Source organism: Lysobacter sp. Root983, assembly GCF_001429345.1.
Classification (GTDB): Bacteria; Pseudomonadota; Gammaproteobacteria; order Xanthomonadales; family Xanthomonadaceae; genus Lysobacter.
In genome coordinates, this window is sequence record NZ_LMJO01000001.1 from 449,732 (window position 1) to 507,402 (window position 57,671).

The following is a 57,671-nucleotide window of genomic DNA, read 5'->3' on the forward strand; positions in this document are numbered from 1 at the left end:
AGGTCGGGCGGGGCAGGGTAGAGGCCGCGGCTGAGCTCGGTGCTCTGCATGCCCGGCGCCAGGTGGCAGCCGGAACACATGGCCTGGTAATTGCCCGCGCCCTGGCGGATGCGCGCCGGACTGTTCAGATCCGGCGGGGCCTGCAACTCGTCCGCACGCGCGGCGATCGAGCGTTCGCGTACGGTTTCCAGCAGCGCGTACACCGGTCGCGTATGCGGCGTGTCGGCGCCGACGTCGTAGACGCCAGCGAAGACCAGGCCGCCTGCCGCCACCGCCAATGCCGTCGCGGCGATGGCGACCGCCACCGCCGCCTTTCGGGTTGTGAGAGTCATGGTCGTGCCCTCAGAACCAGATCCGCACGCCGGCGACGACGCGGGTGTCCTCGCGGGCTTCGCCTTCGTCGCGGCGCAACTCGGCGGTGTTGCCGAAGCTGCGTTCGTGGACCACGCCCACATATGGCGCGAAGCGGCGGCTGAACTCGTAGCGCAGGCGCAGTCCGGCTTCCAGCGTACTCAGTCCGGAGCCGATGCCGCGGCGCGTGTCCTGGCTGCCGTTGAAGTCCAACTCGACCAGCGGCTGCAGGATCAGGCGATTGGTCAGCAGCACGTCGTACTCGGCCTCGACATTGGCCGCGACGCGTCCCGAGGCGCCGACATAGGCGGTGGCCTGAACCTCGAACTTGTAGGGCGACATGCCCTGCACACCGACGGCCAGCCAATCCTGCGAGCGACCGGGTTTGAAGTCGTGCTTCAAGCCGACCACCACGTCCCACCAGGGCGTGACGCTGCGGCCGTACAGCACCTCCAGATCGGCCGCGGCGGTGGCGCCGCCTTCGCGTTCGCCCTCGCTGCGCAACCACACGCGGTTGAGATCGCTGCCGAACCAGGCCGTGGCCTCCCAGGCCTCGCTGCGACCGTGGTCGGTGTCGCCGACTTCGAGGCGATCGAACAGGACATAGCTGTTGAACTCACGCGCGTGCTGCATGTGGTGACGCAGGCGCGGGAAGGCGGCCGCGCGGTCGGCGTCGGTTACCTCGGGAATGGGTTCGCGCGGGGTCTGGCTCGCCGCCGACGGGGCCGTGTCGGCCATGGCCGCGTGGTCCATCTTCGAATGGTCCATGCTGTCGTGATCGGCATTCACCTTGCTGGGCGCGGCATGCCCCATCGCGGCGTGGTCCACGGCCGGCTCGGTCGCGACCGGCGCGGGTTCGGGCGGCGTCGGCGCGGCCTGCGCAGCGTGATGCTGGGCCTGCGCGGCCCCGACGAAGGCCAGCGTCAATGCGGCCGCGAGCGCGGCGCGGCGCGGAGAGTGGAGGGCGCTCATTCTTCGACCCTCACTTCGCGCATCATGCCCGCTTCCATGTGGTAGAGCAGATGGCAGTGGTAGGCCCAGCGGCCCAGCGCGTCGGCGCGCACGCGATAACTGCGGCGGGTTCCGGGCGGCATGTCGATGGTGTGTTTGCGCACCTGGAAATCGCCTTGCTCGTTCTCCAGGTCGCTCCACAGCCCGTGCAGATGGATCGGGTGGGTCATCATGGTGTCGTTGACCAGGGTGATGCGCATGCGCTCGCCGTAGTTCAGGCGCAGCGGCTGCGCATCCATGAACTTCAGCCCGTCGAACGACCAGGCGAACTTCTCCATATGGCCGGTCAGATGCAGCTCGACCGTGCGGCTGGGCTCACGGCCATCGGGATCCTCGAACAGGCTCTTGAGGTCGGCGTAGCGCAACACGCGGCGCCCGTTGTCGCGCAATCCGATGCCCGGATCGTCCAGCCGCGGCGTGCTGGCCATCGTCTGCATGTCGATCAGCGGGTTGCCGTTTTCGCTGGCCGGGTGCGTCGCACCGCCGTCCATGCCTGCCATGCCGCCGCCGGAATGGTCCATGCCGGCCATGCCCATGCTGGCGCCGCAGCCGCCTTCGGGCATCGTCTTTTGCTTGGGTGCGCCGTGGCTGCCGTGGTCCATGCTGCCGTGATCCATGCCGCCGTGGCCCATATCGTCCATGGTCAAGATGACGCGCGGATCGGACGCAGGCACCGGCGCCGACAGGCCCTCGCGCACCGCCAGGGTGCCGCGCGCATAGCCGGTGCGGCCCATGTCCTGGGCGAAGATCGTGTACGCATCCTGGCCCGAGGGTTCGACGATCACGTCGAAGGTCTCGGCCACCGCGATGCGGAACTCGTCGACGCTGACCGGATGAATGTACTGGCCGTCGGCCGCGACCACGGTCATCTTCAGGCCGGGGATGCGCACGTCGAAGTAGCTCATCGCCGAGGCGTTGATGAAGCGCAGCAGGACCCTCTCGCCCGAACGGAACAGCCCGGTCCAGTTGGCCGCCGGCGCGGTTCCGTTGAGCAGGTAGGTGTAAGTGTGCGCGTTGATGTCCGACAGATCGGTCGGGGTCATGCGCATGCGCCCCCACTGGCCGCGATCGCGCAGGGTCGCCGCTAGGCCCTGCTCGCGCGCGTCGCGGGCGAAGTCGCCGACCGTGCGCTTGTAGGTGTTGTCGTAGTCCGACATCTTCTTCATGCGCCGGAACAGCGCGGCCGGATCCAGATCGGTCCAGTCCGACAGCAGCATCACGTGCTCGCGGTCGTAGTGGAACGGCGGCGGCTGCAACGGATCGACCACGATCGCGCCGTACAGCCCGGCCTGTTCCTGGAACATCGAATGGCTGTGGTACCAGTAGCTGCCCGACTGACGCAGCTGAAAGCGATAGGCGTAGGTCTCGCCCGGCGGAATGCCGTCGAAACTCAGGCCCGGCACGCCGTCCATGTTGGCCGGCAGCAGGATGCCGTGCCAATGGATGGAGCTGGTGTCGCGCAGGCGGTTGGCGACGCGCAAGGTGACCGTGTCGCCCTCGCGCCAACGCAGGATCGGGCCCGGCAGCGAGCCGTTGACGGTGATCGCCGGGCGCACCCGGCCGGTGAAGTTGACCGGCGCCGCGTCGATGGCGAGGTCGAAATCGAGGCCACGCAGTTCGCGTGCGGTGGTGGCCAGCGCCGCGCCCGCGAACGCGGGCGAGCGCCACAGGCCCAGGCCCGCGGCGACACCGCCCGCGGCCAGACCGGTGACGAAACGCCGGCGCGAAGGCTCGGCCAGGGCATCCGGCCGTCGGCCGGAGAAATCGGAAGACATCGTCGAACTCCAAAGGATCGATAACGCCGACGCACGATGCGATCGGCGACACCAGGCCGCGTAGGCGCGAACGCCGCACGCGACCTGCCTGAGCGCGCCGCGACGGCGGCGCGTGGAGCGCTTAAGCGATGGGAGGTCGGATGGGGTAGGGCAGGGCCGGCGCGTCGTGATCGACCGACATCGGCCGCGCGATCAGGCTGTGGCCGATATGCGCGCCGCCGAGGGCGAACGCGATCGCCGTGGCCGGCGCGGGTTGCAGGCAGGAGCAGGTGCAGGTCGGCGACTTGCAGCAGTCCGGCTGGGCGCCGTCGGGCGCCTGGCCTTGGCCGTGATGGCGGTGATCGGAGGGCGCCGACATCGACGCCTGATCCATCGCGGCCATCGCCATGCCGTCGTGAGCCATGCCGCCTGCAGCCATGCCGCCTGCAGCCATGCCGTCGTGGCAAGAGGTCTGGACGGTGGCCGCCGCTTCGATCGCGGCGCTCATATGCGTCAACTGCATTTGCGTGGACGCGACCGCGTACGCCGATCCGTTGAGGATCAGGCCGACGCACAGCAGCAGTCGCAGCAGGACGGACATCACCCGACTACTTTAGCGCCAGCGCGTGGGCTTGTCGCCAAATCCGCCGAAAAACGCCGGTGCAAGCCTGAACCATGGTTCAGACCCTGGCCCCCTCCCGAGCGGCGGCGGTCGGGCGTTTTCATCGCGTTGACGGACCGCTGCGTATGTGTGGCGCATGGCTAAACCCGCGAAGGCCGTACCCACGCCCGGTCCCATGCCCGACGCCGCGTCCGCGCGCGTGGCCGCGCAGGCCGGCCTGCGCTACGTCAGCGACGCCGATCCCGGCATCGCGCGCCTGCGCTCGGGGCGCGGCTTCCGCTACCGCGACGCCCAGGGGCGCGCCGTGCGCGACCCGACCACCCTGGAGCGGATCCGCTCGCTGGCGGTACCGCCGGCCTATCGCGAGGTCTGGATCTGCGCCCAGGCCAGCGGCCACTTGCAAGCCACCGGCCGCGATGCGCGCGGGCGCAAGCAGTACCGCTACCACCCGGATTGGCGGCACGCACGCGACCACGGAAAATTCGACCGCATCGTGGAGTTCGGCGCAGCGCTGCCGCGCCTGCGCCGGCGCTTGCGCAGCGATCTCCAGCTGGCCGGCTTTCCACGCGCCAAAGTGCTGGCGATCGTGGTCGCGTTGATGGCCGACACCCTGCTGCGCGTCGGCAACGACGCCTACATGCGCAGCAACGGCACGTTCGGCCTGAGCACCTTGCGTAACCGCCACATCGACTTCCTGCGCGACGGTCGCGCGCGTTTGCACTTCCGCGGCAAAGGCGGGCAGATGCACGACGTCGCCATCGACGACGCCAAACTGGTGAAACAGATCCGGCGCTGCCAGCAACTGCCCGGGCAGTCGCTGTTCCAGTACCGCGACGACGACGGCACGGTGCAGCCGGTGGATTCGGATGCGATCAACGGCTACCTGCGCGAGGTCATGGGCGGCGAGTTCAGCGCCAAGGATTTCCGCACCTGGGGCGCGACCCTGGCCGCCTTCCGACGCCTGGCCCAGCTGCCGCTACCAGAGGGCAAGCGGAGCGCAACGCCCAGCGAGCGTGCCTTGGCTCGGATCGAGAAGGCGGTCGTAGGCGAAGTTGCGCAAGCCTTGCGCAACACGCCGGCGGTCTGCCGCAAGTCGTACATCGATCCCACCGTCTTCGCGGGCTGGCGCGAGGAGGCCTTGGCGTCGTACGCGGCGCGAGCGCGTGGGCACCGCCAGTGGGAGCTGGCGATGCTCGGTTTCCTCAAGCGTCGCCGCCGGCGGCGCAAATCCTGAAACGCCAGCGCCGGGCACGGCCTGGTCGCCGTACCCGGATCGGTGAGACCGTTGGCGTCGTCAGGCCGGAGGCGTGTGCTGCCGCGGATGCGAGGAGCGGCGGCGGAAACGCCGCGTCATCCATTCGCCCAGATCGTCGACGACGGTGAACGCCGCCGGGATCACGATCAGGCTCAGCAGGGTCGACGTGATCAGGCCGCCGATGACCGCGATCGCCATCGGCGCGCGGAAACTGGAATCGCCGGAGAAGCCCATCGCGATCGGCATCATGCCCGCGCCCATGGCCAGCGTGGTCATGATGATCGGCTGGGCGCGCTTGCGGCAGGCGTCGATCAGGGCGTCGTGCTGGCTCAGGCCGTGTTCGTCCTCGGCGATCACCGCGTAATCGACCAGCAGGATCGAGTTCTTGGTGGCGATGCCGATCAGCATCAGCAGACCGATCAAGGCCGGCAACGACAGCATGTTCTGGGTCAGCAGCAGCGCGCCGAACGCGCCGCCCGCGCACAGCGGCACCGCGGTCAGGATGGTCAAGGGCATCAGCGCATGGTTGAACAGCAGCAACAGCACCATGTAGATGCAGATCAGGCCCGCGGCCATCGCCAGCATGAAGCCGATGAACAGTTCGACGAAGACTTCGGCGTCGCCGGTATTGAGGAAGCTCACGCCGGGCGGCAGTTGCTTCACGCTGGGCAGCTTTTGCACCGTCTCCATCACATCGCCCAGCGGCCGGCCATTGAGTTCGGCGGTCAAGGTGACGTTGCGCTGGCGCTGGTAACGCGAGATCAGCGACGGGCCGCTGCCCATCTTGATGTCCGCGACCGCCGCCAAGGGCACCGGCCCGTAGCGGCCGGGCACGCGCAACTGCCCGATCAGGGCCGGATTCGCCAGGGTCGCCTCGGAGAATCCCACGCGGATCGGAATCTGGCGGTCGGGCAGGTTGAGCTTGGCCAGGCGCTGCTCGTAGTCGCCGGCGGTCGCGATGCGCGCGGCCTCGGCGATGTCGGCGGTGGCCACGCCCAGGTCGGCGGCCCGCGCCGGGTCCGGCAATATCTGGATCTCGGGCCGCAACAACGATGCCGACGAAGTCACGCTGCCCAGGCCGGGTATGCGGCGCAGGTCGCGTTCCAAGGCGATCGCCGCATCCTGCAGATGCTGCGGATCGTCGCCGGACAACACCAGCTGCAGTTGATTGCCGGGCTCGGAACTGACGTAGCTCACGCGCACGCCGGCCAGCTGGGCCAGTCGCGAACGCGCCTCGCGTTCCAGCACGCGCTGGTCGCGCTCGCGCTCGTCCGCCACGCCCCAGTCCAATACCAGGGTGGCCTTGCGCGACTCGCCGATGCCGGTGGTGGAGGGATCGCCCAGGTCCAGCACGCTGCCGATCGCGGTGTAGACCTGCTTGAGCTCCGGCATGTCCTTGAGCAGCACGCGCGCGCGTTCGGCCACCGCCTTGGTTTCCTCCAGGCGCGTGCCCGGCGGCAGTTCCAGGCTCAGGTTGCTGCGCCCCAGATCGGACTGCGGGATGAAGGTGGCGGGGATCAGCGGCACCAGCGCCAGCGAGGCGACGAACAGACCGGTAGCGATCCACAGCGTGCGCGCGCGATGGCGCAGGGCCGCGTCCACCCAGCCCAGGTACCAGCGCATCAGCTTGCTATCGCCTTTCTCCTCGCCATGCGGCTTGAGCAGATAGGCGGCCATCATCGGCGTCAGCAGACGCGCCACCAATAGCGAGAACAACACCGCGGTGGCCGCGGTCCAGCCGAACTCGCGGAAGAACTTGCCGGCGATGCCGGGCATGAAGGCGACCGGCACGAACACCGCCGCCAGGGTCAGCGAGGTCGCGATCACCGCGTTGCCGATCTCGTTGGCCGCCTCGCGGGCAGCCTCCAGCGGCGGTTTGCCCATGCGCAGATGGCGCACGATGTTCTCGATCTCAACGATGGCGTCGTCGACCAGGATGCCCACCACCACCGACAGCGCCAGCAGTGTGATCAGGTTCAAGGTGAAACCGAACCAGTACATCACCGCGAAGGTCGGGATGATCGACAAGGGCAGGGCCAGCGCCGATACCCAGGTCGCGCGCCAGTCGCGCAGGAACAGCCACACCACCAGCAGGGCCAGCAACGCGCCCTCCCACAACATGGTCATCGACGAATCGTAGGAACGATGGGTCTCGTCGATGACGGTGGTGACCAGGCGGAAGTCGATGCCCGCGTGGCTGGCCTTGAGGGCGTCCAGCGCCTTGTGCACGCCTTCCTCGACCTTGACCTCGCTGGAGCCGCGCGTGCGCGACATCGAGAACGCGACCACGTCGCGCCCGTCCAGCAAGGCTGCCTCGGTGGGGTCGGCGGCGGCATCGGTCACCTTGGCCAGCGCCGACAGACGCACCGAGCGCCCGTCCGGCAGGCTGATCGTGTAATCGCGCAAGGCCTGCGCGTTGCCGACCGTGCCCAGGGTGCGGATGGTCTGCTGCGCACCGTCCAGTTCGGCCTTGCCGCCGGCGCGCTCGACCTGGATCTGGGCGAGCTGATGCGACACGGCGCCGGCGGTGACGCCGAAAGCCTGCAGTGCGTTCGCGTCCAGGTCCACGCGCACCTGTCGCTGCACGCCGCCCACGCGCGTGACCCGGGCCACGCCGGGCACGCCGTACATGGCGCGCGAGACCTCGCGATCGACGAACCAGCTGGCCTCGTCCGGCGTCATCTGCGGCGCGACCAGGGCGTAGGTCATCAGCGAGCCGCCGATATCGACCTTGGAGATCACCGGCTCCTGGATGTCCTGCGGCAGGTCGGTGCGGATGCGCGTGACCGCGTCGCGGGTGTCGTCCAGCGCGGTGGCCAGATCGGCTTCGAGCTGGAACTCGATGGTGGTGGTGCTGACGCCTTCGCTGACCGTCGAGATCACCCGTTTGACGTTGGTCACCGTGGCGACCGAGTCCTCGACCTTGCGGGTGACCTCGGCCTCGAGCTGGCTGGGCGAGGCGCCGGGCTGAGTGATCGTGACCGTGGTCATCGGGAAGGCGATATCGGGGAAGCGCGCCACCGGCAGCTTGTGGAAGCCCCACAGCCCGGCCACGCACAACACGAAGAACACCATCAGCGCCGGCAACGGCCGCTTGATCGCCCAGGCGGAGAAATTCATCGTGCGGCCTTCCCGGCCGCGGCGGCCGGCACCACCCGCACGCGATCGCCGTCGCCGAGGAAGCCCGCGCCTTCGGCGACCACCCGATCGCCGTCCTTCAAGCCTTGCACGATCTCGACCTGGCCGTTGCCGGTCTGGCCGGTGCGCACGCGCACGCGCTGCACGGTCTGCTGGTCCTTCATCGTGAACACATAGCTATGACCGTCGCGCTGCACCACAGCCGCGGTGGGCACCATCAGCGCACGGCCGGCGCCGGTGACGATGCGGCCTTCCACATAGACGCCGGGCTTGAGCGGCCCCGGCTCGGGCAGATCGACGTACACCGTGCCGGTGCGGGTCTGCGCATCGACGCCGGGCGTGACCGCGCGGATGCGCCCGGCGATGATGCCGCCGCCATACGGCAGCTCGACCGTGTTGCCGACGGCGACGCCGGCCAGTTGGTCCTCGGGCAACTCGGCGCGCCATTCCAGACGGCCGTCGCGAATCAGGCGCAGCAGCTCGTTGCCCGCGGCCACGACCTGGCCCGGCTGCACCAGCCGCTTGGAGATGACGCCATCGGCGGGCGCGCGCAGTTCTGCGAAGTCGCGCCGCAGCTTGGCCGCATCGCGACCCGCGCGGGCGGTGGCGACTTGCGCCTCGGCCTGCACGCGGGTGGCGCGCAGCTCGTCCAGATTGCCGGCGCTGATCAATTGCTCGGCCGCCAGTTTGGCGCCGCGATCGTAGCTGACCTGCGCCAGCGACAAGGACGCCTGCGCCTGCCGCAGCGAGGCTTCGGCCTGGGCCAACTCGCTGTCCAGCGTGCGATGGTCCAGTTCCAGCAGCACTTGGCCTTTGCGCACCGACTGCCCGACATCGACCAGCAACGAGGTCACTCGCTGCCCGCTGAGTTCCACCCCGAGCTGCATCTCCTCAAAAGGCGACACCGGCCCGGACACCAGCACGCTGCGCGCCAGAGGCTGCGCACGCGCCGCAACCAGCGATACCGCCAGGGCCGACGCGTCGCTGGCCTTGTCTTCCTCCTTGGCACCTCCGCACGCCGCCAACAGCGAGCAGACCAGGAACACGATTAGCCAACGCGGGGAGCGTGCACGCATGGAAGATTCCGTAGAAGAAAAGTAGTAAGCCCGTTTCGGCGCAGTCGCTGAGGGGGTCACACGACGACCGATCCAACGGCAGACGAATCCAGACTCTGACTGGCGCATCGTGACCCAGCTTAGGGCGGCGAGTTTAAGAAGGGATTAATAAGTTCCCGGCGCGGGGCGTCGCAGGCGGCAGCGCGGCGGGAGTAGGGGAGAGCGCAACGCACAGAAGCGGGGCCTGGATCACAACGTGCGATGGGCCCCTTGCGCGCGAGATCAGCACGCCCTCACATCCAGCGATCTGTGGTCAGCAAGCGCGAACGACACCCACCATGCTCAGGCTGTCTCCGTTCCCGATGGCCCAGCGCTCGTAATCGTCCTCGATTCATCGCGCGATAGCAAGTGATTCTCATTAGCATTTAATCGCGACCAAGCAAGCCTCTGACGGGTCGGGCAAAACGTCAGGGGCTGGTGATCGCTGCCGGACGACGGCAGCTGGGATCCGCCGTGATTGGATCCGGAGCACCTGCACCCAGGGCGATGGGGCGAAACTGGCCGGCTAGAGAGCGGCCGCGATCGACAACGTAGCCGGTCTATAGCTCAGGACCGCGCCGGACATCGCGCTGCGCGCAAAACCAGGGCTGATGCGAGTACCAACCGGCCGGAATGAAATCTGGAGGCCGGCGCTGAGCGTGAGACGGCTGGATCTGGTCGGAATCCATAAGTTGCGCACGCGCGGAGATGGCGGATCTCACGAAGAACCTGGCGGTTAGCGAGTGTCATCTAGGGTAGGGGACGCAGCTTCCGACCCAAGGCAGCCATTCGCGACTTCCGATTTCGCGTCATCCTTGCTTGATGAGCGTTCGTTGGCCTATTGATCCGCCCTTGCGTGCGGTTGGCTTTCCTAGGCCGGGAATCAGGAAGTCCGTGACGCTCCGGCCATACTTCGTCTTCTGGGCCAGCCATCGCGGCATACGTCCACGGCCCGACCAGGTGTTGCGCATGTTCTCTGGGTCTCGGTACTTGGCAGCAACTTTGCTCGCCTTTCGCCGCGGCGCTCGCTTCTTAGTCGCAATCTCAGCTACCGGCTGATCGCCATAGAGTTCCTCGATCGTGTAGCCGTACTGGGCGGCGAGTGCGATCATTTTTCGACGCACTAAAGCAATGGGGCGACGGCTGGAAATCAGCCGCATTCGCTGCTCCGCGGCGGTCAGTAGGGACTTCAGTTCCGAGAGGTTGAGCTTATCGACATCAATGTTCATGCCGCTTAGGGTCCAGGCATGCCTATCAACCTGTCAACCAACATGCCGATGTCCTGTGATGAGAATGTGCTTTCGGCAGGAAGTTGCAGGCAGTCGAAGTAACCGCCATCAGACTCCAGCCAGCCGGTATGTTGCTCGCGGATCTGGCGTCCGAAGCTGACAAAGCGGGTTGCTGACACGAGGCCTGGGTCCAGGTTCGTATTTTACATAATATGCATTATGCGAAGTATTCGTACATGGCTTTTAGGAAGGCTCTGGCGCCATGGACCGCCGCATGGAGGCTGATGGCGGGATAGGTGAAGTTGTTACATCCCGACAGGTAATGCCGTTACTTCGACCAAATTCGGCCCGCTCAGCAAAAGTCACATCTTTTCCTGATTCGTCGGTAGGACAACAACTTGTGTTCGATCTGCCAGGTGATGCCGTGACTTTTCCGCGAGGGTTCCGGCTCAAGAAATGTCACAGCGATACCTGTCGCCGCCTCAGCAAATGTCACATCTTTGCCTGACAAAGTTGAAGCAGTGTTGCGTGCTTTCTACGGCTTGTCGCGGACCCATGCAACGCTGCTTGCGATCACCCTGGTAAGTCGTGCTTCAATTGTCAGACGTATAGCTGCTTGCTCTCGATCTCGTGATTCCTCACTCACACTTCCGTAATTCCTCCCTACCCGTCCCCTGGGCAAATTTTGGCCTACGCATGAAAGAGGCGCGCGTGGCTGCAGGACTCAGCCAGGGAGAGGTAGCAAAGCGATGCAACAAGAGGGGCAACAGTTGGGTCTCCCAGCTAGAGCGCGGTATTTTCCCTCGATCGCTCCATGATGTGCCGTTGTTGGCTGCAGCACTCGAGGTTAGTCCTCTGTGGCTTCTGACGGGGCTCGACAATGGCAGCGATGTGACCGCTAGCGAAGAGGTCGCGATCGAAGTACTCGCGTACCCGGAGGATCGTCTCAAGGCTATGAGGCCACGGGACATACTGCAGTTTGTGGGTGCCAGCGGAAAGCGTCACTTCCTGCTCTGGGCTGAGGCACTCGTCAATCCAGTCGACGCGCCGATCCGTCACGGCTTGTTGCTGTGCGAACGAATGGAACGTCGGATTCCCCGCGCGATGCCATCGGTGACGCTAGGCCGCCGCGGCTACTACTACGAGGCTGCCAGTCATGCGTCCGCCGGTAGGACCGGCCATGCCGTCGTGGGAATGGTTGCCGCGCCGACCAAACGCTGGCGACCGGAACCTGCAGGCTTGGATCGTTGACGCCGAGCAGCAGCGACGATTCGAGCTAAAACTTGGTGTGGGGGTAAAATTCACTATGGTCGAAGATCAAGACGTGCCTGCTTTCCTAGAGGTCGGCCTGCATCTGAGTTACATGAACTATGGCGCTACCGGCGAAGGGATGACTTATTGCCTGGCTATTGCCCATAGCGCTGAAGGTGCAGAACGTCTCCTGATGTCCAAACTTACGCCTTACTTTCATTCGATGATTGTGACGGTTCGTATTGCAGCCGATGCCAACGAGAACGTCCATAAGATGATGGCTTGGATTCCAGAGGCGGCGAAAGAGCGGCTGCGCCGCATCCCGGTCCGCGGCGGCGCCCAGTATTTCACCGAGTTCCACTACAACCTTTCGTAGCCGGTCCTTGTGGAAAAGACGAATGGCGGCTTGACTGCGACGCTCGGAAAATTAGTTCTCGACCGAAGATTTAGCATGCTTACGTGACCCGCGAGCGGTCGGATTGCCGCTGGATTTCTGCTGTTTTGGCTGGATATCGCTCCGGCGCATTACCGCTTCCAGGGCCGCAGGTAGATCCTGAAGTTTTGCTAGTTGTGTCTCAAGCGCATCAGCCCGAGCACGCTCGATGCCGGCGCTCCGACCCGCCTCAGCGGCCGTAGCCTTGGCGTGTTCGGCGGTTTGCAGGAGCGCTTTCTCGACGGCAGCGTGCTCTCTAGCCATTGCCTTAACGCGGGCCTGCAGTTCCTTGGTCTCCTGGCGAGCTCGGTCAACTTCTGCGTGAGCACGATCCTCAATCATCCGGATATGCTGCCTCAGATTCTCCCGCTCGATCGTCGACGACTCCTGCAACTTCTGGAGACGAGCGTCAGCTGCCTTTCGTACAGCATCGACGTCAGCAGCCTGTGCGAGCGCGGTATCCCGTTGCCTGGATGCTTCCTGGAGTTGCCCCTCAAGCTGCTTGACTAGGCGTTGGAGCTCCGTCGCCTGGGCTGATGCCAAACGCTCGGCGTGGGTAGCCGCTTCAACCTTGTCACGCAGTGCGCCGACCTCGTTGGCGAACTCCTCATGCTCTCTGCGTGCCGCGTCCTGCTCATCCTGAAAGGCCGCGCGATCCGCAGAAAGTGCCTCCAGGACACTGGCTCGTGCGTGTTCAAGCGCCGCGGCCCACCACTCTCCTGCCAGGACGGTGATCGCTTCGGGCGCATCCCGGACTGCGAGCCGCCGTTCCTGGGCCTGAAGGCGTTCACCCAGCCCTTGCCACCAGGTTTCCAGCCAGCGCGTAACGGTGTTAGGAGACCCGGTTCCCAAGTGCGCACGAATGCGCTCAACGGTCGGCCGCTCGCCGACCGCAACTAAGGCGTCGGCCGCGTTGTGGACGTCGGATTCGCTGATACCTCGGGCCATGGAAGTGCTCCTACGCGAGTGCCCTGCTCTGCTGATCTATACTCACGATAAGTGATGATTATCGTGGGTACGCGCCTTTTATCGTAGTAAAACATACATACTATGAAAGATATTCCCGCGATTCCGATTCTTGCGCAACCGGCGGCCAGCCTTACCCTGCCCGCCCAACTGGCCCAACAGGCCGCCGACGCGGTGCGCGAACTGCTCGCCGAAGCGGCCGCCGAGAACACGACCCGCAGCTACGCCAGTGCTCTGCGCTATTGGGCCGGCTGGCACGCGACGCGCTACGGCATCGAACTGACCCTGCCGGTGCCCGAGGCCGCCGTACTGCAGTTCGTAGTCGACCACGTGGTCCGCCGCAATGCCGACGGCGAGCTGGCCTGGGAGCTGCCGCCGGCGGTCGACCAGGCGCTGGTGGCCTCAGGCCTGAAAGCCAAACTCGGCCCTTGGACCTTGTCTACTGTGCGGCACCGGGTCGCGGTGCTGTCCACGGCGCACCGACTCAAGCAAGTTGCTAATCCCTGTGAGCAGCCGGCGATCCGAACGGTGCTAAGTCGTGCGGCCCGTGCGGCGGTCAAACGCGGCGAACGGCCGCGCAAGAAGACCGCGATCACTCTCGCCGAATTGGAGGCGATGCTGGCCACCTGCGATGCCAGCCTAGAAGGCCTGCGCGACCGTGCCCTGCTCTGCTTCGGGTTTGCCAGTGGCGGACGTCGGCGCAGCGAGATCGCCGCCGCGGACCTACGGGATCTGCGGCGGATCGGTGACAAGGGCTATATCTACCGACTCGAACACAGCAAAACCCAGCAGGCCGGCGTCACGGCCTCCTCAACCCCGGACAAGCCGGTGCTCGACCGGGCCGCCCTCGCCCTGCAGGACTGGCTAGAGGCGTCGGGGATAACAGAGGGAGCAATTTTCCGGCGGCTCTGGAAGCAGCGCGTCGGCCCTGCCCTCTCCCCGGCAGCCGTGGGTGAGATCGTGCAGCGTCGGGCGCGCCTGGCCGGGCTGGAGGGGGATTTTGGTGGGCACAGCCTGCGGTCCGGGTTCGTGACCGAAGCCAGCCGCCAAGGCGTGGCGCTGCCGGCGATCATGCAGCTGACCGAGCACCGGTCGGTGTCGAGTGTTGTGGGGTATTTCCAAACCGGCAGCGCCGCTGCGAACCCTGCCGCTCGTCTTCTCGAAGACTGATCAATCACGGGCGGAGGATTTCGCCGCATTCCGGCAAGGGGCGGACCTTCTAACTGTTAGCTAATATTGGTTGATGGCCGCCTTCTACGCTCTCACCCGACCCGAATCTCAAAGAGCTTGTCCGTTAGATGAGATCAACCATGAGGGATGATTTCAACAGGGCCGCCAAGGAACTGCTGGCGAAGCAGGCCGGCCATCGCTGCGCGCATCCCCATTGCGGGAAGCCGACATCCGGAGCCGACGAGAGTGGTACCGGCGCTATCAATATCGGCGTCGCAGCGCACATTACGGCCGCGTCTGCTGGAGGCCCCCGGTACGACCCCGCACTGACCAGTGAACAGCGCAAGGACGCGTCCAACGGGATCTGGCTCTGCCAGGATCACGCGCATGCGGTCGACGCCGATGACAGCGGCTTCAGCGCGGAAATCCTGCGAACCTGGAAACGGCAGGCAGAAGACCGATCCTTCCATGCGCTGATGGCGGGAATGGCCGGTGCCAGCCAGGTGCGTGGCTTCCAACTTGATCCCGGCGAGGGTATCGACATCCGGCACCGGTTCAACCTCGGCGTGGACGAGGATCTCGTCGCGCTGAAGGTGAGCTTGGTGGCGGCGGCGCGCGAAGATGTCGCCGCTTTCCGCAGGACCCGATACTGGACCGAGCATGCCATCGAACTGAAGCTGCGCCTAAAGGGCGACGTGGACGCGGATTCGTTTTCCGCTCACGATTTGGCCACCACCACCGAGGCCTTCAACGAGATCGTGATCCTGTCGCCGCCGGGCACCGGCAAGACCACCACGTTGCTGCAGCTCGCCGAAGCGATCATCGATAAGCGCGGCGCGGTGGCCAGCTTTCTCCCGCTGGATGACTGGTCTGCCCAGTCCCACTCGCTGTTCGAGAGCATCCTCGAACGCCAGTCGTTCCGTCCGTATCGCCAGGAACATCTTCGGCTTCTCGCCCATACTGGCGAACTCACCCTCGTGCTGGATGGCTGGAACCAGCTCGACGGCGCATCCCGTAGACGAGCACGCAACGAACTCGAGGGTTTGCGTCGCGACTACCCGAAACTGGGCATCGTCATCAGTTCGAGGAACCTGAGCGTTGCCGTCCCCTTCGCCACCACGGTGGTCGCGATCAAACCGCTCGACCATGCACAACAACGCCAGGTCGCCAGCGAGATGCGCGGGGCCGACGGCGAGACGCTGTTGGAAGAAGCACGCGCAATCCCGGGACTCAGGGAACTGGTGTCCGTACCCTTGTTCCTCAACGCGATCCTGCGTCTGTCGCCCGGAAGCCGCTTGCCCACGACGAAGGAAGGCGTGCTTGCCGCCTTCGTCGAGCAGCACAACCAGGTTGCCAATCGCAGCGAAGCCTTGCGTGACGCGACCCTCGGCCACGAGCAGGAGATCCTCGCCGACCTCGCCGCCGAGGCCACCCGCACCGCCAATACATCCCTGCCCGACGGCAACGCTAGGGCCTCGGTGCAGGCCACCCAGCGCCGCCTTTCGGACGAGGGCCAGATCTCCGCGTATTCGGCGCCCCAGCCCATGACGGTGCTGGACGCGCTGATCGCCGAACACTTGCTGGTTCGATCCCCGGGCACCCCGCCGGGATACAGCTTCCAGCACCAGCAGTTCCAAGAATGGTACGCCTCCTTCGCGGTGGAGCACGCCATGCGAAACATGGCTGCCGGCGACGCCACCGCGGCCGAACAACTCGCCATCGCGTTCCTCGACGTCCGTGCGTGGGAGGAATCGATCCTGTTCGCCTGTGAACGCATGGCATCGGGCACCAGCGCCGATTTGGATGCGGTAGCCGAGACGATCGTCCGTTGCCTGTCGATCGACCCCATGCTCGCGGCCGAGATCATCTTCCGCGCACCCGCGGCATGGGCTCGGGTCGAACCCGAAGTGACCGGGTTCCTCCGACGCTGGCACCAGCCGGACAAGGTCGATCGCGCCATTGGATTCATCGTCAACAGCGGCCGGCCGGAATTCGCAGAACTGTTGTGGCCGTTGCTCACCGATTCCGAACACAGGCGTCATCTGGACGTCCTGCGTGCGGGACGCCGGTTTCCTCCCTCGCTGTTGCCTGACATGGAGACCCGGCTGGCGACGCTCGAGGAGTCGACCCGCGCCGAAGTACTCGGCGAGATGGTTGACCATGGCGGCACGGAAGGTGCGTTGTCCGCGGCATCGGTGGCACAGACCGATTCAAGCGTGCATGTAAAGAAAGAAGTCGTGGAATCCCTGTACTGGCGCGGGGCGGATCAGCAAGCCGCCCGGGTGCTGCAAAACGCGCCTCTGGAGCTATGGCAGGAGTTGGCCTCAGGACATCCCCTTACCGGGATCCACAACACCGCGGTGGCCACCCGAATGGCCGCCGAACGTCGCGCAGCGTTCGAACGCATGCAGCATCCGGGACATAGGCTGTACTTCTTGTTGAATGGCGACGTGGACGGTATCGACACTGAGCAAGAAGTCTTCAGGTTGCTGACCGATCCTGCGCTGGAGGTTCGCGCCAGTGCAGCGGACCACGCCCTGCATCAGGCCAACGAACGCTATCCGTCGATCGTCGCCTCCGCTCTGGTGCGGAGAATCGAACAGGGTCTCGACATCCCGTTCCGGACCCACCTGCTCGTGCAGGAACTGCATATCGTCATCGACGAGGAGCCGATAAGCGGCATGGTCAATGACGCGGCCCTCGACGAGAACACCAGGCGCAACGCGGCCAGCGTCGCCGGTCCGGTTTCGATCGGTCGACTGATCGACGCACAGCTGGAATTGGATGCGCGGACTGCAAGCGATCCAGCGGCGAGGAGACTCCTGGCAGAGCAACAGCGCTTCCTGGAAGGTCTCGTTATCACCGTCCCCTACAGCTCCCTGGTTGTCGCGGTGGTGGCGCGGGCCGATACTACCGACCCGAGACGAATCGCCCTGTTCGCCGATCTGCTGGCCTCCCATCGCGAACAGGATGCCGCCATTCGCCCGCCCGCGATTCTGGAAGAGGAGCAGAAGGCCCAACTCGTGGACACGTTGTTGCGTTGGGTGCCGACCATGGTGGAGTCGTCCGATTCCACTCGGGCGGAACTTGCGGAACTTGCCCGAGCCATCGGCAGCGTCGGCGATGCCCGGCTGGCCGAACCGCTCGATAGGCTGCTGTCGGAGGACCTTCGGCGTTGGGACATCTCACGCGCCGCGTTCGTCGCATCGGGTTATCGCGACCAGACGTCCGACGCGCGGCACTCTTGGACGAACTGGTATCAGCGCGCCTTCATCGCCATTGGCACCGAGCAAGCGAAGACCCTGTTGATCCAGCGTTTGCCTCATCCCCAATTCGGCGCCGAGGCGGCCTCCGCGCTCATGCAGTTGTGGGAACAACGGCATCCCGTCACCACGCCCTCGACCTTTTCGCGAACCTTCCTGCGGGAGATGGCCGTTCGGCGTGGGCGGCGGCTCCGTGAGCATCCGCCCGCACCGGAGGCGCTGGCGATTCTCGACACTGTCACGTCACTGCTCGATGGCGGTAACGAGGACGAGCAACTGCATGCCATCCGCTTGGCGGTGGCGGCCTTCCGCATGCCCTGTGGCGACATCAGCGCCCTGATCCGTCGATTGATCGAGCTCCCGGCTCCGCTCAACCTGCAGCAGGACCTGTATGTCGCACTGGCGCTTTCCGGCGAACGCTTGCAGGCTGACACGATCCAATCGCGCATTCGGGCCTTGTTCGCCGAAGCTGAGACCAAACCATGGGTGCTGGGCGACCACCACAGCGTGTTCTTCGGCTGGGTGGAGTTGCTCGCATTTTCTGAGCGTCCTGCAGCGATGCTCGACGAGGTAGCCGCGTTGGAACAGCCGCATCTGAAGCAGCCGTACCAGCTGCGTGGATTGCTAGCGGCGCTGGGGGCCTCCGCCGAACCCGAGGTCGAGGATGTCCTGTTGCAGTTCGCAGAGCTCATTCCGGGATTGGTCCAGCAGCACGAATGGCTGGCTGCGCTGCGCACGCGCGGTACGGAGTCCTCGGGTCGAGCGCTCCTTCAACTGCTGCGGGACGGCGCCTTCGGCGACCCCGGGCGCCGGGATACCGAGGCACTCGGCGCCTATTTGGCACAGCTTGCAAAGAGCCATCCCGACTTCCGTGCCGAAATGCTGATGCTCCTGGATCATGTGGAAGAAAGCGTCCTCGCCTCGGCGATCGAGCGCGCCCTGCTCATGCTTTCGGATACGGAAAGCATCCTGTCACTGGTCCATTACTACGCTCGGACAGGGCAGTCGGGCGAAGGCCTGTACATGAGCCTCAGGAAAGTCGCCTTGGACGAACGGCCCTCCACGCAGTTCAGTGGCGCAGTGGCCCTGTTCCCCGTGTGCGTGGATGAGCTGCGTAGGCGGCTTTTCTCCCTGGCATTGACCCAAACAGGCGAAGCTGGTGTTGCCAGGCAATGCTTGGCCTTGATCGACGGCATCCGTGACGACTACGGCTATCCCGAATCCGAATTGCGCCACCCTGATATCCGATCGGGGCAACCTTGGCCCCTGCTCACCCCGGCTGCATAAGGCCAAGGCATGCAGTCGACGTCCACCCAGCCGATCGATCCGATACCGGCGCATCGGCGCATGGTTGCCCGTCTATGCGCCAATCCCGATACTTCTTGCTTATGCGACATGTCCGATAAGCTGACCAGCTTATCGGACAGCATCAAGCAAATAGCTGCCGCCAGAACATCGCCCGGGACGGTGAATCATGGATCGGTCCAATGGGTTGGATACTTGTTCAACGCGAGCGTTTCACTCATCCAATAGTTGTTCGCTAGCCGAATCGCATCTTCATCGCTCAGGCCCAGAAGCGCAAGAATCTCCAGATTCGACAAGGCCGCGATGAAATCGCCGTAGCGCAGAAGGGTCCAATCCTTGGCAGCCTTGTCCCTGAGGTCGCCCGCTGCGTGGGCGTAGTAGTGCCGGCTGTCCTTGATCTGCCGCAGGACGTCATCCGCTGGCTTCGCATTGAATGCCGCGAACCATCGTGTCCTGATGTCCTGGAGGCGTTCCAGCAGCGAGAACTCTTTCTTGTTCACACGCGTGGTCCGCAGCTTGTGCAATTCCTCGAGTGCCGCGATGTTCCAGAGAAAGTGCAGGATGACGTCCTTCCTGTCGCGATCAAAGGCCGCGAAATAACGGTCGAACGCTTCGGGATAGGCCTGGTGCGCTTCGAACCAGCGCACTAGCAGGGTCGAGAAACGATCCTTTATATAGTCGAACCGCACCAACTGGTCGTCCCATTCGAACTTCTTCGGCTTAACGGCGTGCAACGATGAGTGCCTGACCTCAATGTCAGGAACGCCTCGTTCGACATCCGCTTCATCGAAGACCATCAGCTGCGTATGCGGAAGGTGCTGCTGGGACAGAAACTCCAGAAACCTGCGCAGGCGATACATCGCCGCCCAAAGCCGGTCGAAATCCAGTCGCTTGGACGAGACGATCCGAAAACCCATCGGACGGTTCACGTGGAATTGCTCCGAGCCCCAGTTTCCAAACGGCATCGCGGCAGAATAAAACCTTTCGAGAGTGAGTTCGTCCGGCAAGGGATAACGCGTCGATTCGAAAGCCTTGAAGCGCACCACTGCCTCGGACTGGTCCCCGATATCAGCGTCGAAGCACTGCTCATGAAACCATGTCGGGCTACCTAGCAATCTGAACTGCACGCCTCGGCCGCCCAGGTCTTTGCGGAGCGAACCCAGTGCGATGCGCGTGGATTCGATCTTGGAGGACACCACGGTACCGTCGCCCTTCTTGCGGGCGGATGCGAAGCAGTTGAACAACGTGGCCTTCTCGTGGCTTCCCTGAAGCTTGGCGAAAACGATGGCGTTGGCCAGCAAGCCGGTTGGGGTCAGCGCCCCCTCAAGGCGCACCGTGGCACCGGCGTCATCGAAATCCAGCACGCCGGAAACCGCAGTGTCTTCACCGTGGGTGGGTAGCCAGAAGCGGCCCAGGAGTGACTGTGGCGTATCCGTGTTCTTCAACCTGATCCTCTCCACCAAGTAACCCGCAATGATGTTTCAGTTATGAATGCACGCTCCCGAATAAATCAGCTCATGCGCCGGCGCATTCGTTTTGCCAGCTTAGTTCGGGCGTCGGGCGTAGGATGGTCGCGTTGGGTCAGGCGCCTCAGGTCCACGCATACCGAGCGTCTTTCTGCCACATCACGTAGTCCACACCTTCTGCCAGCGCATACGCACCGGCAAGAGCTAGCCCATGCTCGTGAGATATCCTCGTATCGAGCACTAACTCCTTGACGACTTCGTCTTCTGGGATGCCCGCATGCACTACGCCAATTCTTGTCAGGTCATTGGCCTGGTCCTGGCCTATCTCCTCGGTAATCACGAGTACGTAGCGCGTGGGCACGACCGAGTTGTGCGTGCGCTCCCTCGCCGCATGCAGCAACACCCTGAGCCGTCCGCAAAACAGCTCGTTGGCGTAGCGCCTGACCGAACTCGCGTTCCTTGGGTGCTTGTTGTCCGCGCACCATTCCTCCCATCCCTCCCTGGTCACTAGCATGGGAACGAATGGCTTTAGCAATGTCCCCGCCTCGAACCCCTTTTCACGCTGCTTCCTCCATTCCTGATAGCTCTCGCAGAGCAGTGAATCCGATGGCAATACCTCTCGGAACTTTATCCACTCACCTGCGGCCATGTCTGGAAATGTGAGCGCGACCGGCGGGATGCCGGCGACGGCGCTACCGCCTTTGCGTGGCCGTCCATGAATATAGAACTCAGACGCCCTCCCCATCGGCGGCGCTGGCTTCACATATGTGGTTCCATCAAAGTCGAACTGCGTGTCGAGGACCGGGCCCTTCCCTACATCCAAGGGCAACTCTCCCCTGACCAGTGCCGTCATCGTCCTTCCGGCATAGGCATCCCACGCCCGTTTCAGCTCCGGAAACGCGTGGAATGGCGCGTTCGCGTTAATCGGAATGTAGTCCAGCGGCCAAAGGAAGAAGCTGTCGAAGCCATCGCCGTGATAGTAGCAACCGCCGACCACGACGCCATCGATTTCGCGGGTATCATTGCGCACGCGATGAGCCGCCAGTTCGGTAAGCGCGTCGTGCCCGAGCGCCGTGTAACCATTGTTTAGTACCATCAGAATCGAGCAGGTCGCCTGGTCGAGCTCGCTGCGGGACTGCACGAGCTGGCTTCTGGCCTTCTTGACGATGCCGTTGAGTGGCCTATCTAGGATCCCGTCAAACTCGCGCTGTCCCGACTCAGGCAACCTATTGCGATCGATAACTACGACCGGCCGTCTATCTCCGTATTTACGAAACAAGTCGGCGATCTTGCGTTGCCGCTCTGGCTTGGATAGTCCTTCATCGTCCAATGCCTTGAGTTCGATCAGGGTATCGCCTAGCAGGTAGTCGGCCCCCGGCTTCAGGCGGCGATCGGCGTCGGGATGCGCGCGTGCGCCACCGGCCGCAGCGACGATCTCATTCACAGCGGCCTCACCGATCGGTTGTATCCGAAATGTATCCATTCCTAGCGCTCCTAGAACACCCCGCACCTTCGTCGCGACGGAATGATTGGGGGTACGCTGCGCTACTCGCGAGGGTTGCCTTCGATCACTATGCTGATTCTGTGTATTGAATCCAATAGTGCTTCGATCAGTCGATCATAGACTGCCTCGAAATCGCGGTGGCCTTCCTGAAATCCAAGCCGGGCATTGATCGATTGGATCATCTCGTTGCGCCTGTCCGCGGAGAGAAGATGCGAACAAAACACCCGGAAGTCGTACAAAACAAAGAAGGGCAGCATGATTTCGGCGTGATCGGTCTGCCCAAGTGCCACTTCGATCCATGTCTGCAGTGTCTTGAGCCCACCCGCGCTTTTTAAGTCTTTGGAGCTGCCTGCCTCCTTGGCCGCTCGCTTCAGAAAGCCGGAATTGATGCTCTCGACAAAGACGCGATTCAGCGACTCAATCGCGGGTGATACATGCTTCTCTTCCCAGAAGATGGGTCTCGTCAAGTTAGCGATAACGCTGGCGACTTCGCCCTCCAACACGAACAGCCCTTCTCCGAATTTCTTGTTGAACAGGTCGTTCAATGCCTTCCGTTGATGTAGCAGCTCGTGCTGTTTTGAAGGAGGGGACGGCTGGACATCGATCTGTGCCTCGTAGAACTCCGAATGGAGGTCGTGGTCGGACTGGACGTTCTCCGATCTGAGAAAGTACTGCTCCTCGTCGGGTAGCGAGGCGATGTCCCCCAGCCACATTATGACATTCTTGCCGCGGTTTATGCCGAAAGAGATCGTCCACTCTTGGGCGAGGATAGTTCCGTAGGTCTCCGAGAATAGATCCAGCCGATACTTCGGATCCTGCGAATACTTGTTCAGGACCGCTATGTTGAAGAATACGGGTGTCAGGAAGCCCTCGTCCCATGGGCGTGTCAAGCCGGGAATGAACTCGTGATCGATCTGAGAGTACTTGAATTCAAACTTCTGGCTGAACGCGTACCGCTTAGCCCCTAAACTCTTTGGCCTGAGCAGGATGCCGGTCTGACCGTCTTCGGCGGCCCTCTTGGCAAAGTACTCGATCAACAGCCTCGACTTCACGGGAAGCAAGAGCTCCATGGTCGTCCTGTTCTGCAAGAGCGGGACGCCTTCCAACTCCACCCGGATATCACCGAGAAAGAACACATGCGAGCCTAGATAAAGATCTAGAGGAGATGCATCTAATTCGTCGAAGTAACGTTCCGCAACCCTCATTCTTTCCCCTGGAGCTTTTGCAAAGCTGAAAACTACTGCTTCCCAATATAGCAATAGCCGCTTCGCGTTAAGAGATACCCTCTCCTACCCGCGATAAATCTTCCTAATCTTCTCCTCGGTTCGCCCTCAACCACAAAATTTTTCTGTAATCACTAACCAACTGGATCGAGGCTGCTATCGCTCGAAGGGCATCGTAAGGTTGATTTGATCAACTATGCGTACAACAGCCTCTTGGTCGACCGCACGTTGTAAGCATCGTTTAGCAAGATAGGCGACATCGGCCTCGTTCCCGGATGGCGGGATTCCTTGCCGATCCTTCTCGAAAAGCCGGTGATAGGGGTGGCTACGCCGCCTATCATCCAGCATCCGGTCCATGGCGCTGTACGCTGCGCTGAGCCGGATCGATGGCAACCGTTGCTTCAATGACTCGTAGATCCGCAACCCCTCCAGGTCCAAGTCGCCCCAGAAATAGGCAGGGAGCTGGGTCAGTGCCCAACGCAGGTCTGCCCGCTCGCCAACTGCGGGACACGACACCACCTGTCCCGCAAGCAGTCGCTGCCCGAAATTGTCGATGGTCAAACCATAGCCGTACGCGGCCACGGCCAATATGCGTGATGCCTGCGCTGACGTCGCGACAGCCGAGAACACACGTGGGTTTTCGATCAGTACCACCGCTTCCGGAGTCGAAGGACCGGCCGTGATCGCGTAGTACAGCCCTCCGCTATCGTCGACGTTGACCCCCAAGCCCCCCAGGTCCGTGCGCAGGCTGCGCGCAGCCTTGGAAGATCCCAGCAGGTTCTCTGCCGACCACACCCACGTATCCGCGCAGCGGATACCGTCCCGCATCGCGATCATCCCCTCGATGATCGCGATCTTGTCGCACCGATCCAGCCCATTGAAGGTGCTGAACGAGGATCCGAGCGAGGCCCGATCGGCCTCGCTGAGTTTGTCGCCAAGGCCCTCAAGGATCTCCCGCCATTCCACTTCCTGAGGGCAGACCTGTCTAGAAGGCTCCGTCCCAACCCACTTGACCATCCTTACGGGACGTCCGTTAACACCTATGCCCGTTATCACACCTAGCAAGCTTAGCTCACGCAACGCCTTGGCCACCTCCAGCAAAGGCATGCCAGTGGCATTGGACAACCGCTGCTGCAGGTCATTCGGACGAAGCCCAGTGGCCCCTTGTAACTGCCGAATCGCACTGCCGCAACGGTCCGCTCCATCTCCCAACTGCAGGTCTTCATAACGCAATTGCGTCATTGCACTTCACCCGTTCGACAGTTGGCGGACATGGAGGCGCATCGGCACCATTTCGCCGTCCACGAACTCGACATCCTTGCCAACGAACCCGTTCTTGCGACCAAACCGACGCAGCGTGACAAACGACGGGAACAGTGTCGGGTCATTCTCGTATTGCGGGATGTGAATCCATCCGATCAGCTGAAACTGGCCTCGCAGTTGTTTGATCGCCTCCAAAGACGGCTGGATCAGACCCGGCTTGCTCAAGTTCGAGAACAGCCCATCAACCATGAGCACTCGGGAGGGACGAACCCTGCGGCGCACACCACCACCATCACGCTGTTCGTCACGAGCCTGCGCGAAGTCGGCCAGCTTTATTAGCACCATCAGAAACACTGCATTCTTCTGCCCTGTGGACAGCTTGTCGGTCAGTCGCTCCGGTCGACCACCTGCAATGCTTGGGTGTTCCAACTTCACAGCTGGACCGGACTCGCTCTTGGCAGCACCGACGAACACAGCGCGATAGAACTCCTTGCCGATGCGCTCGCGCAGCGCCTGTTTGCGCTTCTTTTCCTCCGTCACGGACGTGGAGGCGCCACGGTTGAACCTGGACTCGCGCAACTCCAGATCCTCTCGAATGACTTCTACCACCTGTCTTGCTGCGGCGTCGATCTGTTCGCTGTCGACGACGTCAGCCTCTATGTGCAGGCCTGCAGCCCCCATGTCAGATGTCGGCTTGAGCATCCGCTTGAGCAAGCGGAAGTTCTCGCGAATCTGACCGGTGAATCCGGACATCGAGACGTGCATGCGTTCGCGATGGCGCTCGACGTCGATACTGACATTGCGCGTCAGCTCCGATAGCTTGTTTACCTGCTCATACGCCAGTCCATGAAGCTGATCGATGCCATCGAGTACCGCCATCCGATCCGTGAAGAGGTCGGGATTAATGTTGTCGCGCTCATGTGCGGTCAACTTCGACGATGTGTCCGCCGCGATTTTCCTTGCTTCGGCGCAAGCGCCATCGATATGCCGAGTTTCGTCCTTCCGCAACTGGCGAAAGCGTCTCAGCCCTTCGCCAAGCTTGAAGCAGGCGACGTTGGCGACAACGTCATCCATCGTGTCAATGAGCTTGTCCAAGTCATCGCCGCTGGCACGGATCTCCGCGGCAAGCTGGGCGGCGGCACGGGCGTGGACATTCGGCCCATCGTCCTGCGCTGGTGCAACGATCTCCCCGCGCAAGGCGTCAATGACTTGCGCGGCCTCGCGCCAGTGGGAAAGCAGGTTCGACACATGAGCATCAAGCTTGCGGCCGAAGCGCTCGTCAGCGTAGATGGCGTCTTTAATTGTGTTGCATCGCTTGTCAAGCTCGCAGAGCTCGACGGCAAGCCGGCCGATGTTACCGGCAAGCATCGTTCGCCTCGCCAGCTTCTCGCTTCGATAGTCGGCGTTCCGCCGGGCCTGCGCACCCCGTTCGGCGTTGGCGAAATTGAAGCGTAGCTTCTGCTCGCATAGGGCAGCACGCGTCATCAACGCCGAGTGCTGGCCATCGAACGTGCCGTCGAACGCCGGGCCATCAGCATCGACGTAACCTGTGGCCTCCGCCAATCGGGACTGCCAGAGCGCCAGTTCACGGCTGGCGACCAGCAACGCCTTGGCCGCCCGTTGCTCCGATCGCGTAGCTTCCTGCAGAGCACTGTTGGCGTTCTCACGCCCAGTAATAGCCGCCTCGGCCGCCGTTTTGGCCTCGCCCAATTCCGCCAGCGCTCCAGCAAAGCGCGCGGCGCCGCCTAAGTCCTCGTATCGCGACTTGGCGTCCACTAGGTCCAGGCGGCCGTACCGGGCTTCTGCGGTCGGCCATTCCTGCTCCGCCTCGTCCAGTTGGGCACACAAGGCCTCAAGAGCGTCGGCGGCAGCAATCACGGCCGGCGGCCCACCGCGGGAAACGAACGCCTGTTGCCGTTCGATCAGAACAATTGAGGCTGCGCTTGCGCGACGCTCTAGGTCGGGCAGCATGGCTTCGATCGCGCTCAGCGTGTCGGCCCGAGCCTCCATCGCTACGACAACGGCCAAAAGCCTTTCTGCCCCCCCCGCATTGTGGAAGCTGCATGCCTCCCTAATGCCAACAACCACTGCAGGAACGAGATCAGCATCCACCGCCGCTAGCGCGGCCGTGAGCTCATCGCGCTTTCTTTCCGACTCCGCCAGTCGGCTCTTGGCTCCTTCGGCGCGGCACGCATCCTCGATCCTGAGTCCCAGTGTCGAGGACGGCTCAAGCTCCAACATCGCGGTCTTGAGCTGCTCGATTGTGCGTTCCGTGTCAGCCAACGCAATCTTGGCCAGAGTGATGCGCTCGGCGACCTTTCCCGGATCGACCAGCACCTCGACCGCAGCGCTTTCGCGCCCCCACAGCAGACCGCGCACGACCGCCGCCGTATCCGCTTCAATAGCGCCGTCTCGGCAGTAGGCCTGCAGTGCCCCCCTATGGAATACCGGAAAGTCGACGCCTTCGGCTTCAAGGCGCCGCAACACAGCTTCCGCATTGTCGGCTTCGTCAAGGACGGGGGCATGCAGCACCTGGGAGAACTGCGCCAACACCATCCTGCGACGAGGCGCGGACAAGTCCAGAGAGGACACGACTTCGTGTACGCGATCGGTGGCACCCGTGATGTGCAAGGCCTTCCGTGCCATCCGGCCGGCCGCCGTGCCCGCCGAGTCTAATTCCTCGATTTCACGCTGCCCTTCTTCCTGCTGCGATATCCAAACCGGCAGTTCGCCCTGATGCGCGGCAAGTTGCTGCGCCCTCTCCGCCCGCACGTCAACGGCGCTACGTGTAAGGCCAAACGTCTCGGCGAACCAGTCCAGACTGGCGACCTGAGGCGTCAGACCGTCGATCACGGTCTGCGTCTCGGCCAACTCCACCCGCAGCTTCGTTTGCGTGCCCCGCAGTGATCCCTCCAGTGCGAGCACATCGCACGCGCCAAAGCGCGATGTCACCGCACCCAGCGCGACGCGACCGGCTTCAAGTCTTGCCCTCTCGATGGCGTCGCGAGCGGCCTCGTCGATCAATCGCTCTCGCTGCTTTTCTGCTTCGCTAAGTGCCTTGGAAACGCGGGCTACTAAGCCATCAGGAACCTCGTTTCCAAACACTTCCGCATATCCACGAGCATCATCCTGCAGCTTCGTCAACACGTTCAATTGGTTTTTCTGCTGAGCGATCTCTACTGGGAGCTTGGATATTTGCTGCATCAGATCCCGGTACCGGACTTGGATGCGCTCCCTCAAACCACGCCAATCCTCTTGAGTGAAATGCTCTGCAAAGAGATCCACCTGTGGCTGCAAGCGCTGCAGGTCGGATTGCACCTCGCTCAATGCACGTAGCGCAGTTTCCCGTGCTGTGGCGACCTTCGCCGCGGCCTCCAGCGTAATCGTTGCATCCGACACGGCCGCCGTCGCCGCCTCGTGGCGCGCAGTCGACTCGGCCTCACTCGCAACCAGTCGTGTCGACACTGCATTGGGTGCTTCACCCGGAAACGCCGTAACCACCTCACCGTAGGCAACACGTCCGGCCTGCAACTCCAGCCGGCGCTGCTGCAGCGCTTGCTCCTGCGTTTGCACCGTTTCGCGCTCTTCCAAGACAGCCGTCTCAGTCATCTGCGGCCGATCAAGCTCGTCGGCGGTGAACAACCCACTGGATTCCATCTCCAGCAGAACGGCCTCGGCCGCTTCCAATTGCTCCAGAGCGGTCGCAATCTGCATCTGCTCGGCTTCGGCCTCGCCCTTCTCCCCCGCGGCCGCGCTCAGCCGCTTCGTAACGGCCTCAAGCTCACCCCTCACCCCGCGCGCCCGTGCCCGGAACGGATTGCATTCTCCGGCGCCGTGACGGGCCTCATAGGCATACGTTAGCGCCCGGAGAGTCGCGTCGCGGTCCCAGCCTTCGGCGAATTTCGTCGCTTTGACTACGAGTTGGCGAGCGCCGTTCAGCGTATACCCGCTGTTTGGGTGGCCCCTATCTCGGGCAGAAAAAGTAAGATCACATGGATTTTCAATGACTTGCGATCCAAGACGGATCCGTTCCACTCGATCCCGATCAGCGCGCTGATTCAACGCACCCGGGGATTCCAGCAATAACCCCGCCAGCACCGCATCCGGCACCAGCCATTGCCCATCCTCGACTACCAGCCGGTTCGCGAGGAACCGAGTTTGGTCCCCGCCGTGTTCCCACGGCGTCGGAATCCCAGGAAGGGGGCGAGTCAGAACCGCTTCTTCAAGCCAGCGCGCCTCAGCCAAGTGGGTTGCGGCCACTTGCTGGCGCTCGCTGCGCGTCCGACGGTAGATCTCAACCGCCGAGTTGGCATGCGCTAGACGTTCGTACAAGTCCTCCCATTCTGCAAGGTCGCGCCGGGTTTTCTGCAGCTTCTGCTCGGCTTCGACCAGCGGAAGCGCGCTGTTCACCAACGTATCCTCGAAGCGATACTCGTCCGGCTCGCCATCCTCCTGCATACAGCCAACGAGCACCTCTGGCGCGATGTGTTCGTAAAAGAAATCCGAGTCATAACGACCACCTGGCGTGCGGCTCACGCGGAACAGTGCCTCGGCCCCGTCACCGCCGCCCTTGGCGTGGTACTCCGCAGCCTTGTTGAGCGTGTGCGCGTCGATGTGATCATGCACATGCTCCTGCCACACCTCCCGGCGTGTGCCCGGGTCACAGAGCATCGGCTTCGCCTTGCGTTGGCGATCAAATTCCTTGTTGGGCACGATGATCTGCTTCGTGCCGTCGTGGTGAACTACGGGGAGGTCTTCCAGGCAACCTTTGTAGTGGTAGAAGTTAAGGCCGTCATCGGCGTTGCCGAAAAAGCCAAAAACGTAGTTCTCGCCTTTCACCTCGTGGCCGATCAGCTTCGGCTGGTTCGCGCTCCGCGCCTCATAGGTCACTTCCAGGCGAACATGGGTGTAGTGCCCCCACGCCCGCCCCGCGCTTTTTTCACGAGTCTTGCCCACGAGATCCGGCTTGCGAGTCAGGATCGCGTAGATCGCGTCGCACAGGCTAGTCTTACCTTCGCCGTTGCCGATCTTGATCGCGGTACTCACACCACCGAACTCGATGGGTACGCACCGCCAGTGAGGCTCCCAGTCCCGACTGCCCGGCGACTCATTGTCGAGATTAAGGAAATTGATGATTTCCAGTCGATTGAAGACGGACACGATCAGTTCTCCTGGATCATTTCGTCATCGGATGAAATTTCATCGGCGCTGACGAGCACCACGATGTCGTTTGCAATCGGCCGTGGGATCAAGGCACCGGCATATCGCTTGAAGTTCTCGGCGATATCGACCGCAGACCACAGTGTCTGGCCGTAAACCACGCTGCCCATCCCCGTGGCGCGCTCTTCGAGCACGCCGCCGCGTAGCATGCTGCGAACAAATCCTTTCGCCCGTGCCTCAACCTGCGCCTCGGCGCTGCCGGTGAAAAGCGCGTGCGCACGCGCCACCAGTGGATCTCCGGTCACACGCACACCTCGTTGCTTTTCGATGGCTTCCACCAGTGTGTCCACGAACTGCGAATCGTCGAACTCCGCATCGGCAAAACCGCTGACCGACTCTATGGGCCGGCCACCGTCGGTATAGAGCAGCTTCAACATAGTCATCAGCAACAATCCCGCCCAGAGCGCGCTGTCCGCTGCACTCTCATTGCGCCGGCTATCACTCCACTCGCGCAGCACGGCGGCGCCTCCTATGTGCGCCGGCACGTCACGGACGGGCTCACGCACGGCGATGTAAACGCGCCCGGCATCGGCAATGCTGAGCGCCGCCGCTTCGTGGCTCACGAGCCGAAGCCCTTGTGTTTCAAGGAAACCCTCAAGTTCGTCCACGTAGTCGCGATTGCGTTCGAGCAAGGCAACGGCCTCCTTTTCGGCTTGGCTTCGATTCCGGCCCGGCACCGAGAAGGAATAGAGCACGCGTCGCTCAAGCAACTGGTTGTACACAATTCCTATTTCATACGGTGTCATCACGCACCGCTTTTCCCCGTGGGAGGGACAGGATCAAATCCGGCAAAGACCAGTGGAAACCAGCTTTGACGCCATGCACCGCATCGGGCGCAATGCCAAGCTCAACAGGCTCTCTCTGACCGAAGGGGTGACTCACTGCGAATGACGCAAACACGGCCGAAACATCATGAATGGAAGTCACCGAAATCGGGGGCAGCCCCCCTGAATCGATCAGCTCGGACAATCGCTGCGGTCCTTGGTCGAGGGCAGCACGCAACGCATCGAGATTGTGATCGAGCCACGATTGCAGCTGGTCGTCCAATGCACCTGTAAGTGCTGTGTCGAATACCAGAGGAGTGACATCCATGCCATCCCGCGCCGGGGGAAGCACAGCATCGACCTCGAACACGCTGGCGAAGGTGGGTACCGCGATCCAACCGTATATTCCCGTCAACGCACGCTCAATCGATGCTTGATCGCCATGTCCTGTCATGATCGCTCCCATGGCGGACCCGAAGTCCACTACACCCAGGTGGCGCCGCCGCCCTTCCTGAACCCGCCGTAGAAATCCGGCCCATGTCCGACTCGCCGACTCCATGGCACCGTGGGCCCGGTCCAAGACCCATCGCAAACGATGCAAGGTGATATGCCGATCGGGGCGGATTTCACAGAATCTCTCCAGTTGCTCCTGTGTCGACTCCATCGCCAGCTCCGCCTTGGCGCGAACTAGGTACTGTGCTGCATCGTGCAACATTTCGTTGATTGCCTCACGTTGGGCCGCATAAACCTGCGCCATGGCATCGAATGATGGCGACTCGATCTGGCGATTTATGTCCTCCGCCAGCTGTCGCAGCGCCCTGGCGTGGTCGAGCGCAAATTGCTCAACGTCAGAAAACTGCCCGAGTTTGATCGCCTGTAGGATCTTTGCCGCTTGCTTGTCTTCATACAGCCAGTTATGACTGACGTTGCCAAGACGCAGGAAGAAGCGTCCGGTCTCGGTTAGCTTCACTCGATCACGGCGTGGATCGTAGTTGAGTAGGCGTGTGCGGCTTCGCGTCCCTTTCTCGTGGCCGTCGCTTGGGTCTACGTATCGGCACTCACGCTCGACATCGAGGAATCGACACACGAATCGCAAGTCATCGATGGCGCACCCTTCAATGGTCTTGCGCACCTCCATCACGAGTGATTCAAGGTCAACGAAACCCGATCGCCCATCGGCTGCAATGCGTTCAAGCGCCATAAGGATCGACTGCATGATGTCAAGCCATCGCCCAGAGCCATCTCGTGCCTCTGGAACGGATATTTGCGGCGAGTCAATGCTCAGTCCCGAATCTAAAAGGTCTACCGCCCGCATTGAGGCTGAAACAAGCAGCGCGTACCCTGGCAATGGCGTTCTCACAGTCATATGTCAGAGCTGATTCCGCGGAGGGCGAATATGGAGGGCAGCCAGCCGAGCCGACCAGCCGTATCTTGTCCATACAACGAATCAATTCTTCGAGCGCGTATGCAGGTCGCCGATGGCGGATGCACAGCGTCTTCAGGCACTTGCCCTGCCGCATCTATGATTGCGAACACGCTCTCGGAACTCGGTGGCAGGACCAGCTCGTTACCGGGCACATCCGGCGTAGCCTCCGCGACGAGTAGTTTGACGTCGCAGGGGCCAAAGTCGGCGATTGTGACGCGAAGCTCCATTAGGCCTTGGATCGAGATTCGGTCGTGATCGTGCTCATCTGGCACTCTTCATCCCCTGGACTCTTGAAATCCTTCGCAGCGCCCCTTCCCGATGTCAGATCGGCCATGGATCCTCCGAGATCAGCTGACTTCAGTAGGAGTTTGCACTCTCCAGTCTCACCGTCTGAGACACATCCTCATCCGCGGCATATCGCTTCTGTCCTCCCATCCCTAGGTCCTCAATTGGGCGAAATCGATTCCGCTCTAGCACTCACCCTGTCTGTGGCCAAGCCGACTTGCCGGTTTTGGCTGCCCGAAAGGTAGACTTTGCCGATCTGGCCCTGTGTGTGCAACAGCGTACCGGCCCTACCCCCGATAAACATCCCTAATCCCTGCCGAATCGATTTCGCTATCGACAAGAAACGTGTCCTGCGTCAGTTGCCCGCATCGCCACTTTGCTACTTTGAAGGTCGGTACAGCAGCGGAAGAACAACATTTCTATAATGATAGACCGCTCATCCGGGTCTTTCGCTGCTCCAGGTAACGCATCATGTGAGAGGCAACGTGCGCGACCACGTCGCTGGTCTCATAGGCCCCTACCCCTGCCGCCGTCAGCGCAACGATGACGCAGAGATTCGTCGTGGCCACCGTGTTGACCGTGGCCTGGAACAGGATGTTGGCAGGCACGCATGCGCCAATCTGTCCGTCGGGGTCTTCATACATCACCCGGATAGCCTTGCCACCATGGACCAGCCCGCAGAGGGGGTCCCACGAATTGACCACCGTGCGACCCAGCTTCTGTGGCCCGTCGTCCTGACCGATCCGGGCAATGGTGGTTTCGACCTCGGCGGCCAGTTCCTTTAGAGGGATGGCCACCCATTTGCCTTTCCCGTTTTTTCTCCGGGGTCCGCGGTCTTCCTGTAGGAAATCCTGGAATTGCTCGTCGTCGGCGATGAACTGAACGAACACCGCGCGCAGGAACTGCTCGATCTGAGAGCGATGAAGGCCGAGCGCGACCACGGGCAAGTCGATGGGGTGCTTTTCGAGCAGGAACAGCAATGCTCGACCGTAGTCCATGGATGCCCGAAGCAGCTGGAACGTCACCCGAGGGCGCTCGTTGTCAGCTGGAATGCTGATCTGAGCCATTCCACCCATGTTGGCCTCCAGGCTCGCCCGGGCGTCGCTGGCCTCCAGTGAGATGTCTTGGGCGATGGCCCGACGGCGTTGACGCATGGAGCCTAGCGCTGACTGAATGCCTTGATTCAATGCATCCTTGCTCATGTCATGTCCGCTTCGGAAACAAGGCGTTCTGACGCCAACAGGACAGCTTTGGCCACCTGCGAAGGGTCGGCCGCCCATACCCCTGCCACCTCTGGGAACAAGCGCGCCAGCAAGGGATCCCAGGATCGTTGGGGTTGGAAGGCCGGCTCCCCGTCCGAGAGACTGGCTAGCACTTGCTTCATCTTGCCTTGAAGCTTTCCGGTGCGGTCCTGATCCAAGACCGTTCTCAGTTGACCGTATGCGCGAAGCATGCAGCGGTAGAACCACAAAGTCTTTGGCCACACTTTGTGGATATGGTGGCCGAGCTCGGCCAGCGTTTCGAACCCAATGCCGATGGGTTTTCTTTGTCCATGCTTGGCAGAGTAACCGGCCACCAGCAGGCGATCCAGTTCGGTATCCTCCTGGGCGTATTGGGGCAAAGTAATTCCCACCTCGGCGAATGAGCGTCGGAGCTCGTCCCACAGGCGATCCCGTTCCTTGTAGTCCTCAATCTCCCCCCGCAACATCGCCACGTAGAACGATTCGAACGCGTTCCGGCGGCGCTCCCACACCTGAGCTTCCCGCCACGCCGTCTGTTCTTTCTCGGTAAGGGCCTTGTGACCTTCGTAGTCGAATGCGTAGGCCCGCGGGATACCACGACTGCAGGTGTCGAACACCAAGGCATCGAAAGCCACGTCCTTGCGTACTTCAACGTCCTTGATTGTCCCGCCCTTGAGCCGGGGTTCCAACCAGGCGCCCTCCAGGTAGAAACGGCCTTCGCGCCGGGATCTCTCCACTGTTCGAGGGGTGACGCGGAACGCGTTGCGGTTGTTTGAGAAGAATAGGTCGTCTTCCGACAGTCGGAAGGTCTCCAGGTCCAGGTCTTTAAACAACCAGAGCATGTGCCCGGCGTTCTCACGGTAGAACTTCATCCGCTCCGCGATGACATGAACGAAGGTCGTGGAGAGCTGGATCTCAATGGCCCACCTTCGCCCGTCGCGGGTGGTCTGGACATCGGGTTGACGCCACTTGTAGTGCTCCATATCCCACCAACGCTCTTCCTCCTTCGTGCTAGTGAAAGCCGGATCGGCGTCCAGGCTGTCCCGCACCCATTGTTTGAAGGCCTTGTGGAGCGCACCTTCCTTGTGCAGACAGAACTTGCGGGCCAGGATGGCCTTGGGCAAATGGCCCTTGCGACCAGTGCAGGTCTCCCGGTGGCGGGCCGTGAGGTGATCGAAGTAGAAGCGGATTTCGCTGCGTGCTCGGATGGCTTTTGACCGAACCGCCATGGCGTCCTTGCAATAGGGACACGCGTAGCGCGGCGTGCCGTCCAGCATTTCCAGTTCCGCCGCCAGTCGCCCGTCCCGGACCACCTCGCCGTAGTCCCGCCCCTCCATGAACTCGTCGAGGGTCATGCATTCACCACTCTCACGGTCCCAGACCACGTCGTGGGAGCGTTTCGCAGCCGGCATGTAACGGACAGGGTTCTCCATGGAGCCACCCTACCCCCGCCCCATCTCGGCCGGTGAGACAACACGAGGCTGGGATGGCCAGCCATCGGTCTGGTCAACCCGTCTGGCCGGGTCATCCCTCACCCGCATCCTGGGCCAATTGCCCTAACCCGGCGGAACCGGAAGAGCACTCGAAGGCATGCCAGGTCCGCTATACAAGAGGATAGGTCCTTGCGCTCTCTCGACCTGCTAAAGGTATGGGAGTTCACCTTCGGCCTGCCCCCCCCGATAACCCTTGCTAATCCCCGCCCTATCGATATTCGCTACCGGCCAGTAGCGGACACTCAACACCTAAATTGGACCGTGATCAGGTCGCACCGGCGCGGGAGCGAAGGACGGTATCGACGGTTCACGCTAGTGCCCAGTAAGCGCGTGTACACGCTACCGGAAGCATTGCTGGCAGCCCATCAGGCTGTGGTCAGGTCGGTCATGGCGGTGGTGCGCGCCCCAAGATCGCGCCATCGCTCCGGGTGGCAGGTCATCATCAATACCTGGTGGCGCTCGGCCGCGTCATAGAGGACGCGCTTCATCGCGCCGAGACGGCCATCGTCGGTATGTACCAAGGCATCATCCAAGATCAACAGTGTGGGCAGCCCAGCCTCCTGGAGTAGGTCGGCATAAGCGAGGCGGCAGATTAACGCCAGTTGCTCACGGGTGCCGAAGCTTTGCATGTCAAAGTCGCCCCGGGTGCGCCCATCGCTAGCCGCCAACAACTTTTCGGGAGCCATCGTGTCAGCCATCTGCAGGCGCGCGTCTGGCATCAGCATTCTCAGGTAGTGATCGATCCTGGTCTGCAGAGGTGCCATGAGCGTCTGCCGTATGCGATCGCGACGTAATTCGAGTTCAGCGAGCAAGTAGTTCAACACCTCCACCTTGCGGGTATATTCGTCCACGCGCCGGGCGGCCTTGGTCCGGCGCAGGGTAACTCCCGCTAGATGCTCCCCCAACCCCTCACCGCCGACATGCTGCACCCGGGTCCGCAGCTGGATGATGGCGTCCCTGAGGGACCGGTGTCGGTCCTCTTCCTGCCGGGCGCTCTGCCGCAGTCTCCGCTCGTCCTGCTCCAACTGGGGAATGTTAAGGACATCGAGCTGTTCCTTCAGCCGCGCGGCAAGGGCCTGCGCCTCGGTACGCCGACCGGCAGTTTCGTTGAGCTGGTCCCGGACAGTGCGCTGCTCGTTCTCGCGTTCGGGATCTTCCAGCTGACTCTGCAGCGCCTTGACTCGCTGGCTAGCCGAGTCACAGTGGCCTCGAGCTAGATTGAGCTGGTTCGAGGCGTGCGAGCGATCCTCAAGCCGCTCGTCGCGCAACAGTGAAGCGTCTTCATGGCGTCGCTCGGCACCCTCCACATCAGGCAGGAGGGTATCGTCCGGAGCGTCGGGGATCGTCGCCAGTTCGTCAGTGGCGGCCTTGAGCTGAGCTTGAATGCCAGCAAGTTCGCGCTCCAACTCGTCGATGCCCTCCGGCGCAATTACCCGCAACTGCGCCTCGATGAACCGGTCTGCGTTCACCGCCTTGGCGTGCCTGGCCGCCCTGTCTTCGGCCTCGGCTAGGTCGGCTACGCCGAGGTCGCGAAGCGCCGCGGTCAGCCGTGCCTCCAGATCGTCGCGTTCGGCCAGCAGGCGGGGCAAGTCATCGCCGCCAGGCGTGAGGACTAGTTCGCCGCCGGGAACCTGTAGGCGTGAAACCCGGTCGATGACCACTATGCCGGCACCGGTCAATGGTGCCGCGTCGAGGGTGATCTGTGCCCCCTTATCGATCGTGTAGTCGATGCGAGTCCCGATCGTATTGACCTGGAGCTGGCGGTCGCGCTGGTCCTGGGCGAGTCCGCGCAGCCGCTCTAGGGCCCCATTGGGTAGCTCTGTGATGGCGATCGTCTCTTGATGAGCCAAACGCTGGCGTCCGTGTTCTCGTCCTTCCTGCAGTGCCTGGGTCTGACGTTGGACACGCTTTTCCAGATCGATGGACTGGGCGCGAAGGTCCAAGCGGCGGCTTTGCTGACGCGAGGCGATCAGAGTGCTGCGGGCTTCAGCAAGTTCGTTCTCGGCTTCGGTGAACGCCTGCCCTGCCAGTTGCTGCCGTTCCTCGGCCTGGCGGAGCAGGTCGCTTTGCGCCAGCAGGTCGGCGGAGGCTTGAGGGAGATCTCGTTCTGGAGCTGCCAGCGCCTCGAGCCGGTCTCGGTGCATCTCGCTGAGCTTGTTGGCGTCTTCTTGCTCGCGCTGGGCATTCCGAAGGTCGTTGCGAAGCCCATGTGCGGCCTCGATTTGCTGCTTGGCGAGATCGGCCTGCCGGTAGAAGCCGACCCATGGCTTTTCGGCGTCCAGTTGTGCCAGGCGCGCGGTGTCGCCGCCGAGCCTGTCGACGTCTTGCTGATACAGGTCCAGCCGGCTTTGGAGTTCCTCTGCTTCGGCGGTCAGGGTCGTGAGATCGCGCTTAGCCTCCTGGTAGGGACCACGAGGGTTCTGGTTGGCGTCAGTGACCAGTTCGCTACGCTGGAGACGCAGCGCGTTGATGACGGCGTCTCCTTCGGTGCTGGCCACGGCACCGGCCATCGCCAGCAGCGCATTCTGCAAGCGATCGCCGGCATAATCGACGGCCTCGGCCAACTCCTGCCCCGCTCCCTGCTCGATCCAGAGCAAGCCTGGGATACCCCAATGCTCGGCCTTGCTGCCACCGCGGCCGGCATAGCTGTATCCAAGCAGGTCGGAGAGATGCTCCTCGGCACTTTCGCCATCGAGAACCTGGCCACCGGCGTGGAGGGAGCAGCGCTTGTGGGCGAGGAACTGTTTGGTCAGTTCGTAGTGCGTGTCGCCGACGTCGAAGGCCACCGTCACACGCGGGCTGGCGCTGTGGTCGTCGAGTGGCTGAAGCGTCACGGAGCTGGTCTTGTAGCGCTCGAAGAACGCAGCGCGGATCGCGGCGACGAGTGTCGACTTACCTGCCCCGTTGACACCGGTGAACAGGTTAAGGCCAGGGTCGAGGCCTTCGATGACGATGGGCCCCCGAAAGCGGCGCACATTCTCCAGTTCGATGCGGGTCAACCTCATGCTGGCGGCTCCGAGCGACCCTTTAGGTGCAGGGTGCTGGCGAGCATTACAAGGGCATCGCGAGCCAGGTCTTGGTCGGCACTTGTGTTCTGTTGCGCCCGAAGATCCTGGATGGTCTCGGCGAGATAACCATCCGCCTGTAGCGCGTCGAGGTCCTCCTGGGAGGGCAGTAAGCGCATTCCCGTCATATCCGCGCGCAGGGCCCGGATACGGCCTTGGGCGCGCGACAGGGCGGCGTGGATACGCTCTCTGCCTGCCAGATCAGTATTGCCGGTGATCTCGATCTCCACCACGTCCCGCTCGGAGAGTTCTGCCAATGCTTCCTCGAACACGTCCAGGTCCCCGGGCACGTTGAGGACAAAGGCCATGGACTTCCAGAGGTAATGACCAACCTTCTCAGCGAGGACCTGTGGTTCAGCTCCAGCGGCAACCTCGACTATCAGGGCGTAGCCCGGATCCGGACTGCGGAAGCGATCGGTCTCAGGCGTTCCGCTGTACCAGGTTCGATCATCGACCTGCTTCAGACTGTGCCAGTCGCCGAGCGCGAGGTAATCCAGCCGGGCCTGGGCCGCCCTGCCCTGTGCGATGGGATTGGGCGAATCGATGGTGTCCGGCAGGATGCCCTGCACGCTACCGTGAGCAAGCCCGATCCGTATTACCCCTTCTGGGGTTTCGTGCGAGCTGAACCATTGAGTGAGGTCGTTGTAGGTGTTGCGTTGATTCAGGGGCGCCGGAAGGATCACGACTCGACCATCGAGGATGGGTGTCGGCACCGCTTCGAGGCAGAGGATGGCGTTCGCCGGCACGGCCTTGAGGCGTTGAGCGCGGGTCCATACTGATTCGGCCAATGCGGCATCGTGGTTCCCCGGCAGGAACACCCATATACCGGGGAAACCTGCCAGTGCGTTGAAGGTCTGCTGGATAGTTTTGTCGGAAATGGTTTGCGCATCGAACACATCGCCGGCGACGAGAACCGCGTCCACCAGCCGATCTTGCGCCAGGCCGGCAAGGACCTTGATGGCCTCGATTCGCGCCGCGGTCAGCAGCATTGAATCATCCAGTTCGAAGCCACCGAAGGGCTTACCAACCTGCCAGTCGGCCGTGTGCAGAATTCTCATCGACATAAACTGCGTAGTGTCTCGTCGTCAATTGTCACGGAGTTACACCCTGTTTCCAGGGGCGGTTTGATTGAGGCTCAAGTCCTGAGTTTCCTCCCTTCTACGATTTTACCTCTAGGCCGGAAGAGCCCCCTTCCCGGCCAACATTATCTCCTCATAAGCACCGCCGGGAACGCTCATCAATCAAGTTAGCCATCGACAGCGCCTACTTCCTGGACGCCTCCGTGTTTCTCACATCCCTGAATCCCTGCGAGAACGCAGCTGCGAGGATGCCCGTCGGCATAGCAATCAGCCCGATACCAGCAATCGCTGTAATCGCGGCAAAGAACTTCCCAGGAACCGTTATTGGCACTGCGTCACCGTAGCCGACGGTGGTCAGCGTCGTAACCGCCCACCAGATGGCCCGAGGGATGGAGCCGAACGCCTCCGGATTTGACTCTGCCTCGACTGAGTAGAGCACGCCGGACGACAGCAAAATGACGCACCCCGAAAGTGCCATCGAGAACGTCAATTCGTAGCGACGTTCTATTACGGCGCCGAGCACAACACGCATCGCCTGTGAGTAACGAATGAGTCGTGACAACGCCAAGAGCCGGAACAACCGCAGCAACCGTACGAGTAACGATTGCGCACCTAGCCCGAATAAGAAAGGGAGGATCGCCAAGAGATCGATAAGGGCGTAGAAGCTCACGGCGTATCTGAGGCGCCCCCAGAATCCACTATAGACAGGGTTAGCCCCTACCGCCCACAAGCGCATGAGGTACTCGGTGGTGAACGCCGCAACGAACCCAATCTCCAGATTTCGCAAGAGTGGGCCGGCCGCCGCCACTACGACGGGCTCTGTACCGAGGATGGCGACGCCTACCGAGATGAGAATGAGCACGACACTCACGACTTGAGTGATAGTCAACCCCTTAGCGTCGCCCCGTCCGAACAACGCGGCGTAGACGCGATCACGCCGCATGACCATCAACCCTGTCAGGCATGACCTCCAATGTCTTTCTTGCACAGCAAAGCGCGAGTGACTCTGCAGTCCTCATTACGCACCTCACATTGAAATCGTCGGCGCGAAGCCAGCGATCGACACGCAGCCCTTTCACACAAGCGACATCCACAACACCGCCCTCTGACAGGCCAAACCGTACTGAGTCGATCCAAATGCTCCTGTGCGGGTAAATCTCCATGTGCCTATCGTGATTTCACCTCTCTCAGACTGCCGGCGAAAGCTCAAGCCGACGACATCTTCGCGTTCAAATACTGAAAGACCGTGCGCGATGCATTGACGATCAGCATGGCCTCGTCTTTCCCTAGCAGATCTTCGTTCGGATGTGCCAGGCTGCCCCAATTCCGCGCAGGATTCATCGCGTCCATGATCCCCATCAAAGGACGTAGGAATTTTGTCGTGGTCTCACCATGCGCCCCCTGCTCATTGAACGCAGGATGATGTTCGCGCACGAGCTTGAATAGCGCATTGATACCAGCGTCATCAGAACACTGAACAGGCAGGGTCGCGCATAAAGCTTTCATGTATCCGTGCATCGCGGTGTGCAGCCGATCCACAGCGCTGGTCGGGCCGTTGCGCTCGATAAGCACTGCTACATCAGCCAGAGCACGGCGCACTGCGTCGGAGCTGACGTTCAGATCGACCTGACCCACCGCCACACTGTCGGCACACTTGGCAGCAAGTTCTAGCAGCTGTCGATGGCTCGATACGGTTCGTTGAACTTCCGAGTCCACCGGAAAGCGCCGAGAGACGCCGCGCAAGATGGCTGCCTGGTGAGCGCTGGGCGCCTCGCTCAGGATACGGATGAATCGGTCCTTGGTCGTACCAGGGAGCGCATCGGGATCGACGATGAGGTCGCAGAACCCTGGATAGAACTCCCGGTGACTGCGGTAGGTGAAGTCTCCAAGGTAGCCGCCGTCAACCCCGATGTAGTTATGTACAACCCAGTGAATCTCGCTGCCCTTTAACGCCATACGCCGCTCCTTCGCCGCCGGCCGCGAGGCTCTGGATCGACCCCGCCAACAGGCGCACTATAGGACGTCAGTGCCCTTCGGGGCGGTAGTTGCCAGGACGCGACCACCGGGTTTTGGAGTCGCCCCGGCGTTCAGGGGAAGGACGCAAATGGAAGACCAAAACGGCCAGCCTTCAGAGGAAGGGCGCAGCACCTTCCAAGGATCTGGTTTTCTGATTGAGAAAATTGAACGCGCTCGTAATGAGCTGCTCGACCTTTCGACACGAAACCGCTTGCTCCATACGCCCCGTGGTGGACGTGCCCGCCTCGTTGACGTCGTCAACGAGCTGGCGCAAGCCATGTATCAAACCCTGGTCCTGGACAAAAAGCGCTTCACGTTCCAAGCCGGTCGCGCGGACCCGACAACTGCCGCCTTACCGCTCGATGGGGATGGAAGTGGGGTTCTGGACGAGGATGACTTGGAACAGCCAATCGACCCAGACCTGGTAGAGCTGACCGAGCAGCCGGACCTCGAACTCGATGAAGAGGGTCGCGTTGTTCGTCATTGGGACAGCCATCTGTCCACTCGTTTGACGTCGTCGGGCCTTCAAAAGCGCTTGCTTGACCTGTACACCGACGCACGAACACTGCAAGAAGAGCAAGGCGTCAACGTCCTGTATCTAGCGATCGGCTATCTGAAATGGCGGGCCGCCCAGGGTCCGCAGACTGACCGCTACGCACCCTTGGTGCTGGTGCCGGTGATACTCGAGCGCAGCAACGCCGGCGAAAAATTCCATCTTCGATGGTCCGGCGACGACATTCAGGCCAACCTTTCCTTACAGCTGATGCTACGTCGCGAGTTTCAACTCAAGCTGCCTGAAATCGAGGACTTCGAAAACCTAAATGTCGACTCCTACTTCCGCGATATAGGCGCGATGATAGAGGGCAAGGCGAACTGGGAGGTGTGCCCCAACGACGCGGTCTTGGGCTTGTTCTCGTTCGCGAAGTTCATGATGTATCACGACCTCGATCCCGCGCAGTGGGCGCGCCTGGGCGGTCTGGAGGCGATCGACACCTTACGAGGCGTGGTCTCCGATGGCTTTCCTGGTGCGACCATCACCGCCCAGGACGCCCGCGTAGACGAACTCATCCAACCGGGCCAATTGATGCATGTCGTGGACTGCGACAGCTCACAGTCCCTGGTTGTCCACGACGTCCGCCAAGGACGTAACATCTTGGTCCAGGGTCCTCCGGGCACAGGCAAATCCCAGACGATCGCAAACATCATCGCCGCCGCGATCGCCGACAAGAAGAAGGTACTGTTCGTTGCCGAGAAGATGGCGGCACTTGAGGTAGTGAAGCGGCGCTTAGATAACGCAAAGATCGGTGTCGCTTGCCTTGAGTTACACAGCAACAAGGCCAACAAGCGTGCTCTGCTACAAGAATTAAGCCAAACGTGGACACTCGCCCCGCCCCTGCCCAGTGACCCCCAATCGGTCGTTCGGCAACTCCAGCAGCGCCGCGAAGAGCTTACGGCGCACGTCGAACGCCTGCATCGGCCCCTGGCACCTTCTAACCTAGCGCCCTACGAGGTCTTCGGTCACTTGGTGCGCTTGCGACGCCAGCACCATGTCACCGGACAGTTGGCGCTCGTGGCTCCTCTGTCCTGGGATGCTGATGACAAGAAAGATCGCATCGCAGCGCTTCAAGACCTGATCGAGCGCATCGACCGCATGAGCCTACCGAAGGACCACGCATGGGTGGGGGTCGGTAACGACGCGTTACTACCTAACGACCGCGATCGCCTGATCGGCGGCATGGCCACACTGCTACAGCAGCTCAAGACATGGATTGGCGAGGCCGGACGACTGCATACGTCGCTAGACCTGCCCGCGCCCATCCACTTCGCAGACACAGGTGCGGCCGTGGTCCGCGCAACGGCGCTCGCCGCAGCTCCCGCGATGAGTTCCAGTGCATTCATAGCCACCGAATGGGATCGACCCGAGGCCATCTCAGGGCTGCTGGACGGGCTGGAGCGCGCTCAGCGCGCCAAGACTGATGCAGAAGCAGTGGCCGATCCCACGGCCCTCAATGAGGACTGGACAGAGACCCTGGCGTCGCTAACCGCATTGCTGCCCACCTTCACTGTGGGCGTTGAACTTCAACAACTTGCGGCCACCCATGACGAGTTAACCCGGCTACAAACTGACTTGGTTCGGCTTGCCCAACTGCTTTCGGAAAAGGCGCCGCTCACCTTCGAAACAGCGATGCACCTGGTCGCCCTCGCCGAGCGGGCCACATCGGTACCGGAGATCGACCGCGATGCGCTGGTCGCACGGATCTGGGAGCGAGGGGTCGATAGCATTGAGGAACTCGTTGACGCGATCGAGCGTATCCAGGGCGCCAAGGAGGGGCTCAAGGGCGTGTTTCGCGACAACGCTTGGACCCAGGATCTGGAAGGTGCACGGACGCAGCTTGCGAGCCGCGGCAGTAGCTGGTTAAGGATCCTTAGCGGTGAGTGGCGGCAAGCCAACCGACGGGTTCGCTCTTACCTCACCCACCCCAAGCTTCCAGCCGACGAGGTCCTGGTCCAACTCGACACTCTGCTCGACGCGCAAGCCGCGCAGCACAAGCTAGCCCAGCGTGACCAGGAAGGGCTCGAGGCGTTTGGCGCCGCCTGGATGCGGGAACGCTCCAGCGTTGGGTTCCTGCGCGGCGTGGTGAGCTGGATGCGTACCCTGCGGCCACTCGGCGCCGACGCACGCGAGCGCCTGGCCAACATCAGCGATCCCGAGCAAGCGGCCCAGGTAGCCAAGCGTCTGCGGCCGGCGCTGGAGGTACTCCAGCGTGCGTTAGCGCCGACGCACGACGCCTTAGTCGCTAGCGAGCTCTCGCCGTGGGGCGGTGAGGTCGTCCTCAAGCGAGTGCCATTGCTCACAATCTGGACCCGCACCGCGCCCCTAAAGAAGGCATTCGAGCAAGTCCAAGGCCTGCACGATGCCGCTACGCTGCCGCTCTCGGAAGCTAGCCGCGGCATCGATTCCATCCGAGAGGCGCAGGCAGCCCTGGCGGCCTTGGACGGCGCCGAATCAACCGGGCAGTCCTCTTTCGGAGCGCTGTGGCGAGGCCTGGAGAGCGCGCCTGATGCGCTTAAAGCGGCGGTCCAGTGGCAACAACAACACCCGGGACTGCGTTCACTCGCAGCACGTATCCCGAACGCCAAGGTCGTGCTGGCCGAGGCCGAGCATTCCGCCGCCTCCGCGCAGGACGTTGGGCACGCACTCCAGGGTGTGTTCTTCAACCTCCAACTGGCCGATGCGACGGGCACCCCGCGGGTCGCCGTAGACATGCCACTCACTGACTTGGTCCAGTTGCTACAACGGTGGGAAGCGGATCCCGAAGGGCTACCCGAGTGGGTCGCATATGTGGCCCAGGCAAAGAAGGCCCAGCAGCTCGGGCTGGGGGCTGTCGTCGAAGCAATGGGCAGCGGGACACTTGCTACCGACCGAGCCGTTGGCGCGTTCGAGCTGGCCTACTTCGAAGCCGTCCTCGCAAAATTGGTTGAGCTTGATCCGCAGCTAGCGTCTTTCGATGGCCAGAAGCAGTCGCAACTGGTGGCCGAGTTCAGCCAGCTTGACCTTGAACGCATGGGTATCGCCAGGCGGGAGATCTTAGCCGTCCACTACGCAGATATCCCCCAAAGCGGCGGTGCTGCGGGACCAACGAAACTGCTGCGCGGTGAAATGGCCAAGAAGAAGGGGCATTTACCGATCCGTCGGCTGATGGAGTTGTGCGGTCCGGCGATACAGGCGCTCAAGCCGGTATTCATGATGAGTCCCCTCTCAGTGGCTCAGTTCTTGCCGGCGGGGGCATTGGCCTTCGACATGCTCATCATCGACGAGGCTAGCCAGGTCCAGCCAATTGACGCGTTCGGCGCTATCGCCCGTGCCAAGCAGTTAGTCATCGTCGGCGACGAGAAACAGTTGCCGCCCACGCAGTTCTTCGCCAAAACCTTAGCTGGAGACGGGGATGGAGCGAACGACGACGACGGCGCCCAAGCTGCGGATGTCGAGAGCATCCTGGGGCTGTGTCGCGCCCAGGGTCTCCCCGAACGGATGCTGGAGTGGCACTACCGTAGCCGCCACCAGTCATTGATCGCAGTGTCCAATCGAGAGTTCTATAAGGACCGGCTCAAGATCGTTCCTAGCCCGTTCACCAGCGAAGCTGGCGTTGGACTGCGATTCCATCACCTTCCCGAAGCGATCTACGACCGCGGCGGCAAACGCACCAACACCGTCGAAGCCAAGGCGGTCGCGCAAGCTGTAATCGCACATGCGCTCAGTTCCCCAAACTTGTCGTTGGGCGTCGTGGCGTTCTCTACCCAGCAGCGGCGCGCCATCCAGGACGAAGTCGAGCTACTACGTCGCCAGCACCCAGAGACCGAAGGCTACTTCAGCGGGCGTCTGGACGAACCGTTCTTCGTGAAGAACCTGGAAAACGTGCAAGGCGACGAACGCGACGTTATCTTCATCTCGATCGGCTACGGTCGTGACGCTCTGGGCGTGACGCGCATGGACTTCGGCCCAGTCAGCCGCGAAGGTGGCGAGCGCCGTCTCAACGTGCTTATAAGTCGCGCCAAAACTCGCTGCGAGGTGTTCTCTTCGATCACCGACGACGATATCGACACCGAGCGCGGCAAGGGTAAGGGAACGTTGGCGCTCAAGCTGTTCCTCCACTACGCCCGCACGGGCCGGATGGATCTCAGCGGCGGCGATCCCGATCGCCACCTGCGTATCTTCGAGGAACAAGTCGCCGTCGCCTTGAGGGATCGGAACTACGATTTACACACTAACGTCGGCATCTCCGGGTTCTTCGTCGATCTTGCCGTGTCCGATCCGACCCAGCCCGGTCGCTACATCCTCGGTATTGAGTTCGATGGACCGTCATACCGCGCAGAGAACGGTGCTCGAGATCGCGACCGCTTGAGGGAGAGTGCGCTAGCGGCGAAGGGATGGCGCCTGCACCGAATCTGGATTTACGATTGGTTCCACCGCCCGCAAGCCGAGCTCGAACGATTGGTGAAAGCCATCGAAGCCGCCAAGCAAGAGCCCGCCCGCTTCGATGTCGAAGCGCCGACGCGCCAGCGCGCAGTGCCGATCGAGATCGAGACCGTGGACTTAGGCGACGTCACCCAGGTGGGCTTGGTGTCGTCTGAGCCACCATCGGCTAGGGCTAGCGAAGCCTATATTGAAGCCAGCTTCCATGTGCCGAACGGCAAGCAGGAGTTGCACGAAGTGCCGCCGCACCGCATGGCGGAAATCGTGCGCCAAGTGGTCGACGTCGAGGGTCCGATTCACCGTGCTGAGGTTGTGGTCCGTATCCGTAGCCTGTGGGGCCTACAACGGGCCGGCGGACGTATCCAGGCAGCTGTGGATGCCGGCATCTCCACCGCCCGCGGCCAGCGCACCGTGGAGATACACGATGGATACTTCCTCGATGTGCCGGATCGCACCCCGAAGGTCCGTGACCGCAGCGGTACCCAATCGCCTTCGCTGCGGCGCCCCGACTACCTGCCTCCCAGTGAAGTAGGCGTAGCGGTCCTGGCGCTAGTTAAGGACAACCTCGGAGCAACCGTAGACGAGGCGATACAGTTCGTCGCCCGTCAACTCGGCTACAAGAGCACAAGCGCGCAGTTGCGTGTGGTGATCGAGGATCGCGCCAAGCTGCTCGTCGACCAGGGGGCTCTGACACTGAACAACGGCGTCTTGAACGTCGCTTCGGGAGGCTAAGGGATAGCTCCTCAGAACCTGGCGACGTCGTATTGGAAGTCGCTGGCGCACTCTAAGGATCCTCGGCCCAACTTTCGTCAAGGAGAGACCACGCCATGCCCAAGATCACACAGAATGATCTGCACTACCAATACAGTTGGCACGCAGTCCCGGGCGACAACCCGCATCTGATCGACCAGGACGCCAATCACTTGAGTCGGAACGAAGGCTACGAGATGTTGCAGTATCTCAACAGCTTGAAGGGACCCAGCGGCGCGGATCTCCCGGTCAGGACGCGGCTCATCGTCGAGTGGATGCTCAAGGAGCACTTCCATTCGACTGCCCCAGGGCGTAGCACCGTCACTCAATGGGTGGTTGACAACTATCAGCGTCTCTCGCCGCTGTATCCACGGTGAGACCAGGTTGAGAGCGGGCCGATGTACGCGGCCCGCCTACGCTCTGCGCTGTGAGCATTTACTGAAGCCATGCGATCAACGCCAATCAGGTTTCAGCGGCTAATGACGAGATAGTCGGTTGTGGTTGTGAAGGTGGACGGTTGCGCTCTATTTCCGTCGAGCGGGCGTATCTGTGCATTACGTTCGACCGCGAACTGTCCGTTCTCCGAGCTACGATAGTCAACATGTCTTCGTCGGGCTTTGCGCTAGCTATTGCTAACAGCGGCACGAGCGGCCTGGCCGATACGGATTGGGGGAACAGAGCATTCGGCAACTATGTGCCTGAGCGCATGACTCGTAGGGATTACGGCGGTGCCCCAGATGATCTTCTTAGCGGTTGCTTTGGGCCGGCGGATCCCGCGCCGACTGGTTACGACTTCCGGCTCGATACGTATTCCCACTGGCCGTCGGCATGTTACTTGACAGTTCGATCGAGATAGCTGGACCCTTGGCGGCATGAACATTAATGTTGATAAGCTCAGCCTGTCGGAACTCAATTCCCTTCTAATCGCCGCGGAGCAACGGAAGCAGCTGATATCCAGCCGTCGCCCCATTGCCTTAGTACGCCGAAAGTTAATCGCGCTCGCCGCTCAGTACGGCTATACGATTGAGGAGCTTTATGGCGATCAGCCGGTAACTGAGCCCCCTGTAAAGAAGCGAGCGCCGCGGCGAAAGTTGAGCAAGGTTGCTGCCAAGTACCGCGACCCAGAGAACAAGCACAACACCTGGTCGGGCCGTGGGCGGATGCCGCTGTGGCTGGCCCAGAAGACGAGGTATGGCAGGAGCGTCGCTGACTTCTTGATTCCCGGCCTAGGAAGACCGACCGCACGTAAGAGCAGCTCAGTAGGCAAACGAAGGCTCTTCAAGCAGGTCTGACGCAGAATCCTCGCTGTATGGAGAAGGTCCACGGGCTCCCTTCCGTCCCATTATCCCTCGCCAGACGAGGTTGACGCGGAATTGTCGTAAGCGCGATACACCAGTTGACACTGGCGACCTCATATACCCATACGACACGATGTACACGTTCTCATCGCTGCGGAAGTGGAACGACCTGCGGCGAGACCCTTCGATGGAGCCAAACTCTGTCGTCCGCAGGTCACTTTCCACGACGTTAAGCGTTGATCTGAGCGTATAGCCGTTGGGCCGTCTGGCGCGCAGCAGCGTCAGCATCGCTCGGAAGCGGACTCAAGTTGATGCCCTCGTCACCATCGACGTAGGCCGGTCCCCCTATGTCATCGTCGTAAGGCGTACCGTCCTCATTGATGGCTTCGTACCGATCCCGACTCAAGTCGTCTCCCAGCAGACGGGAAAGGTGCATCCATACCCACGCCTGCTCAGTGGGCTCGGCATGGTCGAGGATTAACGCACGCATCGCACCGACGTCACCTTCCTGTGCGGCGACCGTCAGCCAATAGCGCACCTTCTCGCTGTCCCCGTGTTCGTTGGCGAGCTCTACCATGCTTATCGGATCCATTTCATTCGACGGCGCTCGTCTGAGAACCGCTGGGTCACCATAGAGATCGGCCGTTTCCAGTAGTGCACGAAGGTCCCCGCCCCGGGCTGCGGCGAGCAGATGGTGCCGGTGCTTTTCATACACGCGCAGTCCGTTGGCCTCGACATCTGCGAAGCTCACGAACGGACTCGTCCAGGTGCCCTCGTGTCTTACTTGCCGCCTCATACGCCCTTGTTCTTCTTCAGACAGCCTCGTCTCGGACTCAAGCAGCTTCGCAATGGCCAGGTGCGCGGCCGGCGCCCCGCGTTGAGCCGCTGACTCTAAGCCCTCCAGTAGAAATCGCTGACGTTCGAAGTCGAGACCGTAGGTACCGTGCATGGAGCTGATGACATGTGTCCATACCCATTCGTGCCAGCTGGGATCATATTCATACCCCTCTACCGCAGCGATCAGCGCATCGAACCGCACCGGTGCGTAGCCGACGTCGTGTAGGAAAAGGGGCAGTCCTTCTACGATTCGCTCTCCCTCCTCCGCCGGAAGATCGAGCTCTCGGCATCGGGCCCGCAGGGCGGCTGGAAGGGGCTCAATACCGGTGAGGTTGAACGGCACGTCGCACCAGGTCGCATCGTGCTGAAATGCGGCGTGGGTGCGATAGCCCACTGCCACGGCGAGCAGTTCGTATACGTGGCTGCGCTTGAGTGATGTAACGCCGCGAGCCTGAAGGAACGCGTGCGCAAGGTAGGCCTGTTCTTTGTTGGTCATGACTCGTCCTCGATGGCCAAGCCGATCCGGGTCAGACGCACGCGTTTAAGTCCCCGGCAGCCGGGCCAGAAGTCGAATCAATTTAAGGGTCAAACCTGTTTTTGCTCGTGTGCAAGCAAGGCGGGCGCCAGGACCAGTTTATTCCCAAGGCTGACCGATTCCAACAGTTACGGCCCCAACTTGAGCCCGGCGGTCGGAGCGCTCAAGGCAGAGCCACGGTCACAGCGACAACTCTGTCGCGCACGTCGAGTCGCGCACGGTCACCCGCGGCGCCTCCGTCGCCTCGTATGCCGCCCGCGCTGTGCGGCGGATACCTAGGTCGTCAAGCAGCAGTTCGATGGCCAGACACCCGATTTCGCAAGCCGGCAGATGCAGACTGGTCAGCCCCGGCCATAACTGCGCCGCCAGCGGGCTGTCGCCGTAGCCCGCTACGGGTAAATCGGCTGGTATCGACAGGCCTTCGGTGGCATCCCCTTAATCGACCTCGCTCATCGTTGGGCGAGGTCGATTCGTCTCAACTCACCAGTTCCCCCGCCCGCTTTCTTGAATCCTCCGCTGCGCCCTGCCCCTCGTCATGTTCGCGGGATTTGGCCCCAACGATGTGAGCCGCTATCAGGTAGCCGTTGGCAGTCTCGCCAGGCAGAGGGAGGTATAGGGAATCGGCGACACCATAGGGCCACGCCCCTTCCCTAGGCAGCACGGTTAGATATCGTCCGTGTCCCGCGCGGTGACCGCTCGGTAGGCCACATTCATGACAACCAGGCGCCCGCCGGCGGTCGCATAGGACAACGTGATCCAGGTGCGGCCTGAGCGCCACGACGCCGAGCGGAAGCTCGCCGTACCCGTGGACGCCTGGAAGGTCTGATCCTGCTCATCGTCGGGCGGACCGTATTTGGTATTAAAGGCATCCTTGATCCCGCGGTAGGTCTGTAGCGCGAACACCGCCCCGCCGGTTTCCTGCAGTTCCAGGTTGACTTGGCGCAGCGTGCCGGCGTTGAAGAAGAACAGGGCATCAAAGGTATGGCCCTGAATCAACGTCTCTGGCAGACGCAGCAATTCGCGGCTCCCATCTGCCAGCTTGGTCGGTGCGGTTGGGCGCGCTGCAGTCGGGAACTGCTGCTGCACGGTCTCCTCGCTCATCCCCACACGCGCCCCCTTCCACAGGGTCTGTGCCGAAACACTTGTCGCACTAAATATGCCCAGGCTCACCAAGCAGAAGGTCAGACAGCTGCGCCAGCGTCGTTGTGCATCCATGACAAGAGTCCTTGAGAGCGTGGGGTTACGGCTTTGACGCGCGTCGCGCGTGCTGTTGCTGCTTGAAAGCCTCGCCGTGCTTGTCCAGGTAGGCGTGCATCGCGCCGCGCAGGCGCAGCACATCGGCGGGCAGGTCCACGCCGAGCTGCTTGGCGATCGAGGTCGCGAAGGTGATCTGCGCCGAACTGGGCGGTTTGAGGTCCCAGTCCAGGCACTGACCTAGGGCAGGGGCGAATTGCTCGCCCAGGCGCAGCTCGAAGCTCTTGCGTGACTGGTGGTTTTCCAGGCGGCGCCACTGCAGCACCAGGCTGTCTTGTACGTCAGCGGTGATCGGCACCTCGACCAGAAGGTCCAGGTCCGCATCAATGAGAAGAAGGGGCATAGACGGGCATCCGATACATATATATAGTCTATATGTAAGGGTGTAGCGACAAAAGTAGCAGCCGCCTTAGCTTTCGCCGCATGGACGAAAGCACAATTTCAAGGCGGTTGGGCATTGCCGTGCGTAAGCACCGGGTCGCCCTGGATCTGAGTCAGGACAAATTTGCTGACGTCATCCAGATGCACCGCGCGTACTACTCTTCGATCGAGCGAGGCGAGCGCAACATCACGGTGTGGACGCTGTGGCGGGTGGCCGAGGGTTTGGGCGTCAAACCCTCGGACCTGATGGCCGAAGCCAACCTTTAGCCCGGCCTCCCCCGTAACCTGACTAGGGCAACCCTAAGAGGCGATCAAAATACATGCGGCGGTAGAGCCTGCCGGATGCGCCGAGCGTACTTTTCCCCTGCTCCACACTCACGCGCCCAACCACGCGGCGCACACGCTTAACCTTACAGCGATCACCGACTCCCTCGTCCAGGAGACGGAATCGGATCAGTCGAGTCGATGCACACCAGGGGCGTCGCCAATCCAAGCGTAGATCCCGGAATGAGGTACGCGTCAATCCCACCAGCGCTTGCACGCGCCTGGACTGCTGCCACTGGGATGCACGCTGCGAGGTGACTTCCTGGGCCACGTACAAGCAGTACTGCAGATGACTCTTGAGGGCCTTGTACAGAGCCAGCACCACGGTACGGTCGATCGACATCGGAGGGTCCGTCCGGGCGGCATAGCGTTCGATGCCCAAGCCCAGCGTCTGGCGCCAACACCAGAACCCGATGGCCACCGGGCAGCACCGCAAAAAGCGGTCGTGGCCGACCCAAGGCCGTGTGAGATTCTCGCCCATTAGGACGTACGGACCATCCAGGCAACGCGAATGCACGGGCCCTCGCGTGCGCAGGAACCACCGCGCCACGTGGGCGGCGGCAGCGCGATACTCCTCAAAGCTTTCGCATTCTTCTCCCGCTGGACCCGGGACCGCCCCGGCCGGTGCCGGTTCAGTCGTCACCTGTGCCTGTGGCCCCAGGCGTCTGCGCACCGCGTGGTGGAGCCGGTTTTGCTCGGCCTCAATGCACACGGCGTCCACCCGTAACCCCCATGGACTGTCCCCCTCCTCAGACGGTGCCATGAAGCGCTCCAGGATGCGCAACGACGGCATCAAGCGCGCCGTGGCGTCCGCGACTTTGTGGCGCTGCGATGGCGGACGGGGTTGGCCGAAGACGTCACCGGCAGTCAGCGGCTTACAGCATGTGGCGCAACAGAACGCCGGCGTTCGCCCGAGGAACTGTTTGCTCAACGGCCATCTACAGTGATGGCAAATCGTGCGTAGGGCAATGCCGTGCAGATGACATGTGGTCAAGGCCAAGTGTTGATGCACCCTCAGGTGAATGCCTGCCGCCAGACACCGCGGGCAGACACGCAACAGCGAGCTACGCCAGTCCCCGGGCAGGTCCCGGGACTCCAGGGCCTGCGCCTGTGCGATCCATGTCTTCAGGGACATGCCCTGTACGTTCGGCATGAGGCTGGGATTGCACAGTCGGTGCAGCCAGTGCTCGGGCTCCTCCCAATTGACCGCCGCAACTCTGTGCCCGGAACTGCACGCATTGACATACTGCGGCGGCGTCAGTCCCTGGAACCAAACCACCTTGCTCATGACCGAATACAGCGATTCCTCGGGCAGGATGCAGTCATCACGCCATGGAACGAATACGGGGCTCATCGCGTGATCTCCTGCGCCGCCTTGGTCAGTAGGTCGTCGCGTAACACCAGGCCCGGCGCGTCCAGTTGCCGATGCAGCACACAGATTTCGGCTAGGTAAGTGGCCACGTCTTCCATACCCACGCCACGATCGATTTCGCCGGCGCTTAGCTCGTACGTCAGTGCGTTCCACAGCAGCATGCCTTGGACCTGGAAGCGAAAGCCCGCCTGGAAGGCCCGCGGGAACAGTAGTTGCGTATACGTCCAACCGCTACCTTCGGGGAACTCGGACTTGGCATCCATGGCTTCGCACAAGGCATCTAGATCGCCCTGCGAGGTGCAGCCTTTGAACTCGGTCACCCGCTTGAAGAAGCGGTCCATCAGGTCCTTGCGTCCAGCTCGGCGGACCTCATCGACGCGATCCAATAGTTGCCGCTGTCCCATCATGACGACGATGACCTTGATGCGCTTGCGGTTGAGCTTGTTGAGGATGCCGCGCAACCAGTTCAACTCACGGATGTGCAGTTCCTGGGCCTCATCGATGAGGAAGAACACGCGCATATCATCCCCGGCCAGTGCCAGCAGCGCTCGGGTCAGCTGATCGCGCTTGCCCGCTGGGCTGCGCACGATCGGAAAGCCTACCTCCAACTGAAGAAGGATGTCCTCCAGCATGCGCCCCTCGAAGGTCAGGTCCTCTTTCATGGGCTCGTAGATAAACACCCCGCTGGCGGGGAGCTTGCTGCGGATATGGTTCTCCAGGCTGGCCAGACAAAAGGACTTGCCGGTGCACGGATCGGCCCAGAACACATGGGAGTGGCGCAACCAGCCCGCACTGCACATGACCTCCTTGACCGCGTCCTGGACCGAGAGCGAAGGCAGTACAGCGGCATGGCCGATGATCGGATGCAGATCCCACAAGCGCTCACGCTCGGAAAGTAGATGCTCCATTAGCGGCGCCTCCCGCTGAAGGCGCGCAGTTCCGGCATGGCCGCGTGCCTGGGCGGTGGGGCCGGTGGAGGCGCGCGAACAGCCTTAAGGGCCGCATCCATGGACTGCTGGGCTACTACCTGCGCGTGCTGCTCCTGCGCATGCTGGTGCTCGGCGTACGCGGCTACCGCGCGAGTCTGCTCGGCCGTGAGGTCCGGGTTGTGGCAGGCCGCAGCGGCAATGTCCGCCAGGTGCGCGGCTATGGGATCCTCGTCGTATCTCACACGCAACTGGCCATCGCGAATGAGCTTGTTGAGGTGGATACGCTGGTCCAGGGTATGCGGATGGTGCCGCCAACGTCCAGTGACCGTGGCGGTGCCCAAGGACGCCCCTTGTTTGGTGAACAAACGCAGGTAACGGGCGTCACGCCTATCCAGGTGGGCGATGACGTACTCGCCCGCCAGGTCCCAGCGATCCGACAGTTCGACACCGACGTAGCTTTCCTCCTTCAGATACAGATGCGATCGTCGGCCTGTCTCTTCGCCGCCCTGCACTTTCAGCCGTAGGACACTCACATCCAGGCGTGGCATATGCTCCAGCAGTGGCGGCAGCTGCGGGAAGATCATGCCCTGCTCGGCATCGGCCAGTTGCCCGTGCAACTGCTCGATCTTACGCACGCCGTAAGCACCCTTAGCGTATCCGCGATTATGGGATCGCACCGAACGATAGATGAGTACCAAGGCTTTCGCCTCACTCATCTGCCGCTCACTCGCCGGCGGCGGCTCGATACGCAGCGGGTCCTGAGGGCCGGACCCCGTGGTTTCCTGCAGACGGTGGAAGCCAAAACGGGCCAGCGCACTGAACAGGCCTTCAATATTGGGACGGCGATCCGGACGCCGGGCCGGCCCGAGGTTGAGATCACAACCGAGGAGGCCTCGGGCCCGCTCATGAATCTCATCGGCTAAATGGGCCAGTGCGTTGTCCACCAGCAACTGGTTGAAGCTGCACCAGGTGAAAGGCAGACCCAGATCCGCCGGCATGGCCGGTGTGGGAGATGCGTCGCCGGCGTCGGCTGGCAACCCACCGCCCACGCAGGCGTGATGCAGAACGTCCAGGATGTCATGGGCCCTCGCCTGAGACCGAAAGATGACCTTCACTGCGATCACCAGACCACTGGCGCGATCCACCATGGCGATCAAACTCAAGCGCGGGCTCTTGATCCAGCGCCGTCCGCCGGGGGTGTCAAAGGCGATCCATCCTTTGAAGTGGCACAGGTGCTCGTCCAGTTCGACCACATCCAGGAACTGGGCTGCATGCAGGCGCGTGAACACACCGGTCCCCGTAGCTGACTGGGTCTTGGACTCGCGGCCGTACTGAGTGGTGATGATCGCGTCGACGTGATTGGCCAGGAAGCGGTTGACGTAGTCGTAGATCGCGTTGCGCCCACGCTTGTCGGTGTTGAAGGGCCACTTCTGCTCGGGCACCCGATACAGTTCGCACAGCTTGATGAACTTGGCGTAGGCCGGCCTGTGCCGGACTTTGTTCTCGTGCTCGGGCTGACGCGTGGCCGTGTCCATTAGATAGCGATCAAAATCAGCCTTCAGCTGCGGGTGATCGTGCATGAAAACCGCGCACGCTCCGCTGAAGCCGGCCTTGCCGTTGCGGCCACTGGGTGAGAATGCCTTGACGCGCAGCGGAGCGCGCAAGCGCACACCGCCAACGAGCCCGAGCCATCCGACTATCCGTCGCTCGGCATCCAGCGTGATGCAGCGATTGAACGCGCGCATCAGCTTCTCCCGGCATACGCCTTCCTCATCCTCGATGGCCTGAGTCTTGTCCCCACCGATATAGCGCGTGACCGCGTTGCGCAACCGGGAAAAACGGGCCTGGGTGTCAGTGTCCAGATGACTGATACAGACAGACCGCCACTGTGCGTGGTTCAGACGATCAGGCGGTGCGGTGGTACGGGTATAGCGCTTCATGGCCGTACGTCCATGAAAAGTTGGGTGTGTAAGGACCAGGGGCGGCGCTCGACATCGGCCCGGAGCTTGCGCTGACGCAACAGCAAGCCAATCACGCCCAGGACCATCGCTGGAGGGTGTCGATCCAATGCGCTCAGTGCGGCGGACACGGGAAGCGAAGCGGACGTACCGACCTGTTGTACGAGCTCACGCTCGATGGCCACGGTCGGAAACACACGTATCCGCCGGATCGCGGGGATGATGCGGCGCCAGTTGTCGATGCGCATGCGATGGGCATCCAGATCGGCCAGGGTGACGTATCGATCCGAGGGCGCCAGCAGTTTGGGCTGGGCTCGCGATGCACCACCCCAAAAAGCGCGACCGCTGACGCCAGCGCTGATAACGTCAGCAAAGTGCTCAGGGCCAGAACGCGTCCGCTTACGTCCTTGGGTGGGCGCCGTAGCAGGTGGATGGCGTAGCGGGTGGTAGTCGATGTGTTCCAGGCTGGGATCACCCTCGAGGAAGTAGAACAACTCCATCTTTGGATCGGAGTTGACGATGATGTCCTGCGTGTCCAGGGGAGGACGCAGCAGCCAGAGGTTGTAAGGACTTTGTCCGCGTTGTCGAACGGCGTCGGCAACACGGCTGCGCCCGCATTGGGCGGGCGTGGAGGTGCGTGGGCTCATGATCCTTTCCAGGTTGAGGGGAGGAAAGGCAGGGCACATTCGGGCGGCGTGGCGCGGGCGTGCAAGCCCCCGTTGACACGGAAAAAACCGCGCGCTAGAGTCACTTACACCTTGAATTTTTCCGCCTCGAATCAGAAAAAAAGCCGGCCGGCCAGCTGGTTTTTTTTTTGCCTGCCGAGTGAGTCTGTGAGTCATCGCATGGGCTTGTACTCCGGGCAGAGATTCCCGGATGCTAGATCACCGCTCAGGTCGTTGTCATAGATGGATTGGTTTGCAATCCATCGCCCCGTGCGAACGAGACAGGCACATGGCACAGAAGAAGCAGACCTACCTGGACGCGCTCGGTCCGATGCTGTGGACGCGCTTCTTACTACATCGACTTCAGTGCGATCTGGCTTCCCTCAATGCCCAGTTGCCGCAGCCAGTGGGACTGGCCGAACACAAAGGGTTTGTACTCGGCGTACGCCCTGCGCCGGATGCCCGCATTTCCGACATGTTCGGACGCATCCATGCCTTGGGTAAGAATCCCAACGGTGCCTACTTTACCGAGCCATATAGCGCGGGAGCCAAGTTCAACCTGTTCGAACGTGTGCTGCTGCGCGTGCCCGAGTCGCGTTACTGGCTGCTGGAGGAGGCCGAGACTTACATCAGTGGGCAGCCACGTGTTGATGACAGCGCCAGCGTCGTACGTACCCTGCTATCCGGTCGATCCGAAGTCTGGCTCAGCGCTGAGTGTGTGCATGCCTGGAGCGAGCACGATCTGCCAGGGCTTTCCCAGGCGCAGGAGGCGACACTCGAGCGCTTGGTGGCTGAAGCCTCGGCCGAGGCGCTCACGCTACTGCTGAGCCTGCTGCACCTGGCCGTGTGGCATCGCGCCGGCGAGGACGATGCGCCCCTGCGTAGCGCCGGTGTCGATGCCCTCGCCGCGGCGTGCCAGCGCTGCGCTGTGGCCATCGGCCATTTGGCCTGGCTGCGCGCAAGCGTACGCGGCCCGGAGCTGGCGGAAGACCTAGAAGTCGCCGTACACGGGGCCGTACGCTGGTTGCGACAGGATGGCTATCGCAGCGCCAGTGCCGATCAAGGGCTGCGCCGCTTCCCTGCCCTGCTGGTGCTGATACCCGATACCACGGACAACCAGCGGAACATGCTCGCGCTGAGCCTGCATTCCTCACTGTATGGGTTCGAGCCTATGCTGGATTTTGCCACCTACCCGACTTTGTCCCAAGACTGGAACGCAGTGCGGGACGTGCTGGCAGCGCAGGCGGTCACACGCGGAGGCACAGTGCTGCCAGCCGCATGACTTGAAAGTCCGCTTACCTGCAGGATGTATCGAGCGGCATATGTCTATAGATCCGGCCTGCACATTGGGCCCCTTGGCGGGCGTGAGCCGCACGGTGATCTCCTCGATGCTGCCGGTCAGAACCAGGGCATTGGTGAACCAAATGCTCAGCTCAAGGTTCTGTTACAAAGATGCGGCGTCAGCATAAAACTCACTGTTCCACAGAGAAGTATCGAGTAAAACAC

The 57,671-nt window shown here is 62.2% G+C and carries 37 protein-coding genes (1 of these 37 cut by a window edge); 9 read left to right on the plus strand and 28 right to left on the minus strand.

The annotated features are described in order from the left end of the window. From ASE43_RS02080 to ASE43_RS02095, 4 genes are all read right to left on the minus strand, one after another. Positions 1-332: the 5' portion of a cytochrome c gene (locus ASE43_RS02080; RefSeq protein ID WP_082607042.1), read on the minus strand. It extends 460 nt beyond the left edge of the window; the window shows 332 of its 792 coding nt (coding positions 1-332); it begins with the start codon at positions 330-332; its stop codon lies beyond the left edge, outside the window. A 10-nt stretch (positions 333-342) separates the two neighbouring features. After that, positions 343-1,323 (minus strand): copper resistance protein B, encoded by a 981-nt coding sequence (locus ASE43_RS02085; RefSeq protein ID WP_057159283.1) that lies wholly within the window; start codon positions 1,321-1,323, stop codon positions 343-345. Then, complete coding sequence (locus ASE43_RS02090; RefSeq protein ID WP_057159284.1) at positions 1,320-3,137, minus strand: copper resistance system multicopper oxidase; 1,818 nt, start codon at positions 3,135-3,137, stop codon at positions 1,320-1,322. The genes ASE43_RS02085 and ASE43_RS02090 overlap by 4 nt, the downstream gene beginning before the upstream one ends. Positions 3,138-3,258: 121 nt before the next feature. Further along, on the minus strand, positions 3,259-3,717 hold the full coding sequence (locus ASE43_RS02095) for a CopL family metal-binding regulatory protein (protein WP_057159285.1): 459 nt from the start codon (positions 3,715-3,717) through the stop codon (positions 3,259-3,261). Between the two features lie 196 nt (positions 3,718-3,913). Between ASE43_RS02095 and ASE43_RS02100 the strand changes: the two genes are divergently transcribed. Next, positions 3,914-4,972: a DNA topoisomerase IB gene (locus tag ASE43_RS02100; protein WP_057159286.1), complete on the plus strand. Its 1,059-nt coding sequence runs from the start codon at positions 3,914-3,916 to the stop codon at positions 4,970-4,972. Positions 4,973-5,032: 60 nt separating this feature from the next. On the opposite strand, the gene ASE43_RS02105 is transcribed toward ASE43_RS02100, so the two are convergent. The 3 genes from ASE43_RS02105 to ASE43_RS20980 all read right to left on the minus strand — a co-directional run bounded on the left by ASE43_RS02105 (position 5,033) and on the right by ASE43_RS20980 (position 10,454). Then, the gene (locus ASE43_RS02105; RefSeq protein ID WP_057159287.1) at positions 5,033-8,113 is read right to left on the minus strand and encodes an efflux RND transporter permease subunit; all 3,081 of its coding nucleotides are present in this window, start codon (positions 8,111-8,113) and stop codon (positions 5,033-5,035) included. After that, positions 8,110-9,207: an efflux RND transporter periplasmic adaptor subunit gene (locus ASE43_RS02110; RefSeq protein WP_057159288.1), complete on the minus strand. Its 1,098-nt coding sequence runs from the start codon at positions 9,205-9,207 to the stop codon at positions 8,110-8,112. Before ASE43_RS02110 ends, ASE43_RS02105 begins: the two co-directional genes overlap by 4 nt. Before the next feature lie 827 nt (positions 9,208-10,034). After that, a complete protein-coding gene (locus ASE43_RS20980) occupies positions 10,035-10,454 on the minus strand; it encodes an H-NS histone family protein (protein ID WP_082576277.1) in 420 nt (139 codons plus the stop codon). Positions 10,455-11,634: 1,180 nt separating this feature from the next. Here ASE43_RS20980 and ASE43_RS02120 point away from each other — a divergent pair. Further along, positions 11,635-12,081, plus strand: coding sequence for a hypothetical protein (locus tag ASE43_RS02120; RefSeq protein ID WP_162258730.1), 447 nt, complete (start codon positions 11,635-11,637; stop codon positions 12,079-12,081). A gap of 51 nt (positions 12,082-12,132) precedes the next feature. Here ASE43_RS02120 and ASE43_RS02125 read toward each other — a convergent pair whose 3' ends face one another. Further along, positions 12,133-13,086, minus strand: a complete 954-nt coding sequence (locus ASE43_RS02125; protein WP_057159291.1) for a DNA-binding protein — start codon at positions 13,084-13,086, stop codon at positions 12,133-12,135. A gap of 102 nt (positions 13,087-13,188) precedes the next feature. Here ASE43_RS02125 and ASE43_RS02130 point away from each other — a divergent pair, with 102 nt between their 5' ends. Together ASE43_RS02130 and ASE43_RS02135 are read left to right on the plus strand one after the other, a co-directional pair. Next, positions 13,189-14,274 carry a site-specific integrase gene (locus ASE43_RS02130; protein ID WP_057159292.1) on the plus strand — a complete coding sequence of 362 codons (1,086 nt, stop codon included), beginning with the start codon at positions 13,189-13,191 and terminating at the stop codon, positions 14,272-14,274. Between the two features lie 140 nt (positions 14,275-14,414). Next, positions 14,415-18,824 (plus strand): hypothetical protein, encoded by a 4,410-nt coding sequence (locus tag ASE43_RS02135; protein ID WP_057159293.1) that lies wholly within the window; start codon positions 14,415-14,417, stop codon positions 18,822-18,824. Between the two features lie 185 nt (positions 18,825-19,009). Here ASE43_RS02135 and ASE43_RS02140 read toward each other — a convergent pair whose 3' ends face one another. The 13 genes from ASE43_RS02140 to ASE43_RS02200 form a co-directional block, all read right to left on the minus strand. Next, entirely contained in the window at positions 19,010-20,287 is a 1,278-nt protein-coding gene (locus tag ASE43_RS02140) for a HEPN domain-containing protein (RefSeq protein WP_157499612.1), read from the minus strand. A 145-nt stretch (positions 20,288-20,432) separates the two neighbouring features. Then, on the minus strand, positions 20,433-21,752 hold the full coding sequence (locus ASE43_RS02145; protein WP_057159295.1) for a hypothetical protein: 1,320 nt from the start codon (positions 21,750-21,752) through the stop codon (positions 20,433-20,435). 101 nt (positions 21,753-21,853) lie between these two features. Next, positions 21,854-23,017: a hypothetical protein gene (locus tag ASE43_RS02150; RefSeq protein ID WP_157499614.1), complete on the minus strand. Its 1,164-nt coding sequence runs from the start codon at positions 23,015-23,017 to the stop codon at positions 21,854-21,856. 174 nt (positions 23,018-23,191) lie between these two features. After that, the gene (locus ASE43_RS02155) at positions 23,192-24,277 is read right to left on the minus strand and encodes a Wadjet anti-phage system protein JetD domain-containing protein (protein ID WP_082607045.1); all 1,086 of its coding nucleotides are present in this window, start codon (positions 24,275-24,277) and stop codon (positions 23,192-23,194) included. A gap of 6 nt (positions 24,278-24,283) precedes the next feature. Further along, positions 24,284-29,458 (minus strand): hypothetical protein, encoded by a 5,175-nt coding sequence (locus ASE43_RS02160; RefSeq protein ID WP_057159298.1) that lies wholly within the window; start codon positions 29,456-29,458, stop codon positions 24,284-24,286. Between the two features lie 2 nt (positions 29,459-29,460). Continuing rightward, positions 29,461-30,240 (minus strand): hypothetical protein, encoded by a 780-nt coding sequence (locus tag ASE43_RS02165; RefSeq protein WP_157499615.1) that lies wholly within the window; start codon positions 30,238-30,240, stop codon positions 29,461-29,463. Between the two features lie 10 nt (positions 30,241-30,250). Further along, entirely contained in the window at positions 30,251-31,498 is a 1,248-nt protein-coding gene (locus ASE43_RS02170) for a hypothetical protein (RefSeq protein WP_057159300.1), read from the minus strand. A 914-nt stretch (positions 31,499-32,412) separates the two neighbouring features. Further along, positions 32,413-33,195 (minus strand): hypothetical protein, encoded by a 783-nt coding sequence (locus ASE43_RS02175; protein ID WP_157499616.1) that lies wholly within the window; start codon positions 33,193-33,195, stop codon positions 32,413-32,415. Further along, positions 33,192-34,589 carry a DUF6035 family protein gene (locus tag ASE43_RS02180; protein WP_162258740.1) on the minus strand — a complete coding sequence of 466 codons (1,398 nt, stop codon included), beginning with the start codon at positions 34,587-34,589 and terminating at the stop codon, positions 33,192-33,194. Before ASE43_RS02180 ends, ASE43_RS02175 begins: the two co-directional genes overlap by 4 nt. A 503-nt stretch (positions 34,590-35,092) precedes the next feature. After that, the gene (locus ASE43_RS02185) at positions 35,093-37,732 is read right to left on the minus strand and encodes an AAA family ATPase (RefSeq protein WP_057159303.1); all 2,640 of its coding nucleotides are present in this window, start codon (positions 37,730-37,732) and stop codon (positions 35,093-35,095) included. Next, positions 37,729-38,850: a DNA repair exonuclease gene (locus ASE43_RS02190; RefSeq protein WP_057159842.1), complete on the minus strand. Its 1,122-nt coding sequence runs from the start codon at positions 38,848-38,850 to the stop codon at positions 37,729-37,731. Before ASE43_RS02190 ends, ASE43_RS02185 begins: the two co-directional genes overlap by 4 nt. 205 nt (positions 38,851-39,055) lie before the next feature. Next, positions 39,056-39,814: an ion transporter gene (locus tag ASE43_RS02195; protein ID WP_157499617.1), complete on the minus strand. Its 759-nt coding sequence runs from the start codon at positions 39,812-39,814 to the stop codon at positions 39,056-39,058. 263 nt (positions 39,815-40,077) lie between these two features. Then, positions 40,078-40,827: an abortive infection family protein gene (locus ASE43_RS02200; RefSeq protein WP_057159305.1), complete on the minus strand. Its 750-nt coding sequence runs from the start codon at positions 40,825-40,827 to the stop codon at positions 40,078-40,080. Positions 40,828-40,975: 148 nt separating this feature from the next. Here ASE43_RS02200 and ASE43_RS02205 point away from each other — a divergent pair, with 148 nt between their 5' ends. From ASE43_RS02205 to ASE43_RS20990, 3 genes are all read left to right on the plus strand, one after another. Then, the gene (locus ASE43_RS02205) at positions 40,976-46,594 is read left to right on the plus strand and encodes a DUF3320 domain-containing protein (RefSeq protein ID WP_057159306.1); all 5,619 of its coding nucleotides are present in this window, start codon (positions 40,976-40,978) and stop codon (positions 46,592-46,594) included. Between the two features lie 95 nt (positions 46,595-46,689). Continuing rightward, positions 46,690-46,989: a hypothetical protein gene (locus tag ASE43_RS02210; protein ID WP_057159307.1), complete on the plus strand. Its 300-nt coding sequence runs from the start codon at positions 46,690-46,692 to the stop codon at positions 46,987-46,989. A 495-nt stretch (positions 46,990-47,484) separates the two neighbouring features. Further along, entirely contained in the window at positions 47,485-47,904 is a 420-nt protein-coding gene (locus ASE43_RS20990; RefSeq protein WP_082607047.1) for an H-NS histone family protein, read from the plus strand. A gap of 235 nt (positions 47,905-48,139) precedes the next feature. On the opposite strand, the gene ASE43_RS02215 is transcribed toward ASE43_RS20990, so the two are convergent. From ASE43_RS02215 to ASE43_RS02225, 3 genes are all read right to left on the minus strand, one after another. Next, positions 48,140-49,243 carry a hypothetical protein gene (locus tag ASE43_RS02215; protein ID WP_057159308.1) on the minus strand — a complete coding sequence of 368 codons (1,104 nt, stop codon included), beginning with the start codon at positions 49,241-49,243 and terminating at the stop codon, positions 48,140-48,142. A 702-nt stretch (positions 49,244-49,945) separates the two neighbouring features. Next, the gene (locus ASE43_RS02220) at positions 49,946-50,497 is read right to left on the minus strand and encodes a hypothetical protein (protein ID WP_235568626.1); all 552 of its coding nucleotides are present in this window, start codon (positions 50,495-50,497) and stop codon (positions 49,946-49,948) included. A gap of 25 nt (positions 50,498-50,522) precedes the next feature. Continuing rightward, positions 50,523-50,879 (minus strand): hypothetical protein, encoded by a 357-nt coding sequence (locus ASE43_RS02225; protein ID WP_057159310.1) that lies wholly within the window; start codon positions 50,877-50,879, stop codon positions 50,523-50,525. 80 nt (positions 50,880-50,959) lie between these two features. On the opposite strand from ASE43_RS02225, the gene ASE43_RS02230 reads away from it, so the two are divergent. Then, positions 50,960-51,184, plus strand: coding sequence for a helix-turn-helix transcriptional regulator (locus tag ASE43_RS02230; RefSeq protein ID WP_057159311.1), 225 nt, complete (start codon positions 50,960-50,962; stop codon positions 51,182-51,184). 22 nt (positions 51,185-51,206) lie between these two features. On the opposite strand, the gene ASE43_RS02235 is transcribed toward ASE43_RS02230, so the two are convergent. Genes ASE43_RS02235 through ASE43_RS21495 form a run of 4 tightly spaced genes read right to left on the minus strand, consistent with a single transcriptional unit; the run spans position 51,207 to position 56,147 of the window. Beyond that, positions 51,207-52,595, minus strand: coding sequence for a hypothetical protein (locus ASE43_RS02235; protein ID WP_157499618.1), 1,389 nt, complete (start codon positions 52,593-52,595; stop codon positions 51,207-51,209). Continuing rightward, positions 52,592-53,521: an ATP-binding protein gene (locus ASE43_RS02240; protein ID WP_057159313.1), complete on the minus strand. Its 930-nt coding sequence runs from the start codon at positions 53,519-53,521 to the stop codon at positions 52,592-52,594. Before ASE43_RS02240 ends, ASE43_RS02235 begins: the two co-directional genes overlap by 4 nt. Beyond that, complete coding sequence (locus ASE43_RS02245; protein WP_157499619.1) at positions 53,521-55,482, minus strand: hypothetical protein; 1,962 nt, start codon at positions 55,480-55,482, stop codon at positions 53,521-53,523. The genes ASE43_RS02240 and ASE43_RS02245 overlap by 1 nt, the downstream gene beginning before the upstream one ends. Further along, the gene (locus tag ASE43_RS21495) at positions 55,479-56,147 is read right to left on the minus strand and encodes a hypothetical protein (protein WP_157499620.1); all 669 of its coding nucleotides are present in this window, start codon (positions 56,145-56,147) and stop codon (positions 55,479-55,481) included. The genes ASE43_RS02245 and ASE43_RS21495 overlap by 4 nt, the downstream gene beginning before the upstream one ends. Before the next feature lie 307 nt (positions 56,148-56,454). Between ASE43_RS21495 and ASE43_RS02255 the strand changes: the two genes are divergently transcribed. After that, positions 56,455-57,447, plus strand: a complete 993-nt coding sequence (locus ASE43_RS02255; RefSeq protein ID WP_057159316.1) for a hypothetical protein — start codon at positions 56,455-56,457, stop codon at positions 57,445-57,447. The last annotated feature ends 224 nt before the right edge of the window (positions 57,448-57,671 follow it).

Excerpts from the sequence above, each read along its gene's own strand:
- ASE43_RS02230 (WP_057159311.1), top strand. The coding sequence starts at position 50,960 with ATGGACGAAAGCACAATTTCAAGGCGGTTGGGCATTGCCGTGCGTAAG.
- ASE43_RS02120 (WP_162258730.1), top strand. The coding sequence starts at position 11,635 with ATGCCGTCGTGGGAATGGTTGCCGCGCCGACCAAACGCTGGCGACCGG.
- ASE43_RS21495 (WP_157499620.1), bottom strand. The coding sequence starts at position 56,147 with ATGAGCCCACGCACCTCCACGCCCGCCCAATGCGGGCGCAGCCGTGTT.
- ASE43_RS02190 (WP_057159842.1), bottom strand. The coding sequence starts at position 38,850 with ATGAGAATTCTGCACACGGCCGACTGGCAGGTTGGTAAGCCCTTCGGT.
- ASE43_RS02100 (WP_057159286.1), top strand. The coding sequence starts at position 3,914 with ATGCCCGACGCCGCGTCCGCGCGCGTGGCCGCGCAGGCCGGCCTGCGC.
- ASE43_RS20990 (WP_082607047.1), top strand. The coding sequence starts at position 47,485 with ATGAACATTAATGTTGATAAGCTCAGCCTGTCGGAACTCAATTCCCTT.
- ASE43_RS02095 (WP_057159285.1), bottom strand. The coding sequence starts at position 3,717 with ATGTCCGTCCTGCTGCGACTGCTGCTGTGCGTCGGCCTGATCCTCAAC.
- ASE43_RS02240 (WP_057159313.1), bottom strand. The coding sequence starts at position 53,521 with ATGGAGCATCTACTTTCCGAGCGTGAGCGCTTGTGGGATCTGCATCCG.
- ASE43_RS02175 (WP_157499616.1), bottom strand. The coding sequence starts at position 33,195 with ATGAGCAAGGATGCATTGAATCAAGGCATTCAGTCAGCGCTAGGCTCC.
- ASE43_RS20980 (WP_082576277.1), bottom strand. The coding sequence starts at position 10,454 with ATGAACATTGATGTCGATAAGCTCAACCTCTCGGAACTGAAGTCCCTA.
- ASE43_RS02185 (WP_057159303.1), bottom strand. The coding sequence starts at position 37,732 with ATGAGGTTGACCCGCATCGAACTGGAGAATGTGCGCCGCTTTCGGGGG.
- ASE43_RS02150 (WP_157499614.1), bottom strand. The coding sequence starts at position 23,017 with ATGAGGGTTGCGGAACGTTACTTCGACGAATTAGATGCATCTCCTCTA.
- ASE43_RS02085 (WP_057159283.1), bottom strand. The coding sequence starts at position 1,323 with ATGAGCGCCCTCCACTCTCCGCGCCGCGCCGCGCTCGCGGCCGCATTG.
- ASE43_RS02090 (WP_057159284.1), bottom strand. The coding sequence starts at position 3,137 with ATGTCTTCCGATTTCTCCGGCCGACGGCCGGATGCCCTGGCCGAGCCT.
- ASE43_RS02125 (WP_057159291.1), bottom strand. The coding sequence starts at position 13,086 with ATGGCCCGAGGTATCAGCGAATCCGACGTCCACAACGCGGCCGACGCC.
- ASE43_RS02130 (WP_057159292.1), top strand. The coding sequence starts at position 13,189 with ATGAAAGATATTCCCGCGATTCCGATTCTTGCGCAACCGGCGGCCAGC.
- ASE43_RS02155 (WP_082607045.1), bottom strand. The coding sequence starts at position 24,277 with ATGACGCAATTGCGTTATGAAGACCTGCAGTTGGGAGATGGAGCGGAC.
- ASE43_RS02255 (WP_057159316.1), top strand. The coding sequence starts at position 56,455 with ATGGCACAGAAGAAGCAGACCTACCTGGACGCGCTCGGTCCGATGCTG.
- ASE43_RS02180 (WP_162258740.1), bottom strand. The coding sequence starts at position 34,589 with ATGACCCTCGACGAGTTCATGGAGGGGCGGGACTACGGCGAGGTGGTC.
- ASE43_RS02200 (WP_057159305.1), bottom strand. The coding sequence starts at position 40,827 with ATGGCGTTAAAGGGCAGCGAGATTCACTGGGTTGTACATAACTACATC.
- ASE43_RS02105 (WP_057159287.1), bottom strand. The coding sequence starts at position 8,113 with ATGAATTTCTCCGCCTGGGCGATCAAGCGGCCGTTGCCGGCGCTGATG.
- ASE43_RS02195 (WP_157499617.1), bottom strand. The coding sequence starts at position 39,814 with ATGCGGCGTGATCGCGTCTACGCCGCGTTGTTCGGACGGGGCGACGCT.
- ASE43_RS02220 (WP_235568626.1), bottom strand. The coding sequence starts at position 50,497 with ATGGATGCACAACGACGCTGGCGCAGCTGTCTGACCTTCTGCTTGGTG.
- ASE43_RS02205 (WP_057159306.1), top strand. The coding sequence starts at position 40,976 with ATGGAAGACCAAAACGGCCAGCCTTCAGAGGAAGGGCGCAGCACCTTC.
- ASE43_RS02170 (WP_057159300.1), bottom strand. The coding sequence starts at position 31,498 with ATGCAGTCGATCCTTATGGCGCTTGAACGCATTGCAGCCGATGGGCGA.
- ASE43_RS02245 (WP_157499619.1), bottom strand. The coding sequence starts at position 55,482 with ATGAAGCGCTATACCCGTACCACCGCACCGCCTGATCGTCTGAACCAC.
- ASE43_RS02225 (WP_057159310.1), bottom strand. The coding sequence starts at position 50,879 with ATGCCCCTTCTTCTCATTGATGCGGACCTGGACCTTCTGGTCGAGGTG.
- ASE43_RS02215 (WP_057159308.1), bottom strand. The coding sequence starts at position 49,243 with ATGACCAACAAAGAACAGGCCTACCTTGCGCACGCGTTCCTTCAGGCT.
- ASE43_RS02135 (WP_057159293.1), top strand. The coding sequence starts at position 14,415 with ATGAGGGATGATTTCAACAGGGCCGCCAAGGAACTGCTGGCGAAGCAG.
- ASE43_RS02210 (WP_057159307.1), top strand. The coding sequence starts at position 46,690 with ATGCCCAAGATCACACAGAATGATCTGCACTACCAATACAGTTGGCAC.
- ASE43_RS02110 (WP_057159288.1), bottom strand. The coding sequence starts at position 9,207 with ATGCGTGCACGCTCCCCGCGTTGGCTAATCGTGTTCCTGGTCTGCTCG.
- ASE43_RS02235 (WP_157499618.1), bottom strand. The coding sequence starts at position 52,595 with ATGAGCCCCGTATTCGTTCCATGGCGTGATGACTGCATCCTGCCCGAG.